Origin of the sequence: Spirosoma foliorum (assembly GCF_014117325.1) — a bacterium.
Lineage (GTDB): Bacteria > Bacteroidota > Bacteroidia > Cytophagales > Spirosomataceae > Spirosoma > Spirosoma foliorum.
This window is the reverse complement of record NZ_CP059732.1, coordinates 2,937,058-2,994,728: the sequence shown is the minus strand read 5'-3', so window position 1 is coordinate 2,994,728 and position 57,671 is coordinate 2,937,058. Positions and strand designations below refer to the sequence as shown.

At 47.9% G+C, this 57,671-nt stretch carries 45 protein-coding genes (2 of these 45 only partly in view); 28 read left to right on the top strand and 17 right to left on the bottom strand.

From position 1 onward, the window contains the following. The 10 genes from H3H32_RS12545 to H3H32_RS12500 all read right to left on the bottom strand — a co-directional run. Positions 1-346, bottom strand: the 5' end (the start) of a protein-coding gene (locus H3H32_RS12545; protein ID WP_182463034.1) for an FAD binding domain-containing protein. 1,076 nt of this gene lie to the left of the window's left edge; 346 of the gene's 1,422 nt are visible here — the first part of the coding sequence; the start codon lies at positions 344-346; its stop codon lies beyond the left edge, outside the window. 212 nt (positions 347-558) lie between these two features. Beyond that, positions 559-1,932, bottom strand: a complete 1,374-nt coding sequence (locus tag H3H32_RS12540; protein ID WP_182463033.1) for a uracil-xanthine permease family protein — start codon at positions 1,930-1,932, stop codon at positions 559-561. Between the two features lie 106 nt (positions 1,933-2,038). After that, positions 2,039-3,307: an NAD-dependent dihydropyrimidine dehydrogenase subunit PreA gene (gene preA, locus H3H32_RS12535; protein ID WP_182463032.1), complete on the bottom strand. Its 1,269-nt coding sequence runs from the start codon at positions 3,305-3,307 to the stop codon at positions 2,039-2,041. Positions 3,308-3,400: 93 nt separating this feature from the next. Further along, positions 3,401-4,744: an NAD(P)-dependent oxidoreductase gene (locus H3H32_RS12530; protein ID WP_182463031.1), complete on the bottom strand. Its 1,344-nt coding sequence runs from the start codon at positions 4,742-4,744 to the stop codon at positions 3,401-3,403. Between the two features lie 111 nt (positions 4,745-4,855). Further along, positions 4,856-5,722, bottom strand: a complete 867-nt coding sequence (locus H3H32_RS12525) for a nitrilase-related carbon-nitrogen hydrolase (RefSeq protein ID WP_182463030.1) — start codon at positions 5,720-5,722, stop codon at positions 4,856-4,858. A gap of 104 nt (positions 5,723-5,826) precedes the next feature. Further along, positions 5,827-7,209: a dihydropyrimidinase gene (gene hydA, locus H3H32_RS12520; RefSeq protein ID WP_182463029.1), complete on the bottom strand. Its 1,383-nt coding sequence runs from the start codon at positions 7,207-7,209 to the stop codon at positions 5,827-5,829. 195 nt (positions 7,210-7,404) lie between these two features. Continuing rightward, complete coding sequence (locus H3H32_RS12515) at positions 7,405-8,907, bottom strand: NCS1 family nucleobase:cation symporter-1 (protein ID WP_182463028.1); 1,503 nt, start codon at positions 8,905-8,907, stop codon at positions 7,405-7,407. Between the two features lie 142 nt (positions 8,908-9,049). Next, a complete protein-coding gene (locus H3H32_RS12510; RefSeq protein ID WP_182463027.1) occupies positions 9,050-10,105 on the bottom strand; it encodes a nucleoside hydrolase in 1,056 nt (351 codons plus the stop codon). Positions 10,106-10,207: 102 nt separating this feature from the next. Continuing rightward, complete coding sequence (locus H3H32_RS12505; RefSeq protein ID WP_182463026.1) at positions 10,208-11,554, bottom strand: aminotransferase class III-fold pyridoxal phosphate-dependent enzyme; 1,347 nt, start codon at positions 11,552-11,554, stop codon at positions 10,208-10,210. A 117-nt stretch (positions 11,555-11,671) separates the two neighbouring features. Further along, positions 11,672-13,129, bottom strand: a complete 1,458-nt coding sequence (locus H3H32_RS12500) for a CoA-acylating methylmalonate-semialdehyde dehydrogenase (protein ID WP_182463025.1) — start codon at positions 13,127-13,129, stop codon at positions 11,672-11,674. 109 nt (positions 13,130-13,238) lie between these two features. Here H3H32_RS12500 and H3H32_RS12495 point away from each other — a divergent pair, with 109 nt between their 5' ends. Further along, complete coding sequence (locus H3H32_RS12495) at positions 13,239-13,709, top strand: Lrp/AsnC family transcriptional regulator (RefSeq protein WP_182463024.1); 471 nt, start codon at positions 13,239-13,241, stop codon at positions 13,707-13,709. Between the two features lie 92 nt (positions 13,710-13,801). On the opposite strand, the gene H3H32_RS12490 is transcribed toward H3H32_RS12495, so the two are convergent. Continuing rightward, positions 13,802-14,725, bottom strand: coding sequence for a DUF4349 domain-containing protein (locus H3H32_RS12490; RefSeq protein ID WP_182463023.1), 924 nt, complete (start codon positions 14,723-14,725; stop codon positions 13,802-13,804). A gap of 251 nt (positions 14,726-14,976) precedes the next feature. Here H3H32_RS12490 and topA point away from each other — a divergent pair, with 251 nt between their 5' ends. From topA to ribA, 4 genes are all read left to right on the top strand, one after another. Next, positions 14,977-17,631, top strand: a complete 2,655-nt coding sequence (gene topA / locus H3H32_RS12485; RefSeq protein WP_182463022.1) for a type I DNA topoisomerase — start codon at positions 14,977-14,979, stop codon at positions 17,629-17,631. Positions 17,632-17,746: 115 nt separating this feature from the next. After that, on the top strand, positions 17,747-20,035 hold the full coding sequence (locus H3H32_RS12480; protein ID WP_182463021.1) for a glycoside hydrolase family 20 protein: 2,289 nt from the start codon (positions 17,747-17,749) through the stop codon (positions 20,033-20,035). A gap of 123 nt (positions 20,036-20,158) precedes the next feature. After that, positions 20,159-20,857, top strand: coding sequence for an SIR2 family NAD-dependent protein deacylase (locus tag H3H32_RS12475; RefSeq protein WP_182463020.1), 699 nt, complete (start codon positions 20,159-20,161; stop codon positions 20,855-20,857). 35 nt (positions 20,858-20,892) lie between these two features. After that, positions 20,893-21,405 carry a GTP cyclohydrolase II gene (ribA, locus tag H3H32_RS12470; protein ID WP_182463019.1) on the top strand — a complete coding sequence of 171 codons (513 nt, stop codon included), beginning with the start codon at positions 20,893-20,895 and terminating at the stop codon, positions 21,403-21,405. Positions 21,406-21,432: 27 nt separating this feature from the next. Here ribA and pucL read toward each other — a convergent pair whose 3' ends face one another. After that, entirely contained in the window at positions 21,433-22,278 is an 846-nt protein-coding gene (gene pucL, locus H3H32_RS12465) for a factor-independent urate hydroxylase (protein ID WP_182463018.1), read from the bottom strand. Between the two features lie 65 nt (positions 22,279-22,343). Between pucL and allB the strand changes: the two genes are divergently transcribed. The 7 genes from allB to H3H32_RS12430 all read left to right on the top strand — a co-directional run bounded on the left by allB (position 22,344) and on the right by H3H32_RS12430 (position 31,864). Beyond that, positions 22,344-23,699 (top strand): allantoinase AllB, encoded by a 1,356-nt coding sequence (gene allB, locus H3H32_RS12460; protein WP_182463017.1) that lies wholly within the window; start codon positions 22,344-22,346, stop codon positions 23,697-23,699. Positions 23,700-23,939: 240 nt separating this feature from the next. Then, positions 23,940-25,217 carry an allantoate amidohydrolase gene (locus H3H32_RS12455; protein WP_182463016.1) on the top strand — a complete coding sequence of 426 codons (1,278 nt, stop codon included), beginning with the start codon at positions 23,940-23,942 and terminating at the stop codon, positions 25,215-25,217. A 67-nt stretch (positions 25,218-25,284) separates the two neighbouring features. Then, on the top strand, positions 25,285-26,031 hold the full coding sequence (gene allE, locus H3H32_RS12450; protein WP_182463015.1) for a (S)-ureidoglycine aminohydrolase: 747 nt from the start codon (positions 25,285-25,287) through the stop codon (positions 26,029-26,031). 144 nt (positions 26,032-26,175) lie between these two features. Continuing rightward, the gene (gene uraD, locus H3H32_RS12445; protein ID WP_182463014.1) at positions 26,176-26,682 is read left to right on the top strand and encodes a 2-oxo-4-hydroxy-4-carboxy-5-ureidoimidazoline decarboxylase; all 507 of its coding nucleotides are present in this window, start codon (positions 26,176-26,178) and stop codon (positions 26,680-26,682) included. Then, on the top strand, positions 26,679-27,014 hold the full coding sequence (uraH, locus tag H3H32_RS12440; RefSeq protein WP_182463013.1) for a hydroxyisourate hydrolase: 336 nt from the start codon (positions 26,679-26,681) through the stop codon (positions 27,012-27,014). Before uraD ends, uraH begins: the two co-directional genes overlap by 4 nt. 100 nt (positions 27,015-27,114) lie before the next feature. Continuing rightward, entirely contained in the window at positions 27,115-28,347 is a 1,233-nt protein-coding gene (locus H3H32_RS12435; RefSeq protein ID WP_182463012.1) for a M20 family metallo-hydrolase, read from the top strand. Between the two features lie 172 nt (positions 28,348-28,519). After that, a complete protein-coding gene (locus H3H32_RS12430) occupies positions 28,520-31,864 on the top strand; it encodes a CotH kinase family protein (protein WP_182463011.1) in 3,345 nt (1,114 codons plus the stop codon). An 11-nt stretch (positions 31,865-31,875) separates the two neighbouring features. Here H3H32_RS12430 and H3H32_RS12425 read toward each other — a convergent pair whose 3' ends face one another. Then, entirely contained in the window at positions 31,876-33,123 is a 1,248-nt protein-coding gene (locus H3H32_RS12425) for a S1C family serine protease (RefSeq protein ID WP_182463010.1), read from the bottom strand. A gap of 371 nt (positions 33,124-33,494) precedes the next feature. Between H3H32_RS12425 and H3H32_RS12420 the strand changes: the two genes are divergently transcribed. Both H3H32_RS12420 and H3H32_RS12415 read left to right on the top strand, forming a co-directional pair. After that, entirely contained in the window at positions 33,495-33,758 is a 264-nt protein-coding gene (locus tag H3H32_RS12420; protein ID WP_182463009.1) for a hypothetical protein, read from the top strand. Between the two features lie 62 nt (positions 33,759-33,820). Next, the gene (locus H3H32_RS12415; protein ID WP_182463008.1) at positions 33,821-34,306 is read left to right on the top strand and encodes an Hsp20/alpha crystallin family protein; all 486 of its coding nucleotides are present in this window, start codon (positions 33,821-33,823) and stop codon (positions 34,304-34,306) included. 76 nt (positions 34,307-34,382) lie between these two features. Here the strand turns inward: H3H32_RS12415 and H3H32_RS12410 are convergent, their stop codons facing one another. Continuing rightward, the gene (locus H3H32_RS12410) at positions 34,383-34,850 is read right to left on the bottom strand and encodes a CHRD domain-containing protein (RefSeq protein ID WP_182463007.1); all 468 of its coding nucleotides are present in this window, start codon (positions 34,848-34,850) and stop codon (positions 34,383-34,385) included. A gap of 323 nt (positions 34,851-35,173) precedes the next feature. Here H3H32_RS12410 and H3H32_RS12405 point away from each other — a divergent pair, with 323 nt between their 5' ends. Together H3H32_RS12405 and H3H32_RS12400 are read left to right on the top strand one after the other, a co-directional pair. Then, on the top strand, positions 35,174-37,441 hold the full coding sequence (locus tag H3H32_RS12405; RefSeq protein ID WP_182463006.1) for an aconitate hydratase: 2,268 nt from the start codon (positions 35,174-35,176) through the stop codon (positions 37,439-37,441). A gap of 214 nt (positions 37,442-37,655) precedes the next feature. Continuing rightward, complete coding sequence (locus tag H3H32_RS12400) at positions 37,656-38,228, top strand: hypothetical protein (protein ID WP_182463005.1); 573 nt, start codon at positions 37,656-37,658, stop codon at positions 38,226-38,228. Positions 38,229-38,664: 436 nt separating this feature from the next. Here H3H32_RS12400 and H3H32_RS12395 read toward each other — a convergent pair whose 3' ends face one another. Beyond that, positions 38,665-39,525, bottom strand: coding sequence for a helix-turn-helix transcriptional regulator (locus H3H32_RS12395; protein WP_182463004.1), 861 nt, complete (start codon positions 39,523-39,525; stop codon positions 38,665-38,667). A 73-nt stretch (positions 39,526-39,598) separates the two neighbouring features. Between H3H32_RS12395 and H3H32_RS12390 the strand changes: the two genes are divergently transcribed. The 9 genes from H3H32_RS12390 to H3H32_RS12355 all read left to right on the top strand — a co-directional run bounded on the left by H3H32_RS12390 (position 39,599) and on the right by H3H32_RS12355 (position 52,527). Further along, positions 39,599-40,801: a DUF4249 domain-containing protein gene (locus H3H32_RS12390; protein ID WP_240543755.1), complete on the top strand. Its 1,203-nt coding sequence runs from the start codon at positions 39,599-39,601 to the stop codon at positions 40,799-40,801. A gap of 144 nt (positions 40,802-40,945) precedes the next feature. Continuing rightward, positions 40,946-44,383 (top strand): TonB-dependent receptor domain-containing protein, encoded by a 3,438-nt coding sequence (locus H3H32_RS12385; protein ID WP_220472637.1) that lies wholly within the window; start codon positions 40,946-40,948, stop codon positions 44,381-44,383. A gap of 152 nt (positions 44,384-44,535) precedes the next feature. Continuing rightward, complete coding sequence (locus H3H32_RS12380; protein ID WP_182463001.1) at positions 44,536-45,195, top strand: outer membrane beta-barrel protein; 660 nt, start codon at positions 44,536-44,538, stop codon at positions 45,193-45,195. 627 nt (positions 45,196-45,822) lie between these two features. Then, positions 45,823-46,176, top strand: coding sequence for a PadR family transcriptional regulator (locus tag H3H32_RS12375; RefSeq protein WP_182463000.1), 354 nt, complete (start codon positions 45,823-45,825; stop codon positions 46,174-46,176). A 35-nt stretch (positions 46,177-46,211) separates the two neighbouring features. Further along, on the top strand, positions 46,212-46,709 hold the full coding sequence (locus H3H32_RS12370; protein WP_182462999.1) for a hypothetical protein: 498 nt from the start codon (positions 46,212-46,214) through the stop codon (positions 46,707-46,709). A gap of 49 nt (positions 46,710-46,758) precedes the next feature. After that, positions 46,759-49,161 (top strand): ABC transporter permease, encoded by a 2,403-nt coding sequence (locus H3H32_RS12365; RefSeq protein WP_182462998.1) that lies wholly within the window; start codon positions 46,759-46,761, stop codon positions 49,159-49,161. 77 nt (positions 49,162-49,238) lie between these two features. Continuing rightward, on the top strand, positions 49,239-50,672 hold the full coding sequence (locus H3H32_RS37850; protein ID WP_256432993.1) for a penicillin acylase family protein: 1,434 nt from the start codon (positions 49,239-49,241) through the stop codon (positions 50,670-50,672). Further along, positions 50,654-51,337, top strand: coding sequence for a penicillin acylase family protein (locus H3H32_RS37845; protein ID WP_256432992.1), 684 nt, complete (start codon positions 50,654-50,656; stop codon positions 51,335-51,337). The genes H3H32_RS37850 and H3H32_RS37845 overlap by 19 nt, the downstream gene beginning before the upstream one ends. A 116-nt stretch (positions 51,338-51,453) precedes the next feature. Beyond that, positions 51,454-52,527 carry an OmpA family protein gene (locus tag H3H32_RS12355; RefSeq protein ID WP_182462997.1) on the top strand — a complete coding sequence of 358 codons (1,074 nt, stop codon included), beginning with the start codon at positions 51,454-51,456 and terminating at the stop codon, positions 52,525-52,527. Positions 52,528-52,922: 395 nt separating this feature from the next. Here the strand turns inward: H3H32_RS12355 and H3H32_RS12350 are convergent, their stop codons facing one another. Next, positions 52,923-53,900 carry a S41 family peptidase gene (locus H3H32_RS12350; RefSeq protein ID WP_182462996.1) on the bottom strand — a complete coding sequence of 326 codons (978 nt, stop codon included), beginning with the start codon at positions 53,898-53,900 and terminating at the stop codon, positions 52,923-52,925. 200 nt (positions 53,901-54,100) lie between these two features. After that, positions 54,101-54,637, bottom strand: a complete 537-nt coding sequence (locus H3H32_RS12345) for a GNAT family N-acetyltransferase (RefSeq protein WP_182462995.1) — start codon at positions 54,635-54,637, stop codon at positions 54,101-54,103. A 134-nt stretch (positions 54,638-54,771) separates the two neighbouring features. On the opposite strand from H3H32_RS12345, the gene H3H32_RS12340 reads away from it, so the two are divergent. From H3H32_RS12340 to H3H32_RS12330, 3 genes are all read left to right on the top strand, one after another. After that, positions 54,772-55,176: a hypothetical protein gene (locus tag H3H32_RS12340; protein WP_182462994.1), complete on the top strand. Its 405-nt coding sequence runs from the start codon at positions 54,772-54,774 to the stop codon at positions 55,174-55,176. A gap of 151 nt (positions 55,177-55,327) precedes the next feature. Beyond that, positions 55,328-56,470 carry an efflux RND transporter periplasmic adaptor subunit gene (locus tag H3H32_RS12335; protein WP_182462993.1) on the top strand — a complete coding sequence of 381 codons (1,143 nt, stop codon included), beginning with the start codon at positions 55,328-55,330 and terminating at the stop codon, positions 56,468-56,470. Positions 56,471-56,577: 107 nt separating this feature from the next. Then, a protein-coding gene (locus H3H32_RS12330) for an efflux RND transporter permease subunit (RefSeq protein ID WP_182464324.1) crosses the window boundary here: on the top strand, positions 56,578-57,671 show its beginning. The gene runs 2,095 nt beyond the window's last position; only the first 1,094 of its 3,189 coding nucleotides appear in the window; its start codon is at positions 56,578-56,580; the stop codon falls past the right edge of the window.

Here is a 57,671-nt window from a genome sequence, read left to right as displayed (position 1 = left end):
CCATTGATACCACAAACCCTGGCGTACAAAACCCACATTGCGTCGCCGATTCGTCGGCCATTGCCTGCTGAATTGGGTTCAGATCGGCCATGTTGAGCCCTTCGATGGTTACGATGTGTTTGCCGTGAGCGTTGCCGAGCGGCATCAGGCAAGAGGTTGCAGTTCGATAACGTAACTCATTGGTTGATAGATCACCAACGAGTACCGTGCAAGCTCCACAATCGCCTTCCCGACAGCCAATTTTAGTGCCAGTTAAGTATTGATTATAGCGCACAAAGTCGAGCACCGGTGTGCCTGGGGGCATCGATGTACTGACTTCTTTATTATTGAGGATGAAGGTTATCAATAGAGTTGAACCGCACCGGCGGACCGGCTGATTTTTATGATCAGTATGACTTAATAATGAGCTTGTTTATACTTCCCTTTTTACAGAAAATACTAGCTTTTTTGTTATTTCGACGTCAGGAGAAATCTTGAAAATTCTCATTAGGCAAGCTTGAGATTTCTTCTGACGTCGAAATGACAAAAAATATCTGAGAAATCATGATAATCAGTGTTCTATGAAGATCTGATTGTTAGATTACTTTCGGCTGGTTTCTCTTCCAGCTTCTTTTCTTTGTCGCCAGTTGGTAAGAAGAGATTGAGCAATAAAGCTGCTAATCCACCTGCCGAGACCCCCGATTCCAGAAACGTTTGCACAACGTTAGGAAGCGTTTTCAACCAGTCTTCCTGCGAAGGAACCCCGATGCCAACCCCTAATGAAATCGCTGCAATTAACGCGTCCCGTTGGGATAAGCCACCCGGTACTATCAGGCGTAAGCCTGATACGGCGACTAGACCAAAGAGCATGATGGCTAACGCGCCCAGAACACAGGGTGGCATGACCGTAATCCAGCGTCCAACGGGCGGAAATAGCCCCAGGCAAAGCAGAATGATCGCCATGAGCCACCCAATCCGGCGGGCTGCAACGCCTGTCATTTGAATGACCCCGTTATTTTGGGCGTAGGTAGCACTTGGAAAACCGCCAATCAAGGTGGAGCCAATACAGGTTATCCCATCGGCCAAAATGCCCCCACGAATACGTGCCCAGTGTTCGGGACCGTCTGTGGGCAAACCTGATAATTGAGACGTTGCTGTGATATCGCCCATTGCTTCCAGCACGCAAACGAGGTAGATAAACGCGAATGGAAACAGCAATTCCCACTTAAAGGCCAGGCCATACGGAAATAACTGAGGAACTGTGAGCCAGGTGCCATTGCTGGGAGCGGGAAGTTGAAGCCAGCCCATTACGCCACAAATGGTATAGCCAGTAACCACGCCGACAAGCACAGCTGCCATTCGTGCCCACGCTTTGCCAATCGATTGAGCAATGATCATCACCAGAATAACAATCAGCGCAACCAGACCACCGCTCCACGCAGGAGCACCTTCTGTCGGTAATCGGGCGATACTTCGCATACCGGTTGGAATTAACGAAAGTCCAATCAGTAACACTACAATACCCGAAACTAGTGGTGTAAATAAGCGTTTCAGTTTAGGTAAAAATGGGGCCAACACGAGTTGAACGGGTGTTGCCGCCAGCGACATACCGACCATGAGTGATAGTCCACCAATGGTGCCTGCCTGAATAAGTGGGGCCAGAAAGGCAAAACTTGTGCCGGTAATACTGAGTAGTCCAGAACCAATGATACCAAACCGCATGGTTTGTAGAAACGTACCTAGGGCCGATGCCACCAATGCCATACTTACCAGATAAGCAGTCTCTTCTGGTTTGAAATGCAGAATGCCCGACAAAATCAGCGCTGGCGTGATGGTGCCTACGACCATAGCGCCAACCTGTTGTAAACTCACCAGGAGCGCCGGAACCAAAGGGACTTTGTCTTCCAGGCCGTAAACGAGACGAGTGGGTTGTGCGCTAACGGGTTCGCTCATAGGTTAGTTGAAATGTAAAATGGATAATGAGTAATGTAAAATTGATAATGAATAACTGAGAAGTCTGGGCCTCATTATTCATTTCACATTATTCATTATACATTAATTAGTGATCATTCAAGGGCAGTCCGCGCCGTTGAAACTCTTTCCAGTTCAGGTATTCGTCACCCTTGCGCTGCTCCACCATCGTGATGCAACTATCGACCGGGCAGACTAATTTACACAAATTGCACCCAACACACTCATCTTCTTTAATCGAATACGTGTTGTAAGGGTTGCCAAATGTCAGATTAATCGATTGGTGCGAAGTGTCTTCGCAGGCGATGTAGCACAAGCCGCAGTGAATACACTTGTCCTGATTGATGTTGGCAACAATATGGTAATTGATGTCGAGGTCTTCCCAATGGGTGATCGTAGGTACCGATTTGCCGATGAAATCGTCGAGGGTTTTAAAGCCTTTTTCGTCCATCCAGTTGTTCATGCCATCGCACATGTCTTCCACAATGCGGAAGCCGTGCTTCATAACGGCGGTACAAACCTGCACATTCGAGGCTCCTAGCAGCATGAACTCAACGGCATCTTTCCAGGTGCTCACTCCGCCAATGCCAGAAATCGGCAGTGGGGCCGTAACCGGGTCCTGCGCAATAGTTGTCAGCATTTTTAGGGCGATTGGCTTAACGGCCGGGCCGCAGTAACCGCCATAAACCGACTTGCCCGCGACATATGGATTGGGAACAAACGTATCCAGATCGACTCCCGTTACCGACTGAATCGTATTAATCAACGACAGCGCATTCGTACCCCCTTCAACCGCAGCCCGACCCGTCGGTACCACCGAGTGAACATTAGGCGTGAGCTTGGTAATAACCGGAAGCGTTGCCTTTTCCATGACCCATTCGACTACCATTTTGGCAATTTCCGGGTCTTGCCCAACGGCTGCACCCATACCGCGCTCGGTCATGCCGTGGGGACAGCCAAAATTTAGTTCGAGGCCATGGGCACCTGTATCCTCAACCTGAGCGATTAATTCATGCCACTTCTCACGGGTATTATCGGCCATGAGTGAGACGATCATCGCCCGATCAGGAAAGAGACGTACGCACTCGGCAATCTCGCGCAGGTTGATGTCGAGCGGACGATCCGAAATGAGTTCGATGTTGTTGAACCCCATCATTTTCGTGCCACCATAATCAATGGACGAATAGCGGGAGGATACATTTTTTACCTGACTCCCCAAGGTTTTCCAGACGACACCGCCCCAACCGGCTTCGAAGGCCCGGAGCACGTTATATTGTTTATCCGTCGGGGGGGCACTCGCCAGCCAGAACGGATTTGGCGATTTGATGCCGAGGAAGTTTGCGCGTAAATCTGCCATGTATTTAAAGAGTGAATGAGTGAATGAGTGAATGAGTGAAAAGACGGGTCAAATAGCACATTAGAGTGCCAACCCGCTCTTTCATTCTTTCGCTCATTCACTCTTTATAAAATTCAATATCGCCCTCGCACCATCTTTTCCCGCTTGTACGGCATCAACGACTTCTTTGCCGCCGTTTACGCAGTCGCCACCGGCAAAGACTGCGGGGATGTTTGTAGCACAGTTACTATCGATGGCTATTTTGCCGCTCCAGTGATTGAGCTGATTACTGCTGACCAGTGCCTCGTATGGAACCTGCCCGGCAGCTTTGATCACCATATCGACGTTCAACGTAATCGTCTCTCCCGTTTCTACTGGCGAACGCCGGCCACTGGCATCGGGTACGCCCAATTCCATGACGTTGCAAATCAGTTGCGTAACCTGACCGTTCTCGCCAAGGATTTCTTTGGGCGACGCCAGCCAGATGATGTTGCATCCGTCTAATTTAGCCAGATTCAGCTCAACTTCGGTGCTTGGCATCTCGGCCTGAGTACGCCGGTAAACGATGGTTACTTCTTTGGCACCGAGTCGTTTGGCTTGCGTGGCAGCATCAATGGCAGTCATACCAAGGCCGATTACGGCTACTTTGTCGCCAACGGGAATGGATGGATAGCCTTTTTCGCGGATGTCGTAAATGAATCGAATGGCGTCTTCAACACCAGCAAGGTCTTCGCCAGGAATGTCCAGTTGCCGGGCTACACCCACGCCAATACCTAAGTAAACTGCATCGTAATTAGCCTGTAAATCAGCTAGAGAAACATCTTTCCCCAATTCCTGCCCATATTTGATGTCGATGCCGCCTAAGGAAGTGATAAAATTGACTTCATCTTCACAGAATTCGGGGGTCACTTTATAGGCCGCAATGCCGTAGGTCATCAGCCCACCGCCTTTGGCTTCCTTTTCATAGATCGTTACATCGACACCTTCCCGACTCAGAACATGCGCACAGCTCAAACCCGCTGGACCAGCCCCTACAATTGCCACTTTTCGACCCGTTTCTGGTTTTCGCTGGAACAGGGGCCACTTATGCGCAATTGCTTTCTCGGTAGAATAACGCTGGAGTTTGGCAATTGGAATGGGCGGTTCCTCTAACAGATTATAGACGCAGGAGCCTTCGCATAATTTCTCGACTGGGCATACTTTCGAGCACCCCCCACCCATAATGTTGGCATCGAAAATAGTATAGGCCGAGCCTTTAACATTATCGGTAGTAATCTGCTTGATAAACTTGGGTATGTTGATGCTCGTCGGGCAGCGCTTTGTACACGGTGCATCATAGCAGAACAAACAGCGATTCGCTTCCACCAAAGCCGCTTCCCGTGACTCGAACGGCGGGTGGATGTCGCTGAAGTTTTGCTCGTACTGTTCAGCCGTTAAGCGATTGTTGAGGATAGGCATGTTAATGAATAATGGACAATGAATAATGTACAATGAACTGTGAGGACCAAAGAATGGGGACGAATTCCCGAACTGACATTATCCATTATTCATTGTCCATTATTCATTCAGTTATAACTCTACCAATTTACCATACGTCTCGGGACGGCGGTCGCGGAAGAACTGCCAGACACTGCGGACTTCGTCGATCATATCGAGATCGAACTCGGAAATCAACAGCTCATCTTTGTCTTCTGAAGCCGTGGCGAAAATCTGACCGCGCGGATCAACAAAATAAGAGGAGCCGTAGAACCGACCCAGGTTCCAGGGTTTTTCTTCACCAACCCGGTTGATGCATCCCATAAAATAGCCATTGGCTGCTGCATGGGCGGGTTGTTCCAGTTTCCAGAGATATTGCGATAGACCGGCTACGGTAGCCGATGGATTATAGACGATTTCGGCGCCATTCAGGCCAAGGCAACGCGCACCATCGGGGAAGTGTCGATCGTAACAGATGTAGACTCCGACTTTGGCATACATCGTTTGGAAGACTGGATACCCCAGATTACCGGGCTTAAAGAAAAATTTCTCCCAGAAACCGGATGTGTGCGGAATATGATTCTTGCGGTATTTGCCTAGATACGTTCCGTCGGCATTCATGACTGCTGCGGTGTTGTAGAGAACACCTGCCTGCTCTTTTTCGTAGACAGGCACAATCATCACCATTTTGTATTTTTTTGCGTATTCCGCCATCCGGTCGGTGGTTGGGCCCGGAACGGATTCTGCCGACGCATACCAGGCACTATTCTGACCTGGACAGAAATAGGGGGTACTGAAAATTTCCTGTAAGCACAGAATCTGCACACCTTTCTCCCCCGCTTCTTCGATGAGCGGAATGTGCTTTTGGATCATGGCTTCTTTAATTTCTTCCATCGTGCCTTCCCCTTCGGTCATCGGCAGACTCATTTGTATCAATCCAGATTTGATAATTCGTGGCATAATTTAGTTTTTGGTTTACGGTTTATGGTTTACGGTTGGCTGACGGGTCGGCCGTTCATGCGCCAACCACCTGTAAACCATAAACCGTAAACTATAAACCAATTTTATATCTTCCCGCTTACCTTATTTCGCTTAATAAACTGGCCGTAGCCCTTGTCGACCAAGCATTTATTATCATTGATGGCTACCTGACCACGTAATAGAACCGTTTTAACTTTACCGGTTAACTCCCAACCTTCGTAGCCTGAATAATCGACGTTCATGTGGTGAGTTTGGGCTGAAATCGTGTGTGTTTCGGTAGGATCGAAAATGACGATGTCGGCATCGCTACCTATGGCAATCGTTCCTTTGCGGGGAAACATGCCGAAAATTTTAGCCGGATTCGTACAGGCGACTTCGACGTATTTGTTCAGCGTGATGTTGCCTTTGTGAACCCCTTCACTATACAGCAATTCCATCCGGTTTTCGATGGCCGGGTGTCCGTTAGGAATTTTCGAGAAATCATCTTTCCCCATCAGCTTTTGCTCCCACATGAACGGACAGTGATCCGTTGCGACCACCTGCACTAATCCCTGATTAATGCCCGCCCATAGGGATTGCTGGTCTTTTTTCTCCCGCAATGGCGGACTCATGACCCACTTCGCTCCCTCAAAATTTTGTTCGTACAGAGAGGCATCAAGAACCAGGTATTGAATACAGGTTTCAACGAATACCTTCTGATTGCGTCGGGTTGCATTGCGTACGGCATTCAAGGCACCTTCGCAAGTCATGTGAACGATATAGCCGGGACAACCCGTATAGTCGGCCATGTCGGAGAAACGACCACTAGCTTCAGCCTCAGTGACCTCAGGCTGAGAAAGATAATGGTAAAGCGGAGACAAGTTACCTTCCGTCCGGTGCTTAGCGATCAGGTAATCGATCATATCACCGTTGGTTGCATGAACTGTTACCATACCACCCTGTTTCTTCACTTCCTGCATCAAGCCGACCATCTGGCTGTCGTTTATCATTAACGCGCCTTTGTAAGCCATAAAGGTTTTGAACGAGGTAATGCCTTCGTTCTCAACCATCTCCTGGATTTCCGCTTTCGTATTTTCGTTGAAATCCGTCACGGCCATGTGGAAACTGTAGTCGCCAACGGTGGTTCCTTGGGCGCGGGAGTTCCAGTCGTCCAGCGCTTCTTTCAACGAATGCCCCTGTTTTTGGAGGACGAAATCAATGACGGTCGTTGTCCCACCAAACAAGGCCGCGCGGGTGCCCGTTTCGTGCGTATCGCTCGAAAACGTACCCATAAACGGCATGGCTAAGTGCACGTGTGGGTCGATACCACCCGGAAATACCAGTTTCCCCGTAGCGTCGATAACCGTATCGGCCTGAACAGGCAGGTTCTTTCCGATAGCGCTTATGGTTTCACCTTCTATGAAAATATCAGCAACGTAATCGTCGGCCGCTGTTATGATTCGACCGTTTTTAATTAGTATAGACATAATTAACTCGTCATTTATGGGGGTCCATCGATTTTTTAACGAACTCTTCAACGGAGTGCCAAACTGTTCAATCTCACCGGGTTAAAACCCGGTGCAGTTCATCCATTCTATGTTTTTGCGCCGGGTTTTAACCCGGTGAGATTGGAAAAATAAATCACGTTTAATTAGTAGACCCAATCCGGGCTTTAATTCCGATTAATTTACTTTAGCTATAGGTTGCTGAATGCTTGAAACTGAATGCTGACTCTTCATCAACCCCAAATAAACGCCCCCACTGACAAAAAAGCCAACAAACCAGGCATAGTTGTACAATTGCGAAATCCAGCCAGGAACGCTTTCTGTTGGAATTACCTGAATAGTTGTCAGAAAGCCGGGAATGTTGGGGAGAATACCGGCGAGTAAGGCGATTATCGCTGCGTTGTTAAACCCGCTTTTATAACGATAAATACCCGTTTCACTGTACAGATCGGCCAGGACCAGCTTCTGTTTACGAAGGAAGAAATAGTCGGCTATCATAATGCCACCGACTGGGCCTAGTAGACTGGAATAGCCAACCAACCAGGTGAAAATGAAACCCGTTGGGTCGGCGATTAGCTTCCAGGGGAAAATCAGGATGCCGATGATCCCTGTGATATAGCCACCTTTCCGGAAATCGATTTTCGAGGGAGCCAGATTGGCGAAATCATTGGCTGGGCTGACAATGTTAGCAGCAATATTAGTGGCCAGCGTTGAAATCGCCACTGCAATCATGGCAACACTAACCAGGATTTTGCTATCGAATCGTCCGGCTAGTACGAGCGGGTCCCAAATGGTGGTGCCGTAGATAATCGTGGTAGCCGAGGTAACGACAACGCCAATAAACGAGAAGAGCGTCATGGCAGGAGGGAGGCCAATAACTTGCCCGCGTACCTGCGCCTGTTGACTGGTCGCGTAGCGCGTAAAATCGGGAATGTTGAGTGATAAGGTCGCCCAGAAACCAACCATACCGGTTAAGGCTGGAAAGAAGAACGCAAAGAAAGCACCCGAATCAGCAAATTTAGCGGGTTGTTCCAGAATAGGGCCGAGGCCGTTTCCGGCTGAAATCGCCCACCAGAGCAACGCCAAAGCGGCTATCGGTAAAAAGAACGCCTTGAAAACCAGTAGTTTCTTGATACTCTCAACGCCTAGATACACGACGTACATATTCAACAGCCAGAACAGAAAAAAGCAAATGGCTGGTCCTGTTTGCAGTCCAAACGAAGCCGGGAATACCTGTGGTAATGTCTCTAGCGACGGAATCCACAACCGAAGCATCTGATAGATCGAAAAACCACCAATCCAGGTCTGAATCCCAAACCAGCCACAGGCCACAATGGCGCGTAATAAGGCTGGAATATTGGCCCCGCTAGTGCCGAAACTGGACCGAACTAAAACCGGAAATGGAATACCGTATTTGGCTCCGGCGTGCCCGTTTAACACCATAGGAATCAGCACGATGGTGTTCCCCAGAAAAATGGTAAAAATAGCCTGCCACCAATTCATTCCGCCCTGAATCAGCGAACTAGCCATCATATACGTGGGAATGCACAGGCTCATGCTGATCCATAAGGCTGCATAATTCCAGGTATTCCACGTTCGCTTCGACGCTGGGATGGGGGCTAAATCTTCGCTGTAGAGAGCCGAGGACTCATCTACAGTTGCTTCTGGGGCTAGTTGCATTGGTGATATTCGATTTTTGGGATGAGGTATAAGGTTTACAGTATTCGGTTTACGGTAGGCTGGCGCGTCAGCTTTTTCTTACATGCGGTCAGCCCACTGTAAACCGAATACCGTAAACCTTGTACCACAAACTACAAACATATCAACTCAATTTCAAGGTATCAAAAACCATTTTCTTGAACTTGGCTTCATCTGCCTCAACACTAATCGTTGTATTCGGCGCTTTTTTCCAGACTCCCAGTTCATCAATGGCCAAGGCACCGACGGTTAATTCGCCCCGCGTTTCGACATCAACATAGCGGGTTACGCTTTGTGAAATGATGCTCGGGTCGATAACAGCTGCCACGGTAATGGCATCTGGATGATTGGAGCCGTTCATTTTCTGATGCTCTTTGCAATACTTCCGACGAATTCGATTGATCTTCATGAAAAAGTCGGCATGTTTAGTCCCCAACTTTTCCACGTTGGCATAATCTTCATCGGTAAATACCGAACTCTTGACACTCACATCAAAGCCAACTGTCCGGATTGGAATACCCGACTGAAAAACTAGTCGAGCTGCTTCTGGATCAACCCAGGCATTATACGTTGCTGATGGATTAACATTGCCATAAAACTTGTAGAATCCACCCATGAAATACAGCTCCTTAATCTGTTTCGCAATGGATGGCTTCCGCAGAAGTGCTAACGCAATATTGGTAAGCGGCCCAATAGCAACAATCGTTATCTCATTCGGGTATTTCTCGACCAGTCGGATAATCGCATCGACAGCGTGCTCTTTTTCAGGCTTTTGCTCCGGATCGGGGAAAAACGAATCGCTCATGCCATCGCTCCCATGTACATAGGTGGCATTGCCAAAAACTTCCCGAGCCAGCGGCCGAGCAGAGCCCTGATAAACAGGGATTTGCCCTTTTTTACCTGCAACCTGAAGCGTGTACAGCGCATTTTTCGTTTGCTGTTCGAACCCAACGTTGCCGCAAGTAATGGTAATGGCTTCAACTTTCAATTTTGGCGACGTTACGGCCATCAGAATAGCCAGGGCATCGTCTGTAGCCGTATCGCTGTCGAGAATAATTCGTTTGGCCGAGTCTGCCCTGGCATACGCTTTCCCGATGGGGGCAAGCGAGATGGCCGGATGCAGAACCGTGGCCGTTCCTAAAGACAGTACCCGAATAAACTTGCGTCTAGATGTGCGCATATGGTTGTTGAGCAGAGGTTGATTTGTGGTGTTCGATCACCATGTCGATAGACTATCGTATCTACCCAAAAAAGCCGCGAAAATCGTGCCCAATCCACTTTTTTATGCTACATACTCGTCCGCAATTTTAAGCGCTTCGCTAATAATGGCCAATCCTTCATCTATTTGCTCTTTTGTAACACATAGGGGAGGGGCCACAAACACATAACTCCAGCGCACAAAGGTGTACATGCCTAACTCCTTAATCTTGGCAGCTACCTTGCCCATTACAGCCATTTCGTCGGGTTTGGCGTTGAACGGAGCCATTGGTTCTTTCGTAGTTCGATTCTTGACGATCTCAAAACAACCCAACAGACCTGTATTTCTAAAATCGCCAATGCACGGGTGTTTTTCCATCATCAGAGCCGCTTGCTCATCCATGTACTTGCCCATTTCGACCGTATTCTCGATCAGATTTTCATCTTCGTACACTTTCAGCGTTTCCAGGGCGGCTGCGCAACCAACGGGGTGGGCCGCATAGGTCATACCCGTTGCCAAAACGGTGTCGTCATAACGCGAGGCAATTTTATCGGTTACCATCAGGCATCCGAACGGAATATAGCCACTGGTAATGCCTTTCGCCATCGTGACCATATCGGGCACAATGCCGTGATTCTCAAAGCCAAACCATTTGCCGGTCCGCCCGAAACCGCTCATAACTTCGTCGATGATCAGCAGAATGCCATGTTTATCGCAGATTTCGCGGACAGCGGCTAAATAACCTACCGGATATTTCAGGCAACCTGATGTTCCAGATTCACCTTCCAGCATAATCGCGGCAATATTTCCCGGCCCTTCGTAGGCAATCATCCGCTCCAACTGAGCCACCGAATCCGTGAGCATGCTGGCTTCATCGTGGTTCCAGCGATACTTGTACGGAATATCGAGGTGCACGAAGTTGGGGGCCTGCTGCGAATCGTCAGGAAGTTTACGCGGGTCGCCACCAACGGATAACGTGCCGTATGTAGCCCCATGATAGGACTGATAGCGACTCAGAATCTTGTGCCGTCCCGTATACAAACGAGCTAGTTTGATAGCGGCCTCGTTCGAGGTTGCTCCACATAAGGTAAAGAACGCTTTATTGAGATCACCGGGGCAGATTTCGGCCAGTTTCTTGCCCAACTCGCCCCGAACCTTAGTGACGCAATAGGGTGTCACATAGCTCACTTCCTGCATTTGCCGTACAACAGCTTCGGTAATGCGCTGATTACCATGTCCGATGTTAACGTTCATCAGACCCGATGAGAAGTCGATATAGCGTTTGTCATCGTAGTCATACAGGTAAACGCCCTTAGCGTATTTCACCGCAATGGGCGAAATATTTTTCTGTTTGCTCCAGGCAAACACGGTGTAATCGAAGCTGTCCTGAAGGACTTCCTGCGTTTCGGAAAGCGTTGCTGTGTCAAGCATGTCAGTTTATGGTTTGATGTTTATGGTATTCAGTTTACGGTTTATGGTAGGCTGGTGAGTCAGTTACTCATGCGTCAGCCCATCGTAAACCGTAAACTGAATACCGTAAACTGTTTTCTAACTCATCCAATTTATCCCCGCTTCGGGGTTCCACTTTGTGGTACTTTTCTTCAATTTAGTCCAGAATTCAATGGAGCTTTTGCCCGTTATATCACCCACGCCAAAGCGGCTTTCGTTCCAGCCACCAAACGAAAAGGGTTCGCGGGGAACGGGTACGCCTACATTCACGCCGACCATGCCCGCGCTGGCTTTGTCGATTACGTAGCGCGCCATGCCGCCATTTTGGGTAAAGACTGAGGCTGCATTGCCGTATGGATTTGCGTTTTCAATAGCCAGAGCTTCATCGACGGTGTTGGTGCGCATGATGCTGATGACTGGCCCAAAAATCTCTTCCTTCGCGATGGCCATATCGGGCGTTACATAGTCAATGACCGTTGCCCCAACGTAGGTACCCTGCTCTTTCCCTTCGACTGTTGGTTTTCGGCCATCAACAAGCACTTTGGCTCCCTGACTTTCAGCTTCGGTAATGTAGCGTTCAATACGCTCTTTGGATTCTCGATTGATAACAGCGCCTAAATTCTTGCCAGGAATCATCTTTTGAGCTTCTTCGCAAAGTTTTTCGATGATATGATCGACTGGACCAACGGCAACCATCGCCGAAGCCGCCATGCATCGCTGACCAGCGCAGCCTGCCATCGATGCCGTAATGTTCTGTGCCGTCATACCCGGAATAGCGTCTGGCAATACAATAAGGTGATTTTTGGCTCCACCCATCGCCAGACAGCGTTTATAATTACTGGTTGCCCGTTTGTAGACCGCTTTCGCGATCTTGGTCGAACCAACAAACGAAACAGCTTCGATGTCTGGATGATCGCAGATCGCTTCAACAACCTCCCGGTCGCCCTGAACGATGTTAAAGACACCTGCGGGCAAACCGGCTTCCTGTAATAATTCTGCCAAGCGACCGACACTTAAGGGGACTTTTTCCGATGGCTTGATAATCATGCAGTTGCCGAGCGCAATCGCGTTGGGGATGGTCCAGTTAGGAACCATGCTCGGAAAGTTGAAGGGTACAATGCTGGCTACTACGCCTAAAGGTACATGCTCGGTCCGGCACTCAACTCCACGACTCACTTCCAGAATTTCACCGGTCACAATTTGGGGTAATGAGCAGGCGAACTCACTTAATTCGGCCCCTTTTTCAATTTCAGCGACAGCTTCGTCGTAGGTTTTACCATTCTCCTCCTGAACTAATAAAGCCAACTCCTTTAAATTCTTCTCTAACAGGGCTTTGTATCGGAAAAATACCTGAACCCTCTCTTTAATTGTTGTTCGACTCCAGGCAGGAAAAGCAGCTTTGGCGGCCTGTACGGCCGTATCTAAATCAGCAGTAGTCGATAGTGGCACCGTCGACAGTAAGGTGCCATCTATGGGGGAGATTACGGCTAACGTTCGATCCGTCGATGGTTCGACAAACTGCCCGTTTATATAGTTCTGAATAGGAGAATACTTCATGGTTTTGTTGTGATTCTGCATATTTTGCAGAAATAGGAAGTGCAAACTAAAAATTATATAGATACGAGTCAACTATTTGTATTATTTTTAACCCAACAAAATCACAGGAATGGAGAAGAATCACACAACGTTGGATGATCTAGACTTTGCCATCCTATCGTGTCTTCAGAAAGATGGCCGAATGTCGTTTACCGAAATTGCCGAGCACTTGAATGTATCCGTCGGCACTGCGCGAACCCGGTTGAATCGTTTATTGGAAGAGGGAATAATTAGCATTGTGGGGCGGGTCGACCCCGATAAGGTCGGCTTTCGGGCTTACGCCCATATTGCCATTTACATTCGTCCGGCTACGTTGAAGGAGTCTGTAGCGCAGGAAATTGCTCGAAAGCCCGAAGTTAGCTTTTTAGCCAGCACATCAGGCGATTACGATCTTGAAGTCGATGTAATGTGCCAGAGCAACAATCACTTAGTGGAATTCGTGAATGAAATATCAACCATTGAGGGCGTTTATCAAACCAAAACAACGCTCTATTTTAAAGTCTACAAATACGCCCAACCTGATTTAAATTTACTGAAATAGGTTGATGGAACGCAGATAGCGCGGATGATTATGATTTTCACAGATTTAATTTTTGATCAGCGAAAATCATAATCATCCGCGCTATCTGCGTTCTATTTCACCGCACTTCGCCGTTGACTGCGCCAGCGTAGGAATAGCCAGATGACACCGGTTGCAATGATCCCAATAGGCAGGAAGTAAAAAAAGCCAACCAACACATCGCCCACTAGCCGGAAGCCGTCGGTAAAGTTGTGCCAGATTTGCGTATAAAAAGGCTCTTCGGGATTCAGGGCAGCTTCGGTTTGCTGATAATACGACAGGTTGATAGTGCTTAGAGCAACTTCATCTTTAAGCTGCCGCAGTTCCGCTTCCTGTACTTCACGCTCTTCCCGAATCTGACCAAGCTGTTCCTCTACCTTGAGCACATCGCCCACATTTCGAGCTTGTTTTAACAATTTCAAATAAGTCTCTTCAACCGCTTTCTTGCTTCGAATCCGGGCTTCAACATCAACATACCGGCGCGTTACATCTTCCGAAGTAATGGTTTTCGTATCGGTAAAAATCGACTCTTTTAAAAGCAACGTCAGTAAGGTGTCGAAGCGGGCGGCAGGAACCCGAATAATGAGAGCATTTTCGATTTCGTTGCCGGTTTTTGTTTCGTTCGAGCTGGCAATCTGGCCACCGGCCTGTTGAACAACTTTTTCAATAACCTGCCCCGATTTCTTAAAATCATTTACTCGAATACGTACCTGTGCATTTCGGATTATTTTCCGGCTGACACTAGTCGATAGCTCTGGCTGTATGGTTGGCGACGGTGTGGGCTGTTCTGGCTCTGTTTCTTCCTGTTTACTGTATTCGTCTTGAGCCTGTGTTTGAGGAGGCAGCTTGAGCGCAGCCATACTACGGGGAGTCAGGTTGATCTCGGTCTCAACTTGTCCTGATTCTGGCTTCGACTGGCAGCCCGTAACTGTCAGGAGCACTAGGAGCGTCAAAAAATAATTCATACCCATAAGATGCAGATCAAAGCGGATTTTCACACGAACGTACTGTTTTTTTAATAACCCTCAAAATTGGCCTTATTGGCTCATTTATAAGGATTTTGTCCAGTAATTTCGAACGATGCGCCAGTACATGTTGTTATATAAATATCACTGATCTCCAGACTTTCGTTTGCTGTCTATAACTTATGTATTTGCATAAGTCAGTGCTTTTGCGTCTATATTTGGCACGAGCCATGTAGGCAAATGTGCAGAAGGCAGTGGGGACAGTTTCAACCTGAACACCGATTATGTCGAAAAACTTAGTCATAGTAGAGTCGCCAGCGAAGGCGAAAACCATCGAAGGCTACCTCGGTAATGACTTTACAGTGAAGTCTAGCTTTGGTCATGTACGCGATCTGCCCAAAGATGGTTTGGCCGTGGACGTTACCAATGGATTCCAGCCCTCGTACGAAATTTCACCCGATAAAAAGAAGCTTGTCAGTGAATTAAAGGCGCTTGCAAAGTCGGCTGATGAGGTCTGGCTGGCAACGGATGATGACCGCGAGGGAGAAGCTATTTCGTGGCACCTTAAGGAAGCCCTTGGCCTTCGGGATAATACCAAACGAATCGTCTTTCGGGAAATTACCAAAAATGCGATTCAGAATGCGATTAAATCGCCCCGCACCATTGACGTAGACTTAGTTAATGCCCAACAGGCCCGGCGCGTACTCGACCGCTTAGTCGGTTACGAACTGTCGCCGGTGTTATGGCGCAAAATTAAAGGTGGTAGCACGGGCTTATCGGCTGGTCGTGTGCAATCGGTAGCGTTGCGGCTCGTGGTAGAGCGCGAGCGGGAAATTGATAAGCACTCCGCCAAATCTTCCTTTAAAGTTACGGCTCAGTTTATCGTTGATGGAACGAAGGTCCTGAACGCTGAACTACCAAAGAATTTTGCGACTTCGGGTCAGGCTCGGGCGTTTCTGGAAGCGTGTATTGGGGCGACTTTTACGATTAAGAATCTGGAAGTTAAGCCCGCTAAAAAATCCCCTGCACCGCCCTTTACGACCTCAACGCTGCAACAGGAAGCCTCTCGGAAGCTGAGTTATTCGGTGGATCGGACGATGCGGATTGCCCAGAATCTGTACGAAGCAGGTAAGATTTCGTACATGCGTACCGACTCCACCAACCTTTCGACCGAAGCTATCGATAAAGCGGTTGCTGAGATTGGGTCTGAATTTGGTCAGAAATATATCCAGACCCGCCAGTTCAAGACCAAGAACGAGTCGGCACAGGAAGCGCACGAAGCCATTCGCCCAACGAATTTCAACGACCGAAACGCTGGTGCTGATCGCGATCAGAAACGGCTGTATGAATTGATCTGGAAACGGGCTATTGCTTCGCAAATGGCTGATGCTCAATTGGAGCGCACGACCGTAACAATCAGCATTCGATTCGCTAATGGAGCAACGACTACCGTTCAGGCGCATGTCGATGATAGCCCATTTGTCGATACTCCTCCAGCAACCCAAACGCAGCAGTTTCCGAATGAACTGGTTGCGCAGGGTGAAGTCATTAAGTTCGATGGCTTCCTGCGGGTTTACCTCGAATCGAAGGATGACGAGGATGATGAAGATGCCAAAGGCATGTTACCACCTCTGACGATTGGGCAAAGTCTGAATCTTGGTCAGATGAAAGCCACCGAGAAATTTACGCGTCCGCAGCCTCGCTATGCGGAAGCCTCGCTGGTGAAAAAACTGGAAGAAATGGGCATAGGTCGTCCATCGACCTATGCACCGACCATTTCGACCATCATTAACCGAGGTTACGTCGTTAAGCAGGATAAGCCGGGGCAGGAGCGGAAATACATCGAGTACACTCTCCAGCAAAACAACATCAGCGAAACCAGCGGTAAGGAAACCTTCGGCTCCGAAAAAGCTAAGCTATTTCCAACCAATACGGGTATCGTCGTCAATGATTTTCTGGTTGAATATTTCCCGGACATCGTAGATTATCAGTTCACGGCAACCGTAGAGAAAGAGTTTGACGAAATTGCTGATGGCAAAATGAACTGGAAGGCGATGCTCGAAGGGTTCTACGGCGATTTCCATAAAAACATCGAAGATATTCAGGGTTCGTCGATCGTTTCGTTTAAAACGGGTGCTAAAGAGTTAGGACTCGATCCTCGAACGGGCAAGAAAGTATCGGCCCGATTGGGTAAATACGGTGCTTATGCCCAGATCGGTGAATCGACTGACGACGAGAAACCACAATACGCTAACCTACGTGATGGTCAACTAATTGAAACCATCACCTTACAGGAAGCACTGGATTTATTTACACTTCCCCGTGAGGTTGGCTTCTTTGAGGATAAACCGATGGTCATCGGTATTGGTAAGTTTGGCCCCTACGTGAAGCACGATGATAAATATGTGTCGCTGACGAAAGAAGACGATCCATATTCGATTGATGCAGACCGGACTATTCAGCTTATTCAACAGAAACGTGCCGAAGCAGTTAGTGAAGCCATTGGTGAATACGAGGGCAAGCCTGTTACAACTGGGAAAGGACGTTTTGGGCCGTATGTGAAATACGAAGACAAGTACATTTCGATACCCCGGAATGAATCACTGGCTGGCATGACGCTGGATCGAGCTATCGAGTTGATTCTGGCCAAGCGGCAAGCCGAAGCCAATAAATACATCAAAGAGTTTCCGGAGAATCCGGCGGTGAAAGTTGTAAATGGGCAATACGGGCCGTATCTGGCCGTTGGCAAGCGAAACGTCAAAATTCCCAAAGACGTTGACCCGGCTTCGTTAACGCTCGAAGACTGTCTGAAACTCGCGGGCGATGAACCCGCTCCTGCGAAAAAAGCAGCCCCGGCTAAAGCAACAAAGGCAGCTGCAACACCTGCCAAGAAGCCCGCGGCCAAAGCGCCGGCGAAGAAGGCAGCCGCAAAAAAGTAACTAGCAATCGCTTAAAACAAAAGACCTTCTGATACCGGAAGGTCTTTTGTTTTAATACCCTTTGAAATTTCCTGACTATTTTGCCACCTGAACCAACCGCTACCAAACTGGCCGCATGAAACATCTGCTTATTTGTTTGCTACTTTCCTCTTCATTATTTGCCCAAACTCCCGATAATCAATATAACCTGATTCCGTTCCCAGCTCGTTTCTCTGGGCAGAATGGTCAATTTTCAGTAACCTCCAGTACCCGTGTTGTCATTGCGCCTGCTACCGATGCCAGCGTAAAGGCGTTAGCCCAGCTTTTTGCCAGTCAGGTTAAAACGGCGAATGGGTTGGCGTTGACGGTTGCCCCGACAAGCCCTGCGCTGGCAAAAGGCGCTCACATCTTTTTTACGTTAAATAAAAAGCTGGTTCTTGGCGATGAAGGCTACAAATTGACCGTAACGCCGACGAAAGTATTAGCCGAGGCTTCGACCGCCAAAGGCTTATTTTATGCAGCACAAACCATGCGGCAGTTGCTGCCTGCTGGCCAGACTACCACGCCTGCCATGCCCGCCTGTGCCATCACCGACAAACCTCGTTATGGATATCGGGGGCTGATGCTCGATGCAGGACGCTATTTTATGCCGGTGCCCTTCGTTAAGAAATTTATCGACATCATGGCGATGCACAAGCAGAATACGTTTCATTGGCACCTGACTGAAGATCAGGGCTGGCGAATTGAAATCAAAAAATACCCGAAACTAACGCAAGTCGGCAGTAAACGAGCCGAATCGATCGTTGGTCAATACAGTCAGAATTACCCGCAGCAATTTGACGGAAAACCCTCTGGTGGTTTTTATACACAGGAAGAAATCAAAGATGTTGTCCGGTATGCGCAGAGTCGGTTTGTGACCATCATCCCCGAAATTGAAATGCCCGGTCACGCCCAGGCGGCATTGGCATCTTATCCTGAGTTGGGTTGCGATCCGGCTAAAGGCTATCAGGTGGCCACTAAATGGGGTGTTTCAGACCAAGTGTATTGCCCATCCGAGAAGACGTTTACCTTTTTACAGGATGTTTTGACGGAAGTAATTGCCTTATTCCCTGGTAAATACATTCACATTGGGGGCGACGAATGTCCCAAAACGGCCTGGAAAAACAGTGCTTTCTGTCAGGATCTGATGAAGAAAAACAACCTGAAAGATGAACACGAACTGCAAAGCTATTTTATCCGGCGCATCGAGAAATTCCTGAACAGTAAAGGCCGTTCGATCATCGGTTGGGACGAAATTCTGGAAGGTGGACTGGCTCCAAACGCTACCGTCATGAGCTGGCGCGGTACGGAAGGCGGAATTGCTGCGGCTAAACAAAAACATAATGTGGTGATGTCGCCCAACGGCACCTGTTACCTCGATTATTATCAGAGCAACCCGGCTACCGAACCGCTGGCTATTGGTGGCTATCTGCCACTGGATCAGGTATATGCTTACGAACCGCTGCCTACTGAATTGTCGGCTGATGAGCAAAAGTACATTGTTGGAGTTCAGGGCAACATCTGGACGGAGTACCTGCCTACGCCAGAATCGGTTGAGTATATGGCTTTCCCAAGAGCTATTGCACTGGCCGAAATTGGCTGGATGCAAACGGGGCCGCATAATTTCGAGGATTTTGCCCAACGTCTGAAAAATCACTTGCCCAAACTCGACGTTATGTCCGTTAATTACGCGAAGCGGTTGTTCGATATTTCGGCTACAACTCAGGCCAACGATCAAGGCCAGATTCAGGTTCGGCTAAGTAAACTGGATTCCGACAGTCGTATTTTCTATACACTCAACGGGAAAGAGCCGAACGAGAAAAGTACGGAATACATTGGGCCAATAACGCTCACGAAGACGACGACCATTCGGGCCATGACCCAGACTGGAGGAAGGCTTACCCAAACGTTCACGCTTCATAAGGGTAAAAACAAGCCTTACACCTACGCCATCGCACCCGATTCGAACAGTGATCCCAAGACCACTAAACTAACGGATGGCGTACGGGGAGAAACCCCACGGGACCGTCGTCAGTGGACTAGCTTCTCCGGCGATATGGATGTGTTGGTGGATTTAGGCGATGTAACGAGCGTTACGAAAGTCTCATTGAATTTCCTGAAGATCATTATGAATAGGAGCTTTCCGCCTGCCTCGGTCGATATTGCGATTTCGAAAGATGGGAAAGACTTTAAAGAAGCTATTTCTCAGCCCGTTACCTATGATCTAAATGGGCCCTGGGATATTCTGCCTGTTGTTGCCGACTTTAAAACGGCTCGGGCGCGTTATGTACGTATCCGGGCGAAAAACGCAGGTGTTTGCCCCGCTGGCCACCCTAACGCAGGTGAGAAAACCTGGTTTGCCACCGATGAAATTGTTGTAGAGTAACTTTAAATTAGGGGAGGAACGGGAGTAGGGGGAAGAGAGGGAGAAAAGGGTAAGAGGCTATGCAGTCGTCTTTTCCTTTCTCCCTTTCCTCCCTCTCTTCCCCCTACTCCCGTTCCTCCTTTTATGAAAAAAATCGTTGTTTTATCCGGTGCAGGCATTAGTGCCGAAAGTGGAATTCCGACTTTTCGGGCTTCGGATGGCCTTTGGGAAAACCACCGTATTGAGGATGTGGCCACGCCCGAAGCCTGGCATCGTAATCCGGCTTTGGTTCAGGATTTTTATAATCAGCGTCGGAAACAGGCGCTCAGCGTGAAACCTAATGCTGGGCATCTGGCTTTGGTGAAATTAGAGGAAAAGTATGACGTAACGGTCATTACACAGAATGTCGATAATCTCCACGAAAAAGCGGGGTCATCGAAGGTAGTTCATTTGCACGGTGAACTGTTTAAGTCACGCTCAACCATCGATGAGTCATTGATTTATGATATAGAAGGTTGGGAAATTAAACAGGGGGATCTTTGTAAAAAAGGCTCCCAACTTCGTCCACACATTGTTTGGTTTGGCGAAGCAGTACCCATGATGGATGTTGCGGTAGATATCACTCAGGAGGCCGATATTTTTATCGTTGTAGGTACTTCGCTGAATGTGTACCCGGCAGCAGGGTTGGTTTATGCTGTTCAGTCGGGCGTTCCAATTTACGTGGTTGACCCTAACATCCCAACCATGCAGAAACGCCCGAACGTAACCTTCATCGCCGAACCCGCCACCATTGGCCTGACCGAACTGGCCGATCGGTTATTGGCAGAGGCCGACGCTGAATAATACGCTTTTGATTCTAGTGATTCTTTATACTCATCATGATTGTTAAACTTGCAGAGGGAAACCTGAAAACTAAATTCGGAGAATACCGTGAAGTTCTTTTTTATAATGGCCAGAAAGAAGCGATTGCCTTGCTGATGGGCGATGTAGCCGGGGCCGAGAACGTATTATGCAGGGTTCACTCGTCCTGTTTATTTGGCCATGCTTTTAACAGCATTGAATGCGATTGTCGGGAGCAGATGGAGATTTCGCAGCAACTCATTCAGCAGGAAGGCAAAGGCATTGTGATCTGGCTGGATCAGGAAGGGAAAGGGAATGGTCATTTCGCTTTGTTGAAAAGCGTTGAATACAAGCGACTTGGCTTGGCGCCAGCGGATGCCTACGAAGCGGTTGGCTTTAAACGAGATGCCCGAGACTACACAATAGCTGCCGATATATTAAATGAGTTAGGGGTGAAGTCAATCCGAATGTTAACCAACAACCCTCGCAAAGTGGAGCCACTGACAAAGCATGGTGTTGAGGTAGTTGGGATCAGATCAACTGAATTGTAAATCATACATCATACATCATACATCATATTACTCCCTCGTCACCGTCCCTGTTATATAGCCATAAGGCTCGTCAGTGGCGATGAAAATCTCATTCTTATTGTCCATACCAAACTGATCCAGATTGAATGGAATGTGGTGTTTGTTGGGCATAATCAGGCTAATCTCGCTTACTTCCTGCGTTCCTTCCAGTATCGCCGAGCCCATTGCCAGCAGCGTTTGTTGAACTGATAGACTTTTGTGGTGGGCAAAAGTTTTCAGCAGCGTTTCGCGTAAAGCGCTAAAAAGAGCCGTGAAGTCAAGTTCTGTAGATGTGTACACCCAGTTCGCTTCACATTGGGTGGCGAAGATGCGATCCGCCGTTTCTTTCAGAGTGGTGTATTGGTCTTTGATGTAGCCTTCAAAACCCGAGTCAGTTGTTTTTAAAATCAACAGGTCTTTGATGCCTGAAGTTATACTGACGCCATCGGTCGTTTGTACAATCGTAGTGGTGTGTTTTTCGGAGCCACCACCTACATAAGCATGATGATGTGGTTCGCCATCGAAGGCCATGCGCGTCCAGGGGTGTTCGATAATGTGAACGGTTGCCTGCGAAACTTGCGGATTAGTGATGATAAAATAATTGGCTAAATACAATCCGAAGTTCTCGATTGAATCGACAAAATGCTCTTTTGCCAATGCATATACTGTGTTTTTCTGCGTATCGGTCGGTAATATTTTGGAATTGTCGCCCAACGTATGTGCGGTTTCGAAGTCTCCTTCCAGCGAAATAGCAACCGATATCTGTCTGAATTCGTGGTAATTAGGGTGCCGAATGATTTTTGACAGATTCACTGCATTCTTGCCGTATGCATTTTTTTTCAAGCTGATCTTCATGGTTGTTTCGGCCGTTTTGGGTAGTATTGACCTCTAGTATAGAAATTAATTTTCTATTTTTTAGTATGATCGACCTGGCTATCAACGGAAATAAAATCTGTACTCCACACGGAATCAGACAGGCTGTTGTCATTCTGAAAAACGGTCTGATTGCGGATGTTTGCTCAGAAGTGCCGGTAGATTTTGCTGGTGATGTAATCGCTATTGGCGATAGTGTGCTGATGGCGGGTGTTATCGACCCGCACGTCCACATCAACGAACCCGGCCGGACCGATTGGGAGGGTTTTAATACAGCTACTCGTGCCGCTATTGCTGGCGGTTTGACCACGCTGGTCGATATGCCGCTGAATTCGTCACCCGTAACGACAACGGCGGAGGCTTTTGATCAGAAACTGGCGGCTACGCAGGGGCAACTCCATACCAATTGCGGTTTCTGGGGTGGTCTGATACCAGGCAACACCGATGATATCGAGCTGCTCATTGAGAAAGGCGTAGTAGGCTTCAAAGCGTTTCTGACGCATTCTGGTATCGACGATTTTCCAAACGTAACGGAAGAGGACCTGCGAAAAGCGATGCCTCTTATTGCCCGACACGGTTTGCCGTTACTCGTCCATTGCGAATTATCGACAGATGGGCAACTGGCAACGGGTGATCCTCAGTCGTATCAAAACTACCTGTCGTCCCGACCGAAAAAATGGGAAGATGAAGCCATTGCGCTGATGATCAGGCTGTGCGAAGAATACAATTGCCGAACGCACATTGTCCATTTATCGTCGGCGAACTCCATTGAACCCATTGCTATTGCGAAGCGAAACGGCTTGCCACTTACGGTCGAAACGGCCCAGCATTATCTGTATTTTACGGCCGAAACCATTCCAGATGGGCAAACGCAATTTAAATGTGCGCCACCCATTCGGGAAAAAGAAAACAATGATCAGCTGTGGGAAGCGTTACGGGCTGGCATCATTGATTTTGTGGCTACCGATCATTCGCCCGCACCGCCCGATTTGAAACAACTACAAAGTGGCGATTTCATGAAAGCCTGGGGAGGTATCGCTTCACTTCAACTGGCTTTGCCTATACTCTGGACAGCCGCAAAGGAGCGGGGTTTTGCCGTAACAGATATAGCCAGGTGGTTAAGTGAAAAACCAGCTCAATTAGCAGGAGTATCTAATCGAAAAGGCCAGATTGTCAAAGGTTTCGACGCCGATTTAGTGGTCTGGAATCCAGATAAATCCTTCGTTGTTTCAGCGGATTCACTACAGCATAAACATAAAATGACGCCCTATCTGAACGAAGAGCTATATGGCGTTGTCGAGCAAACGTACCTGGCTGGCGAGCTGGTTTTTAAGAATGGCGACTTTATAAAATTGAACGCAGGTAGACTTATTAACTACAGAGACGCGGAGACACAGAGTTAAGGAAATTATAATGAACTTGTTTAAACTTTATGGATTACACCCAAACAAAGAGTAGTTTTTTTGTCATTCCGACGACAGGAGGAATCTCAAAGTTGCGTGTTAGTCAAGCTTGAGATTCCTCCTGTCGTCGGAATGACAAAAACAGGCTAGTATTTTCTGTAAAAGGGGAAATTTAAACAGGTTCAATAACTTTATGTTCTTTGAGTTTCTGTGGTTAAATTATTTTTAGCCATAGGAGATATGACTGACTATTTGCAACGGGCAGAGAACGTACTGGACAAAATAAACCAACTGGCGGGCATCAGTGATGATCCGACATTCGTTACCCGCACCTTCGGAACGAAGGCATTTTTGCAGGGAAGTCGACTGATTCAGACGTGGATGCAGGAGGCTGGTTTGCAAACGCGGGTCGATGCGATTGGTAACGTTCGAGGTCGTTTCGTAAGTCCAATGGCTGGTGCTAAAACGTTTGTGATAGCCTCGCACATGGACACGGTTGTGAACGCCGGGAAGTTCGATGGACCGATGGGCGTAATTATGGGGCTGGATCTGATTGAAAATCTTCGTCAGTTTGGTAAAGCGCTGCCGTTTAATCTGGAACTGATTGCTTTCAGTGATGAAGAGGGTGTTCGATTTCATACAACCTACCTCGGTAGTAAAGTTGTGGCTGGTTCGTTTGATCCGAGTTTGCTGGTAAAAAAAGATGAATCGGGTACGTCACTTAGCGAAGTTATTCAGGCTATGGGAGAGACGACCGACCAATTGCCATCGGATGCGATTGCACCCGATGACTGGCTGGGTTATTTTGAAATCCACATCGAGCAGGGGCCAGTTCTATACGAACGACAGGTGCCCGTAGCAGTTGTTACAGCCATTGCGGGCCAAAAACGGATAGAAGTTACGTTTACGGGAATGGCTGGTCATGCCGGAACCGTACCAATGGATATGCGGCAGGATGCCCTGTGTGCTGCGGCAGAGTTTATTCTGGAGGTTGAGAAATTTGGCTTTGCCAACAGACATAATCTGGTTTCGACGGTTGGCAAACTGAACGTGATAAATGCTGCCAGTAATGTTATTCCGGGCGACGTAAGCTGTAGTCTGGATCTGCGCAGTAATGACCCAGCTTTCCTGGAGTACGCCTATCGGAACATGCAAAAGCAATGTGCCAGTCTATGCGCCGAACGATCGATTACGTTCCAATGGAAACTGATTCAGGAAACAGTCCCCGTAACGTGCGATACTAAACTGAACGAAATGCTCGGTCAGGCAATACAGGCATCTGGTTATGAGCGAATTGATTTGGTAAGTGGTGCTGGACATGATGGCGTTCCAATTTCGCAGGTTTCGCCAATTGCCATGCTATTCGTGCGCTGCTTTCAGGGAATCAGCCATAATCCGTTGGAAAACGTTGAATTGACAGATATGGCCGCTACGCTACAGGTTGCAGATAGATTTTTAAATTATCTTATTGATGGTTTTTGTCATTCCGACGATAGGAGGAATCTCAAAATCTCTTAGTAGCCAACTTTGAGATTCCTCCTATCGTCGAAATGACAAAAACCATAGTGTAAACTAACTTATGCCTATGGAAATTTCAGCACTTACCCGGTCGGTTGTCAAGCGCAATCATGCCGTTATTAGCCCCGATGGGTATATCAATAGTCACGTGCCGGGTTGGGACAACTGCACAGTAAATGTCATTATCAATGAGCAAATGGGAGCCAATCTGTGCCAAACGCTCATTACATTAACAGATAAAGGCAAACTTGTTGGTACCACAAAACAGTCTCAATTATTCTTCTATGTTATTGAAGGACAATGTACTGCAACTGTAAGCGGGGACACAAAGTCATTGAAAACAGGCCAATTTGTGTATATCCCTATCGGGAACGACTATCTGATTGAAGAGCCGGAAGCAGGAACGCAATTGCTTACCTTCCACAAACTCTATGAAAAACTGGAAGGCTATGCTGTACCACCTGTGATTTTCGGTGATGCCGCCAACGTAGCAGGCCCAAGCTATATGGGTGATCCAGCTTTGCGGTTGCAGGTGCTGTTGCCCGATGAATTGTCGTTCGATATGGCTGTCAATATTTTTACCTATGATCCTGGTGGACATTTACCGCTGGTTGAAACGCATATTATGGAGCACGGCCTGATTTATTTGCAAGGGCAGGGGGTGTACATGCTCGATCAAAACTGGTATCCGATCAAAAAAGGTGATTCAATCTGGATGGCGCCCTATTGCCAACAGTGGTTCACAGCTATGGGCAAAGAACCTGCGGTCTATATTTACTACAAGAACGTCAACCGCTTTCCAACTACGGTATAATAGAACGCAGATGATTATGATTGCTAGGATTGATTATGATCAAGATTTTAATAAGCTCCATTCTATACACCTATCGAAAGTGTGAATCTATAAAGTTAGGATATCATCCTTAAATCGTATCAATCATAGTTATCAGCGTTCTATATGACACTACCCGAATTAAATCAACTACCTGCCTCTGACCTCAAAACCGCCCTTTCTACCTGTTGTGGATCAACGACATGGGTTGATGAAATGGCTAAAATTTTTCCCGTTGAGAGTAAGGAAAGCCTGTTTGAACAGGCCGAAGTTATCTGGTTTGGGCTGACTGAAAACGATTGGCGGGAAGCATTTACGCATCACCCTAAAATTGGAGATATTGAGTCGCTGAGGAAAAAGTTCGCATCGACCGCAGCCTGGGCTGAAGGAGAGCAAGCAGGAGTTTCAACCGCGTCGCTCAGTGTGTTGGAAATGCTGTCGGAAGGAAATCAGCTTTACGAAGAGAAGTTTGGCTATATTTTCATCGTATGCGCTACGGGTAAATCGGCGGAAGAAATGCTGGAAATTCTGGAAGTACGGTTACTAAATTCGCCAGAAGAAGAACTTCAGATTGCCATGCAGGAACAGAATAAAATCACGAAAATTCGCCTGGAAAAACTCCTGATCGCATGAGCGTTATAACCACCCACATCCTCGATACAACCCGTGGCAAACCGGCTGAAGCCGTAAGTATCGTCCTGTATCACCAGCAACGCGAATGGATCGAGATCGCACGGGGAATGACCAATACCGATGGCCGAATTGGCGATCTGTTGCCTAAGGAAACCATTTTGCCGACGGGTACCTACAAATTACGCTTTGAAACCGGCGCTTATTTTGAACAGCTTGGCGTCGCTTCATTCTATCCCTTCGTTGAAATCACATTCGCCATCACCACTGGCGAGCATTACCACGTTCCTTTACTACTGAACCCATTTGGGTATTCAACCTATCGGGGGTCTTGACTTAAATAAACAATGGATAATGTAGAATGTACAATGGATAATGATCCAGACAGCCCCATTATTCATTGCACATTCTACATTATTCATTATTACAGGGCTTATGAATATAAACGCAGCACGTCTTCAGCATTACTTTGAAGTTTCGAGTGAGATCGGAAAAATTGGCGAAACCGGAATGTGCCGGCCTGCTCATTCGGCTTTGGAGAAACAGATGTTTGAGCATGCCAAAGGCTGGATGGAAGCTGCCGGACTGACGGTTCGAATAGATAGCTTCGGAAATTTAATCGGCCGACTGACAGGCAAAAATCCAGATGCACCTATTTTAATGACGGGTTCGCACCTAGATACGCAGCCGTATGGAGGCCGATTCGATGGCATCGCGGGCGTGTTATGCGCAATTGAGGCCGTGTGTACCATTGCCGAAAAAGGCATTGTGCCAGAGACGAGTATTGATGTGATTGCCTTTGCCGATGAGGAAAGCTGGCGATTCAACAAAGGCCTTTTTGGCTCGAGAGGCATTCTTGGAAAACTGGAAGAGGGGGAGTTGCAACGGAAAGACAAAGACGGCATCACCCGCGAACAGGCACTGCTCGATTTTGGCTGCGACATCACTAAATTCAACGACGACAAATATGCTCCGGGAAGTATTCGGTGCTTTATCGAGCTGCATATCGAACAGGGGCCAGTCTTAGATAAAACGAACAAACCTATTGGGATTGTTAGCGGTATTGCCGGGCCGCTTTTGCTTAGCTTAACCCTGAAAGGTATGGCTGGTCACGCCGGTTCGGTACCGATGCCGCTTCGGAAAGATGCATTGCTGGGAGCTGCCAAAGTGGTTGTCGCCGTCAATGAGATTGCGTCGCAGTTTACCCCAGCACCTACAGTGGGTACAGTCGGGACGCTCAACGTTTTCCCATCATCCCGAAACATCATTCCCGAAGCCGTTAGCATGACGATGGAGTTCCGGGATATCGATATGGAACGGCGTAATACCTGCGAACGTCAGCTTAAGGAGGCAATTGCTGAAATTACTCAAACCCACGCACTCACCTACGAACTGACCGTGGATACTGATATTAAATCGAGCTACTGTGCCGACTGGATAAAGGATACTATTCGAGCTAGCTGCACCGATTTAGGTCTGGATGCCCCGGAATTGGTGAGCGGGCCTTTTCACGATGCCCTGGTGATGTCGGAAGCTTGTGATTATGGAATGATCTTTGTTCGTTGTAAAGATGGAATCAGCCACAATCCACTAGAGTACGCATCCTATGAAGATCTGGCTTTAGGAAGTGAAGTGTTGTATCAGACAATCCTGAAAATTGTTGGCTGAGACGAGTATAGAAAAGCTTGGTTTTTAGACCCAAAAGCACCTTTAGGCTATGTTGCCGGGGTGCTTTTTGTTTTCGCACCTACTCGAAAGGAGAAAAATGTCTGCCGAAAGTTGAGCAACGGCGTGGATTTTGTATCTAGAATTGATACAGCGTTTTACAAAATCCACGAAAATGAAAACTATTCCATGCTTTAATTTTAAAAAAATAATTAATGGCTTATGCTGGATCGTTTTTCTGCTTGGAATAGGATTTACGAGCAAAGCCCAGCAGCTGTATATCAATGAAATTATGGCTTCGAACGCCCGGACTATTACCGATGGTTCGGGGTCTTACGAAGACTGGTTTGAGATTTATAATCCAAATTCTACCACCGTTAATATTGGTGGTTATTACTTATCGGATAACAGCACATTAACAAAATATCGGCTGCCGACGGGTTCATCCCAAACGATCATTCCGGCCAATGGGTACCTGTTAATTTGGGCAAGCGATGTTACCAGCCGGGGACCACTCCACGTTGGTTTCAAACTCTCGGCGGACGGAGAGATGGTTAGCCTTGTACAGCCAAATGGTACGACCATAGTAGATCAGGTAACATTTGGTCCACAGCGGACTGATGTTTCGTGGGGCCGGCAACCCGACGGATCGACTACCTGGCTCTATTTTCAGCGCACGAATGCGATTAACAACACGAGTCCAGGAGCCAGTAACAATGCTAAAACAGGCTATGCCACCGTTTTGAGTGCGCCGATTTTTTCGCAGGCAGGTGGTTTCTCCACCGCTGGTTTTAGCCTGACAATTACCTCGCCCGATCCGACCGCTACCATTTACTACACACTGGACGGTTCAGAACCAGATCCGATAAATCCGGGCCCCAATACTTTTCAGTATAAAAACAACTACGTCGAACAGCCCGGTCAGGGCAATGGATCGCTGTTGACGGAGAGTTACCGGAGTCTGACCTACACGGCCCCACTTACAATCAGCGACCAGACTAGTTCGCCAAACAAACTGTCGATTAAATCATCGACATTCAACTCATCACCTTATTACGCACCAACGACCCCCATTTTTAAAGGAACCGTGGTGCGGGCAGTGGCTTACAAGCCCAATACACTAATTAGTGACATTGTTACCGAGTCGTATTTTATTGCCCCTACCACGCGCTTTGGAAGCGTTCCTGTTATTTCGATTGCCACCAATGAGGGTTCCTTATTTGACTACTCGAACGGTATTTATACGGCAGGTGCAACATTCGATGGCTGGCGACAAGCGAATCCAACCGCCGAAAGTATTTTCTGTTCGCCCGGTAATTTTTCGAATAAGAGCGATAACTGGCAGCGACCGGCTCATGTACAGTTTTTCATGAATGGCACTTCGCTCTTAAAGCAGCGTATCGATATTGCCATCAATGGGGGTTGCTCGCGGTCCGTTCCTCGTAAAGCGGTGCGGCTGTATGGCGATGACGACTTCACCTATTCGTTTTTCGATAACCGACCTATCAATCAGTTTTACAATCGATTGTTGCTCCGTAGCGGTGGTAACGACTGGGATTTCACAACTATTATTGATGCGTATATGCAAACAATGGTGCGTCACCTGCCCTTCGAGACGCAGTCGAACCGGCCCAGTGTTGTCTTTATGAATGGCGAATATTGGGGCGTTCATAACCTGATAGAGCGGTATGATCAGTATTATCTGAATCGAAACTATGCGGTTGACCCGGATAGTGTCGATGTGATTAAATTCGATTATGGTGCTTACGTGGCTGATAACGGGGACCTGGTGAAATTCTATTCCCTTAAGGATTACTTTGTTGGCTCTCAAACAATTGACTATAATTATGTTAATCAGCAAATGGACGTGGAGAGCTTTTCGGACTACCAGATAGCCGAAATCTATTCCGGGAATTTCGATTGGCCGTATAATAACCAGCAACTCTGGCGTAAACGGACCAGCCAGTATCTGCCGAATGCCCCCAAAGGGCAAGACGGTCGATTCCGCTGGATGATGAACGACATGGACTGGACACTTGGAGCGGGTAATGACTACACATCCAATTCGCTTGACCGAGCTACTTCTGTGGGGAACTATGGCACCGATGTTACCGAGTATACCCGTTTTTTACGTCGATTGCTGGAAGTAAACAGTTATAAATCGTACTTTATCAATCGCTTTGCCGACCTGCTCAATACAACCTTCATCACGAGCCGCACGGTTGACTTGCTCAATACCTTCCAACAGGATTACCAGCCGTTGATGACCGAGCATTTCAGTCGATGGAAAACCAACAATTCGCTAACCAAATGGCTTAGTAATGTCAATATTGTCCGTACATATTTGCAACAACGTCCTGCTTATGTGCGCGATCATATTCGCTCCCGCTTTAGCTTGAGTAACAACCGAAACATTACATTGACTGTGTCTGATGCTACGCAGGGCTATGTAAAAGTAAATACCATCGATATTTTGCCGACTACGACTGGGGTAGCTGCAAATCCGTATCCCTGGACAGGAGTTTATTTCCAGGGCAATGCGATACGAATTGTAGCTAAGCCGTTGGTTGGGTACCGATTTATCGCCTGGAAGGAAAACGGAACTGTCGTTTCAACCGATACGGCCTATAGTTTCGATCCTACTGCTAACCGAACGCTTACGGCTTTCTTCGATATCGATAATTCGTTTGGTGGCAAACCGGCTGCCTATCTCCTAAGTAGCTGCGAATACCGCTTTGAGAGTTTCTCGGCCACGACTCCAGCAGGCACTTACCCACCAAACATGCATTTTGTGAGCATGAATCAGGAAGATCCTCCTTTGTCGGCCACGTATGCGGTGGCCGATACGGTGAAAGGAAGCTATAACCTCACCAGCGCCACCCGTATAAATGGACTTGGAGTCGATGGTATGTCGTTCATTAATACGGGTAGCGGACCTGCTGGTTACATTTCTACGGCTTTGGGGGGCATGGTATTAGCGTTGCGAACAACCAATCTTACTGAGGCTTCGATACAATGGACAGGGGGCACGGTGGTTCCTAATCCGCGTCAATACAATATTCGACTTCGCTACCGGCTAGGGAATTCTGGCCCATTTACTGATTTGTTAGACGCGGCCAATAATCCGGTTGAATACGTTCGGAATGCTACAGCAGGGCATAGTCAGGTAATTGGGCCAGTGGCACTACCGGCAACGCTGCTCAACAAACCTTACATTCAATTCTTGTGGCAATACTATTATACCGGTGTAGGTACCTCTGGAGCACGCGATCAGCTTCGCATCGACGATATTATTATAAAACGAGGTGGTTGCCAGAGCGTATCGTCGGGAAGTTGGCATACGGCCAGTACCTGGGGCTGTGGGCGCGTGCCCAGTGTGTGTGATGATGTCGTGATTAGTGACGGACACATAGTTACCGTAGAAGCGAATACTGCATTAGCCCACAGCATTCGCTTTGAACCGACAGGGCAGCTGCAATATGTGAACACCGATGCGTCGGTATTTATCAAAAATCAGTAATGAATTGAATTTTAAGGTGCCGAACCCCGATCAAGACCGAATCGGAACGATTGTAAAATGGCCCGATAATAGGTATCATAAACCTGCGACTGGCTGTTAGGGCAGGCTAATTCGACCGAAAGCAGGTAGTTGGGATGGCCTGATACGATAAACCGGTCCAGTTCAATCTCGCTGATATTTTCATTTCGACCAATGGCGGTGTAGAGCCGGGCTGGAATCTGATCAAGCGTAATGACCGACGAATCCGTAAAGGCAAAACCGTTATTGGCTTCCAGTGTTCGTCGCTTAAAGGCCGCTGGCCAACGGTTCAGAATGCCGGCCCAGACCCGACCGCTGGGTGGCTGATAGAAAACCACCCGAATGCCACCGGCCAGATAACCTGTTTCTGGATTGTAGGCTCCATCCGGCGCAAACACGCAGGTGTACACATAACTGGTGTCGGGATCGACACCATAGCGCCAGCGGCTTCCCTGATACGTTTGCCAACCACGTGGATATAGCATGGAGAATAGTTTCTGTGGATGTTCGTAGGTAGTGAATAGTTTTTCAAACTGCTCGGCATCCCGTTTTTTCTGCATCGCCAGTACGTCACTAACAGTGTAGCGAACAGCGTGCCCTTGTTTATCAAGCGCATCTTTTATGTACTGCACCGATAGCGCAAAATTTAGGTTTTGTCCACGCTCATCGCCAAGCGTATTGATGCCAACCACCTCACCATAAAGATTGAGTAATGGCCCACCACTATTTCCGTGCGAGATAGGAGCGGTTATTTGTAGATAAGCCACACTGTCGAGCTGCCGACGCTGAGCGAAATTCCCAACCGATGGCGTGTGGGCGTAAGCAATTGGGTTGCCAATCGTCACAACCGTTTCGCCCGATTTTAATTCATCATCATTACCCAGCGGGAGGGCGGCCAGATCGATTTCCGCATCGATTTTGAGTATAGCAAAATCAGGATAGCCCGGATCGCTAAAATTGTAGTCCACAACCCCCAACACTGGATACGTTCGGCCATTCGATAGGGTAACCTCAATTCGTTCTGCATCGCGGATAACGTGGTAGTTGGTTACGATCAGACCTTTTGAGTCGATGACGAACCCGGTGCCGAGCATAGTCCGGTTGTTTGCCTGATAGCCCTTGACTTCCACCACTGAAGAGTCGGCCTGAGCGATGACATCTTCAACAGGCATTTTTCGTTTCCAGCAGGCAACAAGTTCAACTGACAAACAGAGTACTAATAAAACCGCCGATAATTTCATAGTGGGTTGACTAGATTGGGGAGTTCGCGTTTAGATGTTTTATGCCCTAAAAGTCCACCGATCCCGCGCTAACCTCAATAGTTACCACTAACTATTTTTGACTTTTTCTACTCAATATAATTAGATTGTTTTGGTTTTAAGTGTCTGGAAATAAGGTTCTTGTATTTGAAAATGGTTGGCTGATAACTCGCTGAAGTCTAAGCTCTGAAAAAAAGTTTACGATTTTTTAAAGTAAAACAATTCGCTTCTCCGTCATCCCTACTAAAGCCGCAAAGCTAGAAGTTGGCGTCTCGAAAAAATCGGCCGTCAATGTTCGTCTCTACCAACTTCAGGCAAAAAGGCTTTTCTGAAACCATTTAAACATAAACAACATGAACATCATTTGGAGAGTAGCTGGTGTAGCACTGGCGGTCGGGTTGGTCCTGTTTCTACTTACCCTTATTGTAAAAGTATTGCTGGTTGGTTTGGGGTTATTCCTGGTGGTTCGCGTAGCAGGCGCCCGGTTAGCCGGCCGATCATTCGGACGATTTGAACGGGGTGGCTGGCAGTCATCGAATATTATATCCATCGACAATCCAACCTATCGTTCACCCATAAGTGTACAACGTTATGAACGGGTCATCCCAATCAACTAAGCCAGAACAAGTAAACACACAAAAACAAAATCAGTAAACACAAGACTAAAACACACACAACCATGTATAATAAACAAGCATTTCAATCAGAACATAAAGGTAATTGTGGTCCCTGGGGACGAGGTAAATTTGGCGGAAACTGGGGTGGTCCCATGTTTGGCCGCGGTAAATTCGGTAAATTCTGGGAAGGTCGTCACGCCGGTGGTTTCCAGCACGTACCTGTCAATATTGAAGAAACCGATGCCGAATATACCATCTCGCTCTATGCGGCAGGGCTGGTAAAAGAGAACGTTAAGCTAACGGTTAAAGACGATGTCCTGACGATTTCGTATCAGAGCACTGATCAGCCGAATGCAGAGGAACAGTCAGCATCGAGCAAGTATACGTATCAGGAGTACGGCAACCAGTCGTTCGAACGGTCGTTCCAGCTCAACGACAAAGTCCTCACCGAAAGCATCTCGGCTAGTTATGCCGATGGCGTGCTGAAAGTGGTTCTTCCCAAGAATCCAGCTACCAATAAGCCTGCGCAGACGATCTCTGTGGCCTAGTAAATTGAGTAATAAATAACAAAAATGCCAGACCGTAAAATACAGTCTGGCATTTTTGTTTGCAGCTAGTTGTAAACTATTGCTTTTTGATATCGCCACGAATTTCACCGGCCGGGTAGACCGTCGTATGTAGGTTGGCGTAATAAAAACCATTCTTAAGACTATCTACCCGATTCTGATTCGCTAATTGAAATGTGCCAATAATCGGGCTGGTTAAACTCGTGAAAGGTATTTCAACACCACCTGTCAAGGCTGTTGTATTCGTAACACGGTGTAAATGACCGGCTGTTAATGACGAGGTGAAGGGACCCGTGTACGTTACCGTGTAGCTTAATACACGGGTTGATTCATCAACTACACCTGTAAACGTGCCTGTAGCTGCCGACGAGGTAGAGGTTGGTTTTTCGCTGGCACCGTTGAGCGTTGCTGTTAACTTGGTTGTAGTGGAAGTGATCGTTGGGTTGTCGTCGTTTTTACACGATGAAAAAGCAAAGGCTAAAGCCAGTAGTGCAGTGATTGATAGGATTGTGTTTTTCTTATTCATACGAGTTAGTAGCTATGCATTAACCGTTTTCGTTTGATGAATTGTACCTTCCAACGGGTTAATGCGATTTTAATCAACAAGGTACTCGTTAAATGACTATTTCGTGCAAAATGTGACTAATAAACAGAGCGAACGGTAAGGTATATAGTATAGGTGCCTATATCACTGGTTCGCATTCATGATCAGAACAGTTCCAAATTATCAGAATATTTCTAAAACGAGCCAGAAACTTCTACTTTTAAGCCACGTATTTGAATCCATTTACCGAGTTCTGTGGTTGTCTTTATAGAATATATTTTCAGTAACCTGTTATCCTACTTACTATGGCTTTTGACTTAGATATGATTCAGCGCGTGTACGCTAACCTCGGTAAACGCGTCGAAGCAGCCCGGAAGGCAGTGGGCAAACCGCTGACCTTGTCGGAGAAAATTTTATACAGTCACCTTTTTGCTGGCGAAACAACCCAGGCGTTTGAGCGGGGAAAAGCCTATGTGGATTTCGCCCCAGACCGTGTGGCTATGCAGGATGCAACGGCCCAAATGGCGTTATTGCAGTTTATGCAGGCAGGTCGGCCTCAAGTAGCTGTTCCCTCTACCGTTCACTGCGACCACTTGATTCAGGCCGAAGTAGGAGCCGTTCAGGATTTAGATATTGCGAAGAGCAAAAACAAAGAAGTATACGACTTCCTGGCGTCTATTTCCAATAAATATGGTATTGGTTTCTGGAAACCAGGTGCTGGTATCATTCACCAGGTTGTACTTGAAAACTACGCCTTTCCGGGTGGTATGATGATCGGTACCGATTCGCACACACCAAACGCGGGTGGTCTGGGTATGATCGCCATTGGCGTGGGTGGAGCTGATGCCTGCGACGTTATGGCGGGCTTAGCCTGGGAATTGAAAATGCCCAAACTGATCGGTGTGAAACTGACTGGTAAACTGAGCGGTTGGGCATCAGCTAAAGACGTTATTCTGCGTGTAGCGGGTATCCTGACCGTAAAAGGCGGAACGGGTTGTATTGTTGAATACTTCGGCGAAGGTGCCGAAAGTCTGTCGGCTACGGGTAAAGGCACGATTTGTAACATGGGTGCTGAAATTGGGGCAACTACCTCGATTTTCGCCTATGACGAGAAAATGGCCGATTACCTGAAAGCGACCAGCCGGGCTGATATTGCTGCCGCAGCCGACGCTGTGAAAGCTGATTTGCGGTCGGATGACGAAGTGTATGCAGACCCTGCTTCGTACTACGACCAACTCATCGAAATCGACCTGTCGACGCTGGAACCACACATCAATGGTCCATTTACGCCAGATTTAGCGTGGCCGCTGTCGAATTTTGCTAAAGCGGTGAAAGAAAATAACTGGCCTGCCAAACTAGAAGTCGGTTTGATTGGTTCCTGCACCAACTCCAGCTACGAAGACATGACTCGTTCGGCTTCGGTAGCGGCTCAGGCCACGGCGAAGAATCTGAAAACCAAGGCCGAATTTACGGTAACGCCGGGTTCTGAACTGGTTCGGTTCACGGCTGAGCGCGATGGTTTGCTCGATACGTTCGAAGAGATCGGTGGCGTGGTTCTGGCCAATGCCTGCGGTCCTTGTATCGGACAGTGGGCGCGTCACATGGATGACCCAACCCGTAAAAACTCGATCATCACGTCGTTCAACCGGAACTTCGCTAAACGGAATGACGGTAACGCCAGCACCCACGCTTTCGTGGCATCACCCGAAATCGTGACAGCACTCGTTATTGCGGGTGACCTGACGTTCAACCCAATGACCGATACACTGACCAACGAAGCAGGTGAGCAGGTCATGCTCGACGAGCCACAGGGTATTGAGCAACCCGTTAAAGGCTATGCTGTTGATGATGCTGGTTATCAGGCTCCCGCCGAAGACGGATCGGATGTGCAGGTAATCGTTTCGCCAACGTCGGACCGTTTGCAATTGCTGGCTCCATTTGCGGCCTGGGAGGGTACTGATCTGAAAGGATTGAAACTGCTGATCAAAGCGAAAGGCAAGTGTACCACCGACCATATTTCGATGGCGGGTCCCTGGTTGAAATTCCGTGGTCACCTCGACAACATTTCGAACAATATGCTGATTGGCGCGGTGAACTTCTACAATGAGAAGACCAACAGCGTTAAAAACCAACTGACCGGCGAGTATGGTGAAGTGCCTGCTGTTCAACGCGCTTACAAAGCTGCGGGCATCGGTTCGATTGTCGTTGGTGACGAAAACTACGGCGAAGGTTCGTCTCGTGAGCACGCAGCTATGGAGCCTCGTTTCCTAGGTGTTCGTGCTATTCTGGTGCGTTCATTCGCTCGTATTCACGAAACCAACCTGAAAAAACAGGGTATGCTGGCGTTAACATTTGCTAACCCTGCTGATTACGACAAAATTCAGGAAGATGATGTGATCGACATCGATGGCCTGACCGAGTTTTCGCCAGGTCGTCCGCTCGAAATCGTTCTGCATCACGCTGATGGCACCACAGATGAGTTCCCTGTGAACCATACCTACAACGAAGGCCAAATCGAGTGGTTCAAAGCGGGTGCCGCTCTGAACATCATTCGGATGAAGCAAAATGCCTAATTAATAGGCACATAACTAGTTAACAAGCTGGCCCGGTCGATTGCTAATCACAATTGACCGGGCCAGCTTGTTGATGGCGCAAGGCTCCAGCCTTGCGCCATCTTAGCGTATTACTACGCATAGTTTACCGTTTACTAAAGATCAGATACAAAACGTTCGCTTAGCGCCCAACATTTGCGGTGAGGATTATTGTTAACCATAAACGACTAAGCAAATGAAGTTAGCAAAATTTGAAAAGAACAGAATCAATTTCGATGACTTTCAGGCGGAAACCTCTTTAGAAAAATTATTGGGCACGTTTGCGTCGCCCGGTTTGGGCCCTAGCTTTCCCTTGCCCAGTTTTTTCTCAATCGATACGTTGAGCGTAACGAGAACGGTGGGGAAAGGGCGCACCAATCTTACATTTATCCAGCCCGATATTGTTCAGGCTGATGCGATGACACCTTACGCTAGTTTCGATAGACGAAATTCGCCTATTCGTAATCCGACTATCCAGATGCATTTTGAGCCAGTCGCCTATGGAATAACCTCGGTTTCCAATTACGTAATGGTCTTTCTTATTGAGAATTCCAGTCAGAATCAGTTTAGTCTTCAAGGGAATGCTGGACTCGGCACAGTTGGGAACGCAGGAACAAAAGTGTTGAATGGCAAACAGGCAGTTGCGTTAACGTTTAGTAATGTACCTCCTTCGCAACAGATATATGGGTATTTGGAGCAAACGGCAGGGAGTAGCTGGAATTATTATTCAACAACAATTCGATTTCCCCTGCCAGTAGTGCACTCGTGACTTACCAACCGGGAAAAGATAGTAACCACAGAGGCACCGAGAATACGGAGAGAAATGGAACAAAATTCATTTTGAAACTCAGTTTTCTCTCTGTATTCTTGGTGCCTCTGTGATTACCAGATTGCTGTACAACGGTAGCTCGGCTATCGTTTGCTCTTTCTGAGTTATGAACGGCCTACGAAACTCCTAAATCCATCCGACTACTCCCATTGATTTATCCGACCTGATCAACCTCTTTGATTTTGAAAAAAAAGCATTGGGAGTAATGACAACACTGGCTTATGAATACGTGGCCAGCGGAGCCGCCGATGAACTGACCGTCCGTTAGAATCGGGAGTCGCTGGACAACCTGAAACTTAACCCAAGTATACTGAGAGATGTTAACCAGCACCACCACTTTAAACGTGTTCTCAATTATCACGTCGATTTCGATGCACTACGGCTTTTGCCCTTGAGCGGCTGTTTGACGAAAGCGTCCAGGAGTTAGGCCATAGTGCTTTTTGAAGAGCTTTGTCAAATGGCTACTATCGGTAAAGCCAAATTCAGTGGTAATCTGCGTAATACTTTGATTACTGAATCGCAACCGATTCTCGATCATCCTGAGCTTATACTTAAGGATGTAAACTTGCAGCGATTCCCCCATTTGCTTTTTAAATAACACGCTTAAATAGCTGGCCGACCGATTAAAGCGTCCTACTAATCGTTCAATTCGCAAGGCGTTTGGGTCCTGAATATGTTGGCAGATATACAGCAAGAGTTCCTCCATTAGTTTTGGGCTTGGACGCTGTTGGGATTCATGTGTTCGTTGCCGAACCAACGTACGAGATAGCATCACCAAAAGTGCTTTCATGATTCCATTAATGATCAGCATGTCATAGCCTTCTTCCCGATCATATTCATGCACTAGTACAATCAGCAAATGCTCCAAAAGCTCTTTTTCGCCTGGATCTTTCACCAAACTTCCGTTGGCCTGGTAAGGGGTTTGAAGTAAATACTCGACCATAGGTAGCCACTGGGTGGATTGGGCCAACGCAGGGTCCCGAATAAACAACTCCGTGAAACGGATATAACAAAATGTAGTCGGTTCTTGAATCTCAAAGAAATGGTAATCTTCCGGGCCTAATAAAAACACGTCCCCCGTTGCGTAAGAAAAGGTATGACCATTTATAAAATGCCGCCCAAGACCGTTACGGATAAAAATAATTTCAAAATAGCTATGCTTGTGAACCGGGTGCGGCCAGCGATCTACGGTAAAGTGATAGACATTAAAGGGCTCATGCTGAATATAACGTTTCATATAATCAATATACAACTGTCAATAGGAATATACTAGCAAATAACTGATTTATACCAAAATCGAACTAGGCCGCTTGTCTACTTTTGAAGGTAATTTCCTGTTTGGCTATATGCGTTCAGTAATCATCATTCTATTGATTTGCCTAAGCAGTTGCTTAGGACTCGTTAGGTGTGTTGACCCCAGGCCAGCAACCATTAACAGCTCGCTTAATGTGCTGATTGTTGATGGCACCCTTACCGATAAGGCGGAGACTCAGGTGATTCGGCTTAATCGCTCCCAGGCGGACCCCCTCAGCGGTCGATTAGGGTATCTACCCGTCACTAAGGCTAACGTACAGCTCGTCGTTGATTCAGGAAACGTGGTGATCGCTCAGGAAACTACCGATGGCCGCTATCAGCTACCCGCTGACTTTCAGGGTCAAGCTGGCCATACGTATCAACTCAAGTTCACGCTATCGGATGGCACGCACTATGAATCAACCCCCGAGTTACTTCAGCCCGTGGCGCCCATCGGGCAAGTTCGCGCTCAGTTTAATCCCACAAGTTTAAGCGGAACGGAGCGATTAAATAATATTTATACGGCCGCTCATGATTTCTACGTAGACTTTACCGACCCGGCTAATCAAACCAATTATTACCGGTGGGAATGGACGGATTGGGAACGCCAGGAATGGTGCCGTAGTTGCCAGCGAGGACTCTACCAAATTCTTGATGCGCAAGGAGCCTTATTGGAAGATTGTGTCAATAATACGTTAAATTCTTCCTTCCCTAATTATGATTATAATTGTCGAACAGCCTGTTGGGAAATTATTTACAGCAATAACCTGATCTTGTTCAGCGATCAGTACAGCAATGGGAATCCAGTCAAAGGCCTGCTTGTTGGCCGCATTCCACTCTACTCGAAAGAGCATTGCCTGGTTGACATTAGACAAAGCTCCTTAACCAAATCGGCTTACGAGTACCTGAAGCGATTGAGTGACCAGACTCAGACGACAGGTGGTGTGGACGGTGGGCAGCCGGCTCTGCTGGTCGGCAACATACACAATGTGGCGCAGTACAATGAAGCGGTGGTTGGGTATTTTACCGTATCCAGCGTTTCTTCGTTTCGCTATTGGCTAACCCGTAGTGATGCGAGTGGTTTCACGCCTGGCTTATTTCAAGCCCTGAACGGTCATGACCCGACCCGGGAGCCAGCTATCGGTAACCGCCCTCCACTAGCCGTTTGTGTCTCCAGTGATACCCGAACGCCGTATAAACCCGAAGGCTGGCGTGACTGAACCTTATAACGCCCAATGGGCCTAAGCGCTTATACCTACTGCCTGATGTTGTTTTTATCAGTTTTCCAAGCTCAGTCGTTGCCCAAACCACCTACCCAGTATAGTCCACGTCACAGGGCTACAATCGAACCGGAAGAATAGCGAATGACAAACCCAGTTAAACTCGTGATGAACTATACCGTATTCGTTCTAGGGTTAAATCTGCTTGCCAGCCACCTCGTCCAGGCGCAGTTCGTGAATCAACCGCCTGGCAACAAAGCCCTTGATTCCATTAATCGTACCAACGCCGAAGGTATACGACCAGGCAGTCTGCTGGAAAATAACGTGTTGAGGATAACGACTTCCTCAAAACTGGCGGTTTTTTTGCCAGACTCAGTGCTGGCAACGGGCACTGCCGTGCTTATTTTTCCGAAGGTTAGATTGACCACGCAGGCATTGGACCCGGAAAGTAGGACCCTGGTCTCTCGACTAACCGCACGAGGCATAACGGTTTTTGTAATACCCTACCGATTGGCTCAAGGCTCCGTGTTCCCCACAACGGGGCAGGCTCCAACGTTAAGCCCGCAAGATTCGCTGAATGTACGAGCCATGGCCCTTGCTGATGGCAGCAATGCCCTTAGCTACCTGCGCCAACACGCCCTCGAACTGGGTATCAAACCGGATCAGATTGGTGTATTGGGCGTATCTACGGGCGGAACGCTGGCACTACAACTAGTTTACAACTCGACTAAAGCAACCCGCCCTAATTTTGTGAGCCTTATTCAGGCTGAAATAGGTGCCCTAGCCGCCGACTCGGTTCCGGCCGATGCGCCAGGTCTGTTTATTGTCGCCCTGTCAGGGGCGACAATAAACCATGCCCGCCAGAAGGCTATCCAGACCGCCCAGTTATACCAGCAGTGGCTACAGGCTGGCCGGTCAGTAGAGTTGCATAGCTATGAATTGGGAAGTCAACGGGTTGGTAGTACTCCGCTCGATTCGGTACCTGATACCTGGCTGGACCAATGGACCGATTGGTTAAGCCGGCAAGGCTATTGGCAAAAGCGGATTGTGACTCAGCGCCATCAACCTGTTGCCCCGAATACGGCGATCATACCCAATGAACCACCAGTCGTTCTACCGACGTCTCCGCTGTCCAAAACGACGACCATTGTAGAAGCGCCGGCCGGAAGTCAGCAGCCCCCCGCACCAAGCCGGTCTGGCGACCTGATAACGGCGTATAAAACACCTGGAGCGTCGAGCGACCGCAATTGGCTCCTGTCGGTTAATGGCACTGTTCGCGATTCGGCTACGGGTCGAGTGCTGGCTCGTGCTACCGTGCTGATCGATTATGAAAAAATCGGTAAAGGTACCGCTACCAATGAACAGGGGCAGTTTTTGGTTCGCCTGTCACCGGGAAAGCACGCCGTCGTCATTCGAAGCGTGGGCTACCTGCCCTTCCGAACCACGCTCTATCTGCGGGAAAACACAACCCTAGCGGTGAACCTGGCTTCTGTCGCCAGCCAGTTGGAGGAGGTTGTCGTTACCAGTAAAGGCTACGATCGTACGGTTCGTCAGCCCCTGTTGGGGGTTAGTCAGATCAATATCGCGACGTTGAAGAAGATGCCTGCCGCTCTGGGCGAGGTAGACATTTTACGCAGCCTGCAAATGCTGCCCGGCGTGACAAGTGTGGGCGAAGCCGCTAATGGACTCAACATTCGGGGGGGGACTACGGATCAAAACCTTATCCTGCTCGATGATACGCCCATTTTCAACCCCACCCATATGTTTGGGCTGTTTTCGGTCTTTCCACCAGATGCGGTTAGTGGGCTTGATCTCTACAAGGGTAATGTGCCGGCCCGGTATGGGGGCCGAGCCGCTTCCGTACTGGACATTAGCCTGCGTAACCCTGATCTTAAACAACTTCATCTGAGGGGCGGAGTGAGTCTGGTGGCTAACCGATTGACCCTTGAGACCCCGATCATCAAAGACAAACTGGCGCTGATGGTCTCCGGTCGAGGGGCGTTTAATGACTTTCTGCTGCGCGCGGTTTCGCCCCGCTTTGACAACATTCGGGCCAAGTTCGGTGATGGTACGGCTAAGTTGTTCTGGCGCGTCAATGACCGTAATACAGTGACCGCCACCAGTTACTACAGCCAGGATTTGTTTCAAACTAATTTAGTGGGGAGTCTCTCTAATGTCAATGCGATCAATACGCAGTACGCTCAACAAACCGCTAACGGCATGGTCCGCTGGTTTCACGCCATCAATAACCGGGTGAATGTGCAAACCACAGCGCTGGTGGCTCAGTACATTCCCCGCATCCTGTCTACCGAAGACAGTACGGCCAACAAAGTCGAGTTGAAACAGTCGCTCTTACAACGACAGATTAAATCAAATCTAAACTATCAGTTAGCGAATCAGAAGATCGAGATTGGCATCAGTGGCTTACATTATCGACTCAATCCGGGCGAACTGATTCCCGGCAGCAGTCGGACCGTCAATTACCAGAAAACACCGATTGAGAACGCACTGGAACTAGCCATCCATGTCGAAGATGAGATCAGTTTGTCCGATAAACTAGCGGTTTCGGCCGGACTGCGGTACTCCCATTTTCTGAATTTTGGACCGTCAATCGTGCGTCGGTATGCAAACAGTGACGTGGCCGATGCGTCGGCGGTCGTGGATTCTACAGTTTACCGGGCCGGACAGCTAAGCAAACAGTATGGGGGTTTTGAACCCCGGCTGGGCCTGCGGTATACGCTAACCCCTACCTCTTCCATCAAGATTGGCTATAATCTGATGCGGCAATACGTACAGGTGATTACCAACACGATTACGCCCCTGCCTACTTCCCGATGGAAAACATCCGATGCGCATATCCAGCCGCAGGTGAGCCAATTGTGGTCAGCGGGGTATTTTAGGAACTCAAAAAATAACCTCTTCGAACTATCGGCAGAGGTGTACTGGCGAAGTACGCAGCATATTCTGGACTACAAACCAGGGGCTAATTTTTTGTTAGAGCCCTACCCCGAAACCCAGTTGCTGCCGGGCCGCAGTAAAGCCTATGGCCTGGAGGTGATGGTGTCCAAGAAAAAAGGCGAACTAACGGGCTGGGTCAACTATACCTTTGCCCGTACGCTGAATCAGGTGAATCAAGGGGTTGAATTCCAGCAACAGATCAACGGGGGGAACTGGTACCGAGCTAACTATGACCGGCCCCATAGTCTAAACATGAGCCTGACTATCAACCAGGGCAAAACCCATAGTTTCTCCTTCAACTTTTCGTACAGTACGGGGCGGCCTTACACGGCACCGGAGGGATTAATTCGCTACCAGGGCCGGACGTACCCGTATTACGACGAGCGCAACCAGTATCGGTTACCGGACTATCATCGGCTGGATTTTGCCTGGAACATCTACAACCCCAGTATGAAAAACCGGCGCTGGCAGGGTCACTGGACGTTTACGGTGTATAACCTGTACGGTCGTAAGAATGTGTATTCAATTTTCTACCGAACGGAAGGGCAAGCGACAAACCCTTATCAACTGAGTATCTTCGGCGCACCCATTCCAAGTTTGACCTATAATTTTGAATTCAACTAAATTGGTCTTGCCTGAGGATGAGATGGGATACGTGATATGGTCCTGAAAATCCGGACATGAAACTTTTTTAATAAATCGATTTTGTTAGATCAGGGCTCTCAAGAGCTTAAACTGAATTAATTACTTTAATCTTTTATCTGCTCACTTCTTCTATGCAAACTCTTTTTAGCACGCTAGTTGCCTTCTGGATGACGTTAACGAGCTTAAAGGCTCAGGAGAACATATTAATAAAGGCGAAGCCGTTCCAGTTCGGTGTGTTTGCAGGGTTTAACTATTCAAGTACTATTTTGACTACTCCAGAAATCAAGTCTCTAGCTGGCTTTCTTATTGGTGTTGATTTGCAGTACGCTATGACAACTAAATCATCTTTACATCTCCAACCATCCTGGACGCGGGCCAAGTCTCAATCTTACGATGTCAATTTAAAAATTGGCACGTTCAAACTACCGTTTATATATCGATATAATGTCTCCCTTAATCAAAAGCTGTTTTTTGTTCAAGCGGGAGTTAGTTATAACCATCTCACAGGTAGTGGTTTAAGTAGACGAACTGATATTGTCTGTATAGCTGCGCCCTGTCCATATATGGGACCGGAAACCTCCTCTTCAATCAAATCTGTTGTGAGTGGAATGGCTGGTATTGGTTATACCATCGAACTGGGAAAAATCAGTATTCCTATTACGTTGCAATACGACCGGAATTTAAGTAATTATGTATTCCTTGCTACTAGCTCAAGTCCATTTCAAACTGATACAGAACCAATACGGGTCAAATTTGAGAGTTTTGCCCTAACAACTGGCATTAGCTTTTGATATTGCCAATTTAATATACAGGCTAAACCGTGCTTTTGCTCCTAGGCTCAAACGTCGATATATATCGACGTTTGAGCCTTTTTATTGTTCCAACTAGTGCTTTTCCAATTTAGATTCTATAGTTTCTATAGATTCTATCGATTCTGATAATCAAGCATCTAGTGTCAAAAGAATCTAATAGAATCAAAAAAATCTAGTTTGGAAGACTACTAGCCTCCGTAGCCGCACTGGTTAGCTTTGCCATGGAGCTATTAATACCAATCTTTGATACGTAAAAAAGGTACAAAGAGCGTAATGAATCAAAATCGGCGTCTCAGGTGGGAGCTTTTTGTGAGAATAAGTAAACGTGGTTTTACTCACTTTAAGCAGACAAGGCACTTGTCCTAAACCGTATTTCAGGGAGCTGTTTAAGTAATGACTCTATAGTTTTCGATTTATGATGGTGTAAGGTAGTAGTTGTATCCGTAAGCACATGCGCTCACTACCTACTGTCTATCCGATACCATTGCTGGATTGATTCTGCTACAAGTATTCGCTTCCCCAGAAGCAAATTTTTATTCTATTAATTGTATATATAATTTTCTTATATATTTTTGTTTGGAAATTAAATTAACGATCAACTATACAATGGAATCAGGTAATCAGGAATTTTTACGAGGAACACTGAAAACCCTTGTTCTTCAATTGCTGGCTCAACAGGGGAAGATGTATGGGTATGAAATTACGCAGGCTGTAGAAGAGCGGACAGGCGGGGAAATCACGCTTACGTTTGGCGCACTTTATCCATTACTCCATAAGTTGGAAGATGAAGGGTTACTGATAACACAAAGTCTGGAGGTGGACGGGCGACTGCGGAAATACTATCAGCTCACACCAGTAGGGAGTGAAACTGCCGTCCGGAAGGCGGGCGAATTTGAGCGATTTATCCAACTTATGCGATTGATCATTAACCCCACGCCCGATGTAGCCTTTGGCCAATAACAAAACTCTATTCCCCTTTAGACCTCCACTGATTTATGAACAAACTGTCACGCACCCAACTCGACCAAATCACCCAGCAGTTTCAGCGAACCGGCCCTCATCAGGCGTTAGAAGCTGAACTCCTGGATCATATAGCCTCCCTAATTGAACAGCGAATGGATCAGGGACAAACGTTCGCCGTTGCGTCGGAACAGGTTATGCAGCAGGCTAATTCGCGGGTGATAGCTCAGTTGAAACAAGTGTATCACCAGGAACTGGGCCCAAAGCATTTATTAGGAATGCCTAAAACATCGAGAGCCAGGCTCCGGATGAAACGGCGTCCGGCGACCAGGCCCTTTCAGTTTATGCAACTCTCCAGCATCCTCACGTTTCTGCTGCTGATCGGTTTTCTGATTGTCGTTAGTCGCCCCTTGGCCATCCCGATGGCTGCTTTTCGAACGGCCTGGGGTGCAGCAGGATTAGCGGGTATACTATTCCTGCGAGGGTGGCTGACCAATAAGCTTCGCAAATCAAAACGACCGCTAACTGCCTAATCCGTCGCTTAGCTGTCAGCTAGCTACTCATTTTCAAAACCCTTTTCTGATGATTATTCACTACCTCACAGTGGCCAGGCGTCACCTGTGGCAGCATTGGCATGTCAATTTGATTAGCCTACTAGGGTTGTCGGTAGGATTAACGAGTGGTTTAGTCATTTTTCTGGTCGTCAATTACCTGTTCAGTTTTGACCGTTACCACCCCCATTTAGAGCGTACCTATTGGCTAGTGACCGATATTAAAGGGGAGAGGACTATGCCCACCGATGCAGCCCCTCGTCCGTTGGCCGAAGTGCTTCGGCGCGATTATGCGTTTGTTGAGAATGCGGTACGGCTGGAGACTTTTTTCGGTCGTACGTTGAGTGTCTCGAATGGGAAAGGCGGCTGGATTAAAAAATTCGCTGAAGCCCGTAACGTCTGTTTTACTGAGCCTCAGTATTTTGATCTATTTGGCGTAGAATGGGTTAGCGGCAATCGTAAAACAGCTTTGGCAGCTCCTAACACGATTGTACTTAGTGAACGATACGCGCGTAAATTTTTCGACTCAGCCTCGGCCATAGGGCGTACGATACGACTGGATAACCGCACCGACCTGACCGTAATGGGTATTGTTAAAGATCCACCCACGAACACCCAACTTCGGTATGATGCCTTTGTGTCCTACTCTACCATTCCCGTATTGGAAGGCCCAACCGCTTTAGCCGACTGGAAAGGCTTACAGGCCATGTGCTTTGTGCGACTTCGGGAAGGAACCGACCCAATCCGTCTCCATCAAAGTTTACCCCTCATTCGACGTAAGAATCTACCGGCCAAAGAAGCCCAACATTTCGACTACCAGGTTTTACCGCTGGCCGAACTCAATCACGAACGCAGTGGTATGGCGCCCCGGCCAGTCCTCTATGCCTTACTGGGGGTCGGTGTGCTACTCGTGCTGGCAGGTTGTATCAACTTTATTAATCTGGCAACCGCCAGAGCCTTAAGACGAGTCCGGGAAGTCGGGGTTCGCAAAGTGATGGGGAGCACGCAGGGGCAATTGATTGGTCAGTTTATGCTGGAAACGGCCCTTCTGGTAATTGGGGCGATGCTGGTTGCCCTGCTGTTCACTCAACTGTGTTTACCGTTCATTAACCGTACACTAGCCGCGAGCGCCGATATGCTCCGACCAAATCTGTCTATTCTGGATGTAACTCAGCCTCGGGCAGTAGGCTGGTTCCTGGGATTACTCAGTGGGGTTGTTTTGCTCTCTGGTTTATATCCAGCATTCGTTCTGGCCCGTTTCAATCCAGCTAACGCATTGGCTAGCCAATCGACTACGCGACTGGCCGGTAAATTGACGGTTCGTCAGGGGCTTATTTGGGGACAATTCGTGTTGATGCAATTTTTCATTCTGAGTGTGCTCGTCATCACCTCGCAACTTCGACACATGCAGCAAGTTACGTGGGGTTTTCAATCGGCATCGACAGTCGCCGTTTTTTTACCCCAACACAGTCCTGCCCCCCTCTCGACCCTACGCGAGCAGTGGGGGCAAATTCCAGGTGTCGAGCAGGTGGCTTTCGGCAGTGACCCGCCCGCTTCCCCTTATAATCGGCCCAGTCCGTTCAGCTATCATTCGGCTACCGAGCCGGAACCGTTTGAAACGCGCGTTCGGGCAATTGATGCGCATTACCTGTCGGTTTTTGATTTATCACTGGTGGCTGGTCGAAACGTCCGCTCTACGGATACAACTGGCCGCGATGTGCTGGTAAATGAAACCATGGTCAGGCAGTTAGGGGTTTCCTCGCCAGCTGCGATCATCGGAAAATCCATTCGGGTGAAAGATGCCGAACGGGTTATTGTCGGCGTGGTGCGGGATTTTCGCAGTGGCGATTTACACCAGCCCATTTTGCCCATCACCTTAATCAATGACGGTCCTCATAGCCGGGTAGCCATGCTTCGGTTGACTCCAACTCATTCCGATCAGACTCGCCGGGCCATTCAACAGGTCTGGGATCAGGTGCTACCGGATCAGGTTTACCATGCCGAGACCGTTACCGATCTCCTGGAAAGCTTTACCGAACTTGAGCGATTATTGGCCGCTTTTGTCCAGGCCTTTGCGCTGGTTGCCATTGGATTAAGTTGCCTGGGCTTATATGGGCTGGTTACCTTCCTCACAGAGACGAAAGCCAAAGAAATTGGCGTTCGTCGGGTACTAGGCGCTCGGACCGGACAACTGCTTTGGCTACTGGGGCAAGAATTCGGTAAGTTATTAGGGCTGGGCTTTTTAGTAGCAGCACCCGTGGGAGCCTGGCTACTATCGAATTGGTTACAGCAATACACCTACCGAATCTCGGTCAATGGCTGGTTGCTAGCCGGTACGCTCCTGTTAACCAGTCTTATCACCGGCCTGACCGTCTCGCGGCAAGCGCTGAAAGGGGCTTGGGCCAACCCCATTCGCTATCTAAAAAGCGACTGATCCCGTTTGTTTCAATTGTTGAGTATTGATCATCAACCTCCCTTCGGCTTCTTATGTATCCATTCCCTTTCCTGTATATGAACTGTAGTATCGTTTGCTTTTTGCTGATGAGCCTGATGGCTACGGCTCAGCCGACCACGTATAAGACGGTAAAGACAGGCCATTCTGCCGCTTCGACCGTCGAGATTTTATGGGATACGGCGGGCGTGCCTCACGTATATGGGCAAACGGTAGAAGCCATGTATTATGGCTTTGGCTACGCCCAAATGGAGAATCACGCCAACCTGCTGCTTCGGCTCTACGGTCAGGCCAGAGGGCGGGCTGCCGAATATTGGGGACCTTCTTTTCTGGATTCGGATAAGATCGTGACCTTATTTGGTGTCGCTGAACAAGCGAAGAAACATTATACTCAACAGCCAGCTGATTATAAACCCTGTCTGGACAGTTTCGTCAGGGGGTTAAATGCCTATGCCAAAGCGCACCCCGAAGCTATCGGGAACGAGTTCAAACAAGTGTTACCCATAACGCCCCAGGATGTCCTGGCGCATATTACTCGCGTGATTTGTCTGGAATTTATCGGCGGATCAGAAGCGGGAGCAGCGCGGGTAATGCTGCCCGGTTCAAACGCCTACGCGATTGCTCCCACCAAGTCAGCTTCGAAAAAAGCGATGCTGATGGCCAATCCGCACCTGCCCTGGGAGAACTTCTTTCTGTTTTTTGAAGCCCATCTGAACGGCCCTGGTTTTATGGCCTACGGAGCATCCTTAGTGGGTCAGCCCGTGCTCAACATTGCCTTTAATGAGCGGCTAGGTTGGACACATACCGTCAATACCATTGATGCGGCAGACCGGTACGCGCTCACGTTGCAGGATGATGGTTATATGCTGGACGGTGCGAAGCAAGCCTTTGAGACAAAAGTCGTTACGCTCCAGGTTCGCCAACCCGATGGACAACTAAAACCTCAGTCAATTACCTACCGCTACAGCCAACATGGGCCGGTAATGCAGACCAAAGACGGCAAAACATATGCCTTCCGATTTGCTGGGCTAACGAATCCAGGCATCGCTGCCCAGCATCATGCGATGGCGCAAGCGAAAAATCTGGCGGAGTTTGAAACGGCGGTTCAGCGCATGCAGCTGCCCATGTTTAACATCATTTATGCCGATAAAGCCGGAAACATTCTTTATCTGTTTAATGGGAATGTTCCTGTCCGTAGTGAAGGCGACTGGCCTTTCTGGCAGGGAGCTATCGACGGGGCTAGCTCGAAATACATCTGGACGAAAACACATCCCTATCAGGATCTACCCCGCGTTTTAAACCCAGCATCAGGTTTTGTACAGAATGCCAATGATGCCCCCTGGAGCTGCACGTTTCCTGGTGTAGTAAATCCTGGGTCCTTCCCCTCGTATATGTCGCCACTGATTCCTTTACGGCTCCGCCCTCAGCGGTCAATTAATTTAGTGAAGGACGATGCGTCGATTAGCTTCGAAAATTGGCGGGTTACAAACTGAACACGGGCCTGGAAGCCGCTGATCGATTCTTGGATGAATTACTGGCGGCCACGGAGCAATACCCTGATTCTTTAATCCAGAATGCGGCTTCGGTGCTGAAAGTCTGGGACAAAACGACCAATGGGGATAGCCGGGGGGCTGTTTTATTTACGGCCTGGTTTGATCAGTTCAATCCGGGAATGGTTGCCGTTAGCTGGGATGCCGGGCGTCCAGTCAGTACACCCGATGGCTTAAAAGACACTAAAAAAGCGGTTGACCTACTGCGTAATGCCGCCAATCAGGTGCTTAAAAAATACGGTCGCCTGGATATTGCCTGGGGAGCCGTAAACCGATTCGGACCAGCTGGAAAAGATTACTCAGCCAATGGTGGCTCCGAACAATACGGCATCTACCGAACCATTCATTTTGTCCCGGACCAGAGCCAACCCCAAGTCAATCGAGCTGTTGCTGGCGATACGTATGTTGCTATTACTGAATTTGGTGAAAAGCCGCGAGCGCAGGTATCATTGAGCTATGGAAATGCCAGCCAGCCTGGTCATAAGCACAATGGTGATAGCTGGAAACGCATGTCCGAGAAGAAACTTCGGAAGGCTTTGCTCGAAAAGCCAGCTATCCTCCAGCAACTGGAAAAGCAGGAAACGCTACGGCTTACTCTAACCCCTTAATCGGTCTAAACCGGCTCGGTAGGGTGTCTGAAATGATCACGAGTCCGGAAATGCAACTTGAAACTTAGTGTACGCTACGTTCTGGTCACAGATACGATTGCTATAGAAATCTGTTTATGAAACCACTCCTAATTCATGGGTATATGCTGCTTAGCCTGCTGGCACAACAGGCATGGGCTCAGTCAGGATTGAGAGGTGATTACTATATCGGAACGAATTTTGAGCAGAAAGCTTTCTCCCGAATTGATCCGGCCATCAGTTTCAACTGGGACAGACGTAGTCCGGGAAAGGGTCTTTCCCGCTCCTATTATTCGATTCGCTGGACAGGCAAACTGCTGGCTCCTGCAACAGGGGAGTATCTGTTTTTTGCCAAAGTGAATGACGGGATTCGGGTTTGGGTAAGCAGCAAAAAAGTGCTGGATTCCTGGCAACTGAACTCGTATAAACATTATAGTGGTACCATCGTACTGGAAGCAGGGCATTATTACGATCTCCGGGTTGATTATTTTAATGCCATTGAGTGGGGCGAAATCGAGCTTTACTGGAAGCCACCACCAACCGCCAACTCCGCTTTGAATCCGTTTGCCGAAAGCGGGGAACCAATCACTGCCCAGTATTTTTTTGAGAAAGCTCCACTAGTTCCTAAACCGATTAGCCCAGCTGTTACCAAGCTATCAACCGTTGTTGCAACGCCCCCCAAACCAGCACAACCTAAAAAACTAAAATCCGCCAAACCAAAACCGATCCTGGCGCCAGTACTCCCGAAAATAATAACGGCTACGGATACGTTAGCCGCTGTGTCTACACCCATCGCACGACCGGATGCGGAACCGCCACCGGCGATCACGGCCGGCGTTACCTTGATTTTACCAACGGTGCAGTTTGAGCAGAGCAGCTATGTATTGCTGCCCGAAGCATCGGCTGAGCTGGACAAATTGGTTCAATCGATGCACGCCAATCCACAGTGGCACATCCATATTGCTGGCCACACAGACAATGTCGGTGATCCCAGGCTGAATCTGGCGTTATCCGAGCATCGGGCGAGGGTAGTGGCTGCCTACCTAACCCGTCGGGGCATAGCTGATGAGCGAATCACTACGGAGGGGCTTGGCAATAAACAGCCCCTTGGCGACAACACGACGGAAAGCGAACGGAGTAAAAATCGTCGCGTAGCGATTACCATTCGTTGATCTTTGTTAACTCTTCGATCGAACGATACCGACTGGAATCAACTCTTCTTAACTTGATTGAAGCCAACGCCTTTTTAAGCGGAAGAAGGGGTTTGCTTATGGTATGATGATGTTGATTCACTAAACCCTCATTTCTTGAAGCAGATGCATGAAGATTCTATCGTCTCAGATAGGAGTGTTGTAGGAGTTTAAAAACTCAAGATCATTAATCCTGAAGTTTCGTACTTTGACTACTATTTCGTTGTCGTTAGATTATAAAATTCCTTTTACATGAAATTGATAATCACTTTGCTGCTTTTGAGTTGGACGCTTGTATTAGTTGACTATAGGAAGTTTAAGGTGAGTTATTCTATAGAAGATAGTAGATCACTAATTTTTTAGAACTAACAGCATCTTTATTGAAGTAGCCAGCTTGTTGCTTCGGCGACTACCTTTTCAGCAGCTATTACTTCATCGACCGGAATGGAGGAGCCGTAAGCTTGTTTAGACCGGTTGGCCATCGTAGACTGGGTCAAATTTAAGAGTGCACCATCACTCAACCTATTGGTTACATTGGCAGTTGATAGACCACACGTGGCTTTACCAAAACTACGGGTATTGGGTCGCCCCTTGAAAGCTATTGCTACTGCCTCACCCGAACTGGCGGTAGCTTGATCGGTCAATACAGCCACTTTAGAATTTGCTTTTCGAATCGTGTAAGCCGACTCCACTTTAGTTAATTCAGCCTGATTCAGTAAGGCACTACCTTTTTGATAGGACCAAGCCGAAGCATTACCATCCGGGTCAAGAAAATAACCGCAAATGCCCTCACCTAAGAGGGGGCCTACACCAGCAATCATCGGCCACATGTTACCCCCTAAATTACCTCTGAGATCAACAATCCACCCTTTAAGGGAGTCATTATCGGCTGCTTTGATGGCACCTTGGATCGATTGGGCGAACTTGCTGGCATCACTACCTCCCCCGTCAAAACTGCTAACTTTGACATAGCCTACCCCTTTGTATATTGTTCCCGTTACGATATTGGCATCTGTACAGGCTACTGTTTTAGTACCATAAATGACTGTTCCTGTAGTCGGGTAGTACATACTATGATTGTCACCAAGTAGCGTCAAGCCTAGCTGAATCGCTGGATACGTATCCGCTATAGTCTGTGCACCTTGAGCCTGAGCATCTACTTTCGCTTTGAACACTGTCCAGTCAATCGTTTTTCGATTGATTGAATTAGCCTTCATTAACCCAACCACTTCGTCCAGGTAGCTTTGAGCAGTAGCAGAGGTTACCGTTGGTCCTTTCTCTTGATGACAACTGACCACACTGATCAGACAAAGTAGTAAAATCTTGAGTGGGGCAGATGATTTAAACTTAGTCATCGATTGGAAAGCAGGTTAGGAGACAAAAGCAGCGGGTAGCTAGACTATACCTATAATTTTATATAAGCAATCACGCAGAATTGTACATAACCGAAAGATAATGACTAAAGCTAATTCTGCGTGATTGCTTAATAGATTAGTCTCCTTATTGTAGAATCAAGACTAATTATAGCCATATTGTTGGTAACCTTTCTAGCTAGTCAGCGCCTGTAAAAACGTTCATAGACCTGTGTTTTTATCAATTGACTGAATCGCTCAAAATCTTCATGATTCGTAATGGCCGGAGTCGACATCAATCGCATGGGGATGGGAGTATTTCCCAGTTGATAAGGTGGTTGGAAGTAATCAAACAGATTTAGCGTAAAGCCCTGTCGTTCGTAAAACCGTACTCGCCGTTGGCTCAACTCGTCTTCTGGTCGTTCGACTTCCAAAATCAGATACGTATAAGCCATACGCACTAATTGCTCCAGCGCCTGCTGCCCAAATTGTTGCCCGCGTTTTGTTGGGTCAATGGCAAAGTGTTCCACAAAAAGAATGTCTGACCACTGCCAATAAATGATAAAGCCTACCAGCTGATGAGGGGTATCCAGCAACGCACAAAGATGCATATCCGGGCAGGGGAGGAGTGTTACCAAATCAGCAAAATCACGCCGTTCATCCACCGGAAATGAGTCTTCATACCAGGTTTGGATCGTATTTAGATAGGGGTGAGGCTCCGTTATAGGTAGGAAATGCATGCGTAGATTAGAAAATTTTAATTAAAATTTAATCTATCTTTGAATCAATTAGCTTTATCTAAGTTTTATAACTAACTGATAAGTAATCAGTTGAGTTTATATTGCTTTCGGACTATATTTGATTTCCGAACGATATGAAACGGCAATATTATAATTTTTTGATTTATCGGCTGCTTGGTTTATTGATGGCGTTGAACGTTATCAATCTGAGCATTGGTGTCCGGAATACGGAAAAGCTGACGAGTCGAGCCGTTGCCTATCATGAAGATTTGTCGGTGAATAAAATTGAAAGTATTGGTGAGTTTCTGCTGGAAGAATGTTTCGGATTGTACGATGCGGTTCCCGAACATGACGACTCCGATGATGAATCGGAACTGACCGTACTTGAACTCGATTACGATTTCATTCCACTATTTGTTTTTACTCCCATTGTTTCTTCCGTTCAATACCTATTGACGGAGGATGTTCCTTTTCGGCTTACGTCTATTCCTACCCATATACAGGAAATTGTGGCTCCGCCCCCACAACTAGTAGTTTAAATCAGGGAGTTAGTCTCTGGTTTGCTGTTTGGCTCACTTAGGATTGGTGAGCTGTTGCTATACGAATTCATTATTCATTTTCTGGAAACCGCTTAGCCGGATAGGTATGCCCATATCGTCTGGTTAGGGATTCCGTATACTCGATTCAATTATGGAAAATTTGGTAAGATGGACGAAAGTCCTGCTGATCGGCGCCCTTGTTGCTGGCTGTTCTGCGCATGGTACTAAAACAGAGGAGCCCGAAAAGCTGACCTTGCCCGTCGTTCAATTAGCCCGCCAGACAACTACACTCCAACGCGATTACGTAACTACACTAGAAGCCGTTCGAAACGTGGAAATCCGCGCTCGGGTATCCGGCTTTCTGGAAAAAATATATGTTGATGAAGGTCAGACGGTTAAACAGGGACAACTGCTGTTTAGCCTGAATGCCGCTGAATATAAAGTCGGACTCGATAAAGCTCGGGCTAGCTTGAGAAGTGCGCTGGCCGGGGCGAAAACGGCAGAAGTTGAAGTTGATCGGGTAAAGTTACTAGTCGATAAAAAGATTGTTTCCCCCTCCGAACTGGAATTAGCCAAGGCTAAACTCGATGCGGCCCGTGCTCAGATTGAAGAAGCGCAGTCAGCGCAGTCAACAGCTTCGCTTCGACTGGCTCACGCCAACATACGAGCCCCCTTCGATGGCGTTATCAATCGCATTCCCTTCAAAATGGGCAGTTTGATCGAAGAAGGAGCCTTGCTGACAGAGGTTTCTGACATCCATGAAGTATTCGCCTATTTCGATGTTTCGGAGAAGGAGTATCTCGGTTTTTTGAAAAAACATCGGGACCTCATCGGTAAAAATGGGCAGGAGGTCGAGATGATGCTGGCCGACGAAACACCGTATCCCCAAAAGGGTCGGATCGAAACGATGGAAAGCGTCTTTGAAGAAGAGTCTGGCACTATTGCCTTCCGGGCGCGGTTTCCAAATCCTCAAAAAATGCTGAAACACGGTTCGTCGGGTAAAATTCGGTTGCCAAATGTGGTAAGCGATGCCTTGCTGGTTCCTCAAAAAGCGGTGTTTGAGGTACAGGACAAAAACTATGTATACGTAGTCGACAAGGCGAATAAGGTGAAATCACGGAGTTTCGTCCCTCAGGCGCGTGTTGGTCAGAACTACATCGTTCGGTCAGGGCTGCAACCCGGCGATCGGGTAGTATATGAAGGTATTCAAAATGTTCGGGATGGCGATCAGATCATTCCCGAAGTCGTTTCGACGGATAGCCTATCCACTCAAAACACGCTTGCTCAACAGTAAAGACGATTTTGGGTATTTGGTTTTAGGTATACGGTGGGCTGACGCGCCAATAAATCATGCGTCAGCTCACCGTATACCTAAAACCAAATACCGTAATTCTTTTCCTCATGTTCGATTTATTTATAAAACGCCCACTTTTATCGGCGGTTATTTCGGTGTTGATAACGTTGCTGGGTTTTCTAGCACTAATGGGACTGCCGGTAACGCAGTTTCCTGATATTGTGCCACCTTCCGTAACCGTAACGGCCAAGTACACAGGAGCTAATGCCGAAGTTGCTACCAAGGCTGTAGCCATGCCACTCGAGCGGGCTATTAACGGGGTGCCAGGTATGGTGTATATGAACTCTGTTTCGGGTAACGATGGGTCGACCCTGATTCAAGTGTTCTTTAATGTCGGTACTGATCCTGATCTGGCAGCGATGAGTGTCCAGAACCGCGTAACAACTGTTCTGGACGAACTCCCCGAAGAAGTAATCAAAGCGGGTGTCTCAACCGAAAAAGAGGTAAACAGTATGCTGTTATACCTCAATATTTTCAGCGATGACCCTAGCGTCGACGAAAAATTCATTTACAACTTTGCCGATATCAATGTATTAGCTGAGTTAAAACGGATTGATGGGGTAGGATTCGCCGACATCATGGGCTCACGGGAGTATTCGATGCGAATCTGGCTTAAACCCGATCGTATGGCTTCCTATGGTGTCTCGCCCGATGAGATTATCAATGCCATCCGTGAGCAGAATGTAGAAGCTGCCCCAGGTAAGGCGGGAGAAAGTGCCGACCGCGCTCCGCAAATGCTGCAATACGTGCTTCGCTACAGTGGTAAATTCTTCGATCCCAAACAGTACGAAAACCTGGTGCTTCGGGCCGAAGGGAATGGATCAATTTTGCGTCTGAAAGACGTGGCAGAAATTGAATTCGGTTCCCTCGATTATGACGTTTTGTCGAAAACAGACGGGCGACCATCGGCTTCGATTATGCTTAAACAACGGCCCGGTTCCAATGCCAGCGATGTCATTAATAACGTGAAAACCCGGATGGCCGAGTTGAAGAAAACCAACTTCCCATCTGGCATGACCTACAACTTCGCCTACGATGTGTCGCGCTTTCTGGATGCGTCTATTCATGAAGTAATCCGTACTCTGATCGAGGCTTTCATCCTGGTTTTCCTGGTAGTGTTCCTGTTCCTTCAGGACTGGCG

Bases quoted from the DNA above. Each gene is read 5' to 3' on its own strand.
- H3H32_RS12410 (WP_182463007.1), bottom strand. From the start codon at position 34,850: ATGAATAAGAAAAACACAATCCTATCAATCACTGCACTACTGGCTTTA.
- H3H32_RS12475 (WP_182463020.1), top strand. From the start codon at position 20,159: ATGAAAAAAATCGTTGTTTTATCCGGTGCAGGCATTAGTGCCGAAAGT.
- H3H32_RS12435 (WP_182463012.1), top strand. From the start codon at position 27,115: ATGAATATAAACGCAGCACGTCTTCAGCATTACTTTGAAGTTTCGAGT.
- H3H32_RS12340 (WP_182462994.1), top strand. From the start codon at position 54,772: ATGAAACGGCAATATTATAATTTTTTGATTTATCGGCTGCTTGGTTTA.
- H3H32_RS12430 (WP_182463011.1), top strand. From the start codon at position 28,520: ATGAAAACTATTCCATGCTTTAATTTTAAAAAAATAATTAATGGCTTA.
- H3H32_RS12415 (WP_182463008.1), top strand. From the start codon at position 33,821: ATGTATAATAAACAAGCATTTCAATCAGAACATAAAGGTAATTGTGGT.
- H3H32_RS12345 (WP_182462995.1), bottom strand. From the start codon at position 54,637: ATGCATTTCCTACCTATAACGGAGCCTCACCCCTATCTAAATACGATC.
- H3H32_RS12455 (WP_182463016.1), top strand. From the start codon at position 23,940: ATGACTGACTATTTGCAACGGGCAGAGAACGTACTGGACAAAATAAAC.
- H3H32_RS12375 (WP_182463000.1), top strand. From the start codon at position 45,823: ATGGAATCAGGTAATCAGGAATTTTTACGAGGAACACTGAAAACCCTT.
- allB (WP_182463017.1), top strand. From the start codon at position 22,344: ATGATCGACCTGGCTATCAACGGAAATAAAATCTGTACTCCACACGGA.
- H3H32_RS12380 (WP_182463001.1), top strand. From the start codon at position 44,536: ATGCAAACTCTTTTTAGCACGCTAGTTGCCTTCTGGATGACGTTAACG.
- H3H32_RS12365 (WP_182462998.1), top strand. From the start codon at position 46,759: ATGATTATTCACTACCTCACAGTGGCCAGGCGTCACCTGTGGCAGCAT.
- H3H32_RS12530 (WP_182463031.1), bottom strand. From the start codon at position 4,744: ATGCCTATCCTCAACAATCGCTTAACGGCTGAACAGTACGAGCAAAAC.
- H3H32_RS12505 (WP_182463026.1), bottom strand. From the start codon at position 11,554: ATGCTTGACACAGCAACGCTTTCCGAAACGCAGGAAGTCCTTCAGGAC.
- preA (WP_182463032.1), bottom strand. From the start codon at position 3,307: ATGGCAGATTTACGCGCAAACTTCCTCGGCATCAAATCGCCAAATCCG.
- H3H32_RS12480 (WP_182463021.1), top strand. From the start codon at position 17,747: ATGAAACATCTGCTTATTTGTTTGCTACTTTCCTCTTCATTATTTGCC.
- H3H32_RS12525 (WP_182463030.1), bottom strand. From the start codon at position 5,722: ATGCCACGAATTATCAAATCTGGATTGATACAAATGAGTCTGCCGATG.
- H3H32_RS12425 (WP_182463010.1), bottom strand. From the start codon at position 33,123: ATGAAATTATCGGCGGTTTTATTAGTACTCTGTTTGTCAGTTGAACTT.
- H3H32_RS12420 (WP_182463009.1), top strand. From the start codon at position 33,495: ATGAACATCATTTGGAGAGTAGCTGGTGTAGCACTGGCGGTCGGGTTG.
- uraD (WP_182463014.1), top strand. From the start codon at position 26,176: ATGACACTACCCGAATTAAATCAACTACCTGCCTCTGACCTCAAAACC.
- H3H32_RS12395 (WP_182463004.1), bottom strand. From the start codon at position 39,525: ATGAAACGTTATATTCAGCATGAGCCCTTTAATGTCTATCACTTTACC.
- uraH (WP_182463013.1), top strand. From the start codon at position 26,679: ATGAGCGTTATAACCACCCACATCCTCGATACAACCCGTGGCAAACCG.
- H3H32_RS12370 (WP_182462999.1), top strand. From the start codon at position 46,212: ATGAACAAACTGTCACGCACCCAACTCGACCAAATCACCCAGCAGTTT.
- H3H32_RS12495 (WP_182463024.1), top strand. From the start codon at position 13,239: ATGGAGAAGAATCACACAACGTTGGATGATCTAGACTTTGCCATCCTA.
- H3H32_RS12405 (WP_182463006.1), top strand. From the start codon at position 35,174: ATGGCTTTTGACTTAGATATGATTCAGCGCGTGTACGCTAACCTCGGT.
- H3H32_RS12335 (WP_182462993.1), top strand. From the start codon at position 55,328: ATGGAAAATTTGGTAAGATGGACGAAAGTCCTGCTGATCGGCGCCCTT.
- ribA (WP_182463019.1), top strand. From the start codon at position 20,893: ATGATTGTTAAACTTGCAGAGGGAAACCTGAAAACTAAATTCGGAGAA.
- H3H32_RS12540 (WP_182463033.1), bottom strand. From the start codon at position 1,932: ATGAGCGAACCCGTTAGCGCACAACCCACTCGTCTCGTTTACGGCCTG.
- H3H32_RS12510 (WP_182463027.1), bottom strand. From the start codon at position 10,105: ATGCGCACATCTAGACGCAAGTTTATTCGGGTACTGTCTTTAGGAACG.
- H3H32_RS12500 (WP_182463025.1), bottom strand. From the start codon at position 13,129: ATGAAGTATTCTCCTATTCAGAACTATATAAACGGGCAGTTTGTCGAA.
- H3H32_RS12355 (WP_182462997.1), top strand. From the start codon at position 51,454: ATGAAACCACTCCTAATTCATGGGTATATGCTGCTTAGCCTGCTGGCA.
- allE (WP_182463015.1), top strand. From the start codon at position 25,285: ATGGAAATTTCAGCACTTACCCGGTCGGTTGTCAAGCGCAATCATGCC.
- hydA (WP_182463029.1), bottom strand. From the start codon at position 7,209: ATGTCTATACTAATTAAAAACGGTCGAATCATAACAGCGGCCGACGAT.
- H3H32_RS12400 (WP_182463005.1), top strand. From the start codon at position 37,656: ATGAAGTTAGCAAAATTTGAAAAGAACAGAATCAATTTCGATGACTTT.
- H3H32_RS12350 (WP_182462996.1), bottom strand. From the start codon at position 53,900: ATGACTAAGTTTAAATCATCTGCCCCACTCAAGATTTTACTACTTTGT.
- pucL (WP_182463018.1), bottom strand. From the start codon at position 22,278: ATGAAGATCAGCTTGAAAAAAAATGCATACGGCAAGAATGCAGTGAAT.
- H3H32_RS37850 (WP_256432993.1), top strand. From the start codon at position 49,239: ATGAACTGTAGTATCGTTTGCTTTTTGCTGATGAGCCTGATGGCTACG.
- topA (WP_182463022.1), top strand. From the start codon at position 14,977: ATGTCGAAAAACTTAGTCATAGTAGAGTCGCCAGCGAAGGCGAAAACC.
- H3H32_RS12515 (WP_182463028.1), bottom strand. From the start codon at position 8,907: ATGCAACTAGCCCCAGAAGCAACTGTAGATGAGTCCTCGGCTCTCTAC.
- H3H32_RS12385 (WP_220472637.1), top strand. From the start codon at position 40,946: ATGACAAACCCAGTTAAACTCGTGATGAACTATACCGTATTCGTTCTA.